Annotated in this window: 54 protein-coding genes (2 of these 54 only partly in view); 22 read left to right on the top strand and 32 right to left on the bottom strand. The window is 68.3% G+C overall.

Annotation, left to right across the window (positions count from 1 at the left end):
* On the bottom strand, nt 1-406 hold the 5' end (the start) of the coding sequence (locus AC1DYK_RS02385; RefSeq protein ID WP_478093402.1) for an MFS transporter. The gene continues 1,055 nt to the left of window position 1, outside the view; the window shows 406 of its 1,461 coding nt (coding positions 1-406); the start codon lies at nt 404-406; the stop codon falls past the left edge of the window.
* 292 nt (nt 407-698) lie between these two features.
* Between AC1DYK_RS02385 and gspF the strand changes: the two genes are divergently transcribed.
* The 4 genes from gspF (at nt 699) to AC1DYK_RS02405 (ending at nt 5,518) form a co-directional block, all read left to right on the top strand.
* Nucleotides 699-1,931 (top strand): type II secretion system inner membrane protein GspF, encoded by a 1,233-nt coding sequence (gene gspF / locus AC1DYK_RS02390; protein ID WP_478164797.1) that lies wholly within the window; start codon nt 699-701, stop codon nt 1,929-1,931.
* Nucleotides 1,932-1,934: 3 nt separating this feature from the next.
* Nucleotides 1,935-2,834 (top strand): 5'-nucleotidase, encoded by a 900-nt coding sequence (locus AC1DYK_RS02395; protein ID WP_478156890.1) that lies wholly within the window; start codon nt 1,935-1,937, stop codon nt 2,832-2,834.
* 231 nt (nt 2,835-3,065) lie between these two features.
* The gene (locus AC1DYK_RS02400) at nt 3,066-3,308 is read left to right on the top strand and encodes a hypothetical protein (protein ID WP_478164798.1); all 243 of its coding nucleotides are present in this window, start codon (nt 3,066-3,068) and stop codon (nt 3,306-3,308) included.
* Nucleotides 3,309-3,331: 23 nt separating this feature from the next.
* Complete coding sequence (locus tag AC1DYK_RS02405) at nt 3,332-5,518, top strand: phosphocholine-specific phospholipase C (protein ID WP_478164799.1); 2,187 nt, start codon at nt 3,332-3,334, stop codon at nt 5,516-5,518.
* A gap of 55 nt (nt 5,519-5,573) precedes the next feature.
* On the opposite strand, the gene AC1DYK_RS02410 is transcribed toward AC1DYK_RS02405, so the two are convergent.
* From AC1DYK_RS02410 to AC1DYK_RS02420, 3 genes are read right to left on the bottom strand one after another with little or no spacing between them, the layout of a single operon-like run.
* A complete protein-coding gene (locus AC1DYK_RS02410; protein WP_478164800.1) occupies nt 5,574-7,241 on the bottom strand; it encodes a putative 2-aminoethylphosphonate ABC transporter permease subunit in 1,668 nt (555 codons plus the stop codon).
* On the bottom strand, nt 7,238-8,305 hold the full coding sequence (locus AC1DYK_RS02415; protein ID WP_478164801.1) for an ABC transporter ATP-binding protein: 1,068 nt from the start codon (nt 8,303-8,305) through the stop codon (nt 7,238-7,240). The genes AC1DYK_RS02410 and AC1DYK_RS02415 overlap by 4 nt, the downstream gene beginning before the upstream one ends.
* Before the next feature lie 10 nt (nt 8,306-8,315).
* Nucleotides 8,316-9,353 carry a putative 2-aminoethylphosphonate ABC transporter substrate-binding protein gene (locus AC1DYK_RS02420; protein ID WP_478164802.1) on the bottom strand — a complete coding sequence of 346 codons (1,038 nt, stop codon included), beginning with the start codon at nt 9,351-9,353 and terminating at the stop codon, nt 8,316-8,318.
* A gap of 237 nt (nt 9,354-9,590) precedes the next feature.
* Between AC1DYK_RS02420 and AC1DYK_RS02425 the strand changes: the two genes are divergently transcribed.
* A complete protein-coding gene (locus AC1DYK_RS02425) occupies nt 9,591-11,357 on the top strand; it encodes an ABC transporter ATP-binding protein/permease (RefSeq protein WP_478164803.1) in 1,767 nt (588 codons plus the stop codon).
* Here the strand turns inward: AC1DYK_RS02425 and queC are convergent.
* The 3 genes from queC to AC1DYK_RS02440 all read right to left on the bottom strand — a co-directional run bounded on the left by queC (nt 11,336) and on the right by AC1DYK_RS02440 (nt 14,850).
* Nucleotides 11,336-12,037, bottom strand: coding sequence for a 7-cyano-7-deazaguanine synthase QueC (gene queC / locus AC1DYK_RS02430; protein WP_478085699.1), 702 nt, complete (start codon nt 12,035-12,037; stop codon nt 11,336-11,338). The two genes, AC1DYK_RS02425 and queC, sit on opposite strands and share 22 nt — an antisense overlap.
* Nucleotides 12,038-12,109: 72 nt before the next feature.
* Nucleotides 12,110-12,574, bottom strand: coding sequence for a cyanophycin metabolism-associated DUF1854 family protein (locus tag AC1DYK_RS02435; RefSeq protein ID WP_478164804.1), 465 nt, complete (start codon nt 12,572-12,574; stop codon nt 12,110-12,112).
* The gene (locus tag AC1DYK_RS02440; protein ID WP_478164805.1) at nt 12,571-14,850 is read right to left on the bottom strand and encodes a cyanophycin metabolism-associated ABC transporter; all 2,280 of its coding nucleotides are present in this window, start codon (nt 14,848-14,850) and stop codon (nt 12,571-12,573) included. The genes AC1DYK_RS02435 and AC1DYK_RS02440 overlap by 4 nt, the downstream gene beginning before the upstream one ends.
* Before the next feature lie 127 nt (nt 14,851-14,977).
* Here AC1DYK_RS02440 and AC1DYK_RS02445 point away from each other — a divergent pair, with 127 nt between their 5' ends.
* The 8 genes from AC1DYK_RS02445 (at nt 14,978) to AC1DYK_RS02480 (ending at nt 24,936) form a co-directional block, all read left to right on the top strand.
* Complete coding sequence (locus AC1DYK_RS02445) at nt 14,978-17,218, top strand: cyanophycin synthetase (protein WP_478164806.1); 2,241 nt, start codon at nt 14,978-14,980, stop codon at nt 17,216-17,218.
* 143 nt (nt 17,219-17,361) lie between these two features.
* Nucleotides 17,362-19,929, top strand: a complete 2,568-nt coding sequence (gene cphA / locus AC1DYK_RS02450) for a cyanophycin synthetase (RefSeq protein ID WP_478164807.1) — start codon at nt 17,362-17,364, stop codon at nt 19,927-19,929.
* A 168-nt stretch (nt 19,930-20,097) separates the two neighbouring features.
* Entirely contained in the window at nt 20,098-20,457 is a 360-nt protein-coding gene (locus AC1DYK_RS02455) for a hypothetical protein (protein ID WP_478164808.1), read from the top strand.
* A 104-nt stretch (nt 20,458-20,561) separates the two neighbouring features.
* A complete protein-coding gene (locus tag AC1DYK_RS02460; RefSeq protein ID WP_442286149.1) occupies nt 20,562-20,813 on the top strand; it encodes a hypothetical protein in 252 nt (83 codons plus the stop codon).
* 38 nt (nt 20,814-20,851) lie between these two features.
* Nucleotides 20,852-22,348 carry a CYTH and CHAD domain-containing protein gene (locus tag AC1DYK_RS02465; RefSeq protein ID WP_478164809.1) on the top strand — a complete coding sequence of 499 codons (1,497 nt, stop codon included), beginning with the start codon at nt 20,852-20,854 and terminating at the stop codon, nt 22,346-22,348.
* 231 nt (nt 22,349-22,579) lie between these two features.
* The gene (locus tag AC1DYK_RS02470) at nt 22,580-22,930 is read left to right on the top strand and encodes an alpha/beta hydrolase (RefSeq protein WP_478164810.1); all 351 of its coding nucleotides are present in this window, start codon (nt 22,580-22,582) and stop codon (nt 22,928-22,930) included.
* 260 nt (nt 22,931-23,190) lie between these two features.
* Nucleotides 23,191-23,844, top strand: a complete 654-nt coding sequence (locus AC1DYK_RS02475; protein ID WP_478164811.1) for a response regulator transcription factor — start codon at nt 23,191-23,193, stop codon at nt 23,842-23,844.
* A 126-nt stretch (nt 23,845-23,970) separates the two neighbouring features.
* Nucleotides 23,971-24,936, top strand: a complete 966-nt coding sequence (locus AC1DYK_RS02480) for a formylglycine-generating enzyme family protein (RefSeq protein WP_478164812.1) — start codon at nt 23,971-23,973, stop codon at nt 24,934-24,936.
* 54 nt (nt 24,937-24,990) lie between these two features.
* Here the strand turns inward: AC1DYK_RS02480 and AC1DYK_RS02485 are convergent, their stop codons facing one another.
* The 4 genes from AC1DYK_RS02485 to AC1DYK_RS02500 are packed head-to-tail and all read right to left on the bottom strand — an operon-like array spanning nt 24,991 to nt 26,723.
* On the bottom strand, nt 24,991-25,431 hold the full coding sequence (locus AC1DYK_RS02485) for an outer membrane lipoprotein (RefSeq protein ID WP_478164813.1): 441 nt from the start codon (nt 25,429-25,431) through the stop codon (nt 24,991-24,993).
* 16 nt (nt 25,432-25,447) lie between these two features.
* On the bottom strand, nt 25,448-26,014 hold the full coding sequence (locus tag AC1DYK_RS02490; protein ID WP_478085721.1) for a hypothetical protein: 567 nt from the start codon (nt 26,012-26,014) through the stop codon (nt 25,448-25,450).
* A gap of 47 nt (nt 26,015-26,061) precedes the next feature.
* Entirely contained in the window at nt 26,062-26,457 is a 396-nt protein-coding gene (locus AC1DYK_RS02495; RefSeq protein ID WP_478164814.1) for a hypothetical protein, read from the bottom strand.
* 11 nt (nt 26,458-26,468) lie between these two features.
* A complete protein-coding gene (locus tag AC1DYK_RS02500) occupies nt 26,469-26,723 on the bottom strand; it encodes a hypothetical protein (RefSeq protein WP_478164815.1) in 255 nt (84 codons plus the stop codon).
* A gap of 250 nt (nt 26,724-26,973) precedes the next feature.
* Here AC1DYK_RS02500 and AC1DYK_RS02505 point away from each other — a divergent pair, with 250 nt between their 5' ends.
* On the top strand, nt 26,974-27,363 hold the full coding sequence (locus tag AC1DYK_RS02505) for a hypothetical protein (protein ID WP_478164816.1): 390 nt from the start codon (nt 26,974-26,976) through the stop codon (nt 27,361-27,363).
* A gap of 4 nt (nt 27,364-27,367) precedes the next feature.
* Here AC1DYK_RS02505 and AC1DYK_RS02510 read toward each other — a convergent pair whose 3' ends face one another.
* From AC1DYK_RS02510 to AC1DYK_RS02520, 3 genes are all read right to left on the bottom strand, one after another.
* Complete coding sequence (locus tag AC1DYK_RS02510) at nt 27,368-28,246, bottom strand: hypothetical protein (RefSeq protein ID WP_478164817.1); 879 nt, start codon at nt 28,244-28,246, stop codon at nt 27,368-27,370.
* 172 nt (nt 28,247-28,418) lie between these two features.
* Nucleotides 28,419-29,864: an NAD-dependent succinate-semialdehyde dehydrogenase gene (locus AC1DYK_RS02515; RefSeq protein ID WP_478085727.1), complete on the bottom strand. Its 1,446-nt coding sequence runs from the start codon at nt 29,862-29,864 to the stop codon at nt 28,419-28,421.
* Nucleotides 29,865-29,922: 58 nt separating this feature from the next.
* Complete coding sequence (locus AC1DYK_RS02520) at nt 29,923-30,543, bottom strand: hypothetical protein (RefSeq protein WP_478164818.1); 621 nt, start codon at nt 30,541-30,543, stop codon at nt 29,923-29,925.
* Between the two features lie 277 nt (nt 30,544-30,820).
* On the opposite strand from AC1DYK_RS02520, the gene AC1DYK_RS02525 reads away from it, so the two are divergent.
* On the top strand, nt 30,821-31,270 hold the full coding sequence (locus tag AC1DYK_RS02525) for a hypothetical protein (RefSeq protein ID WP_478164819.1): 450 nt from the start codon (nt 30,821-30,823) through the stop codon (nt 31,268-31,270).
* Between the two features lie 270 nt (nt 31,271-31,540).
* On the opposite strand, the gene AC1DYK_RS02530 is transcribed toward AC1DYK_RS02525, so the two are convergent.
* The 16 genes from AC1DYK_RS02530 to AC1DYK_RS02605 form a co-directional block, all read right to left on the bottom strand.
* Complete coding sequence (locus AC1DYK_RS02530) at nt 31,541-32,587, bottom strand: AI-2E family transporter (RefSeq protein WP_478164820.1); 1,047 nt, start codon at nt 32,585-32,587, stop codon at nt 31,541-31,543.
* A 10-nt stretch (nt 32,588-32,597) separates the two neighbouring features.
* Nucleotides 32,598-34,049 carry an efflux transporter outer membrane subunit gene (locus tag AC1DYK_RS02535; protein WP_478164821.1) on the bottom strand — a complete coding sequence of 484 codons (1,452 nt, stop codon included), beginning with the start codon at nt 34,047-34,049 and terminating at the stop codon, nt 32,598-32,600.
* Nucleotides 34,050-34,060: 11 nt separating this feature from the next.
* Nucleotides 34,061-35,725, bottom strand: coding sequence for a proton-conducting transporter transmembrane domain-containing protein (locus AC1DYK_RS02540; RefSeq protein ID WP_478164822.1), 1,665 nt, complete (start codon nt 35,723-35,725; stop codon nt 34,061-34,063).
* A complete protein-coding gene (locus AC1DYK_RS02545; RefSeq protein ID WP_478164823.1) occupies nt 35,722-37,230 on the bottom strand; it encodes a complex I subunit 5 family protein in 1,509 nt (502 codons plus the stop codon). Before AC1DYK_RS02545 ends, AC1DYK_RS02540 begins: the two co-directional genes overlap by 4 nt.
* 24 nt (nt 37,231-37,254) lie before the next feature.
* A complete protein-coding gene (locus tag AC1DYK_RS02550; RefSeq protein ID WP_478085735.1) occupies nt 37,255-37,599 on the bottom strand; it encodes an NADH-quinone oxidoreductase subunit K in 345 nt (114 codons plus the stop codon).
* Complete coding sequence (locus AC1DYK_RS02555; protein WP_478164824.1) at nt 37,596-38,528, bottom strand: hydrogenase subunit MbhD domain-containing protein; 933 nt, start codon at nt 38,526-38,528, stop codon at nt 37,596-37,598. The genes AC1DYK_RS02550 and AC1DYK_RS02555 overlap by 4 nt, the downstream gene beginning before the upstream one ends.
* Complete coding sequence (locus AC1DYK_RS02560; protein WP_478164825.1) at nt 38,525-38,818, bottom strand: cation:proton antiporter; 294 nt, start codon at nt 38,816-38,818, stop codon at nt 38,525-38,527. Before AC1DYK_RS02560 ends, AC1DYK_RS02555 begins: the two co-directional genes overlap by 4 nt.
* A complete protein-coding gene (locus AC1DYK_RS02565) occupies nt 38,815-39,099 on the bottom strand; it encodes an MrpF/PhaF family protein (protein WP_478164826.1) in 285 nt (94 codons plus the stop codon). Before AC1DYK_RS02565 ends, AC1DYK_RS02560 begins: the two co-directional genes overlap by 4 nt.
* Nucleotides 39,092-39,601: a Na+/H+ antiporter subunit E gene (locus AC1DYK_RS02570; RefSeq protein ID WP_478164827.1), complete on the bottom strand. Its 510-nt coding sequence runs from the start codon at nt 39,599-39,601 to the stop codon at nt 39,092-39,094. The genes AC1DYK_RS02565 and AC1DYK_RS02570 overlap by 8 nt, the downstream gene beginning before the upstream one ends.
* Nucleotides 39,598-40,173: a hypothetical protein gene (locus AC1DYK_RS02575; RefSeq protein WP_478164828.1), complete on the bottom strand. Its 576-nt coding sequence runs from the start codon at nt 40,171-40,173 to the stop codon at nt 39,598-39,600. The genes AC1DYK_RS02570 and AC1DYK_RS02575 overlap by 4 nt, the downstream gene beginning before the upstream one ends.
* Before the next feature lie 31 nt (nt 40,174-40,204).
* Entirely contained in the window at nt 40,205-43,270 is a 3,066-nt protein-coding gene (locus AC1DYK_RS02580) for an efflux RND transporter permease subunit (RefSeq protein ID WP_478164829.1), read from the bottom strand.
* Nucleotides 43,267-44,370 carry an efflux RND transporter periplasmic adaptor subunit gene (locus tag AC1DYK_RS02585; protein WP_478164830.1) on the bottom strand — a complete coding sequence of 368 codons (1,104 nt, stop codon included), beginning with the start codon at nt 44,368-44,370 and terminating at the stop codon, nt 43,267-43,269. Before AC1DYK_RS02585 ends, AC1DYK_RS02580 begins: the two co-directional genes overlap by 4 nt.
* 59 nt (nt 44,371-44,429) lie before the next feature.
* Nucleotides 44,430-45,689 carry an arginine deiminase gene (locus AC1DYK_RS02590; protein ID WP_478156902.1) on the bottom strand — a complete coding sequence of 420 codons (1,260 nt, stop codon included), beginning with the start codon at nt 45,687-45,689 and terminating at the stop codon, nt 44,430-44,432.
* 48 nt (nt 45,690-45,737) lie between these two features.
* Nucleotides 45,738-47,159 carry a basic amino acid/polyamine antiporter gene (locus tag AC1DYK_RS02595; RefSeq protein ID WP_478156903.1) on the bottom strand — a complete coding sequence of 474 codons (1,422 nt, stop codon included), beginning with the start codon at nt 47,157-47,159 and terminating at the stop codon, nt 45,738-45,740.
* Between the two features lie 223 nt (nt 47,160-47,382).
* Nucleotides 47,383-48,582, bottom strand: coding sequence for a tetratricopeptide repeat protein (locus AC1DYK_RS02600; RefSeq protein ID WP_478164831.1), 1,200 nt, complete (start codon nt 48,580-48,582; stop codon nt 47,383-47,385).
* A gap of 190 nt (nt 48,583-48,772) precedes the next feature.
* Nucleotides 48,773-49,255 carry an Lrp/AsnC family transcriptional regulator gene (locus tag AC1DYK_RS02605; protein ID WP_478164832.1) on the bottom strand — a complete coding sequence of 161 codons (483 nt, stop codon included), beginning with the start codon at nt 49,253-49,255 and terminating at the stop codon, nt 48,773-48,775.
* Between the two features lie 140 nt (nt 49,256-49,395).
* Between AC1DYK_RS02605 and AC1DYK_RS02610 the strand changes: the two genes are divergently transcribed.
* Together AC1DYK_RS02610 and AC1DYK_RS02615 are read left to right on the top strand one after the other, a co-directional pair.
* Nucleotides 49,396-50,592 carry an amino acid aminotransferase gene (locus tag AC1DYK_RS02610; protein ID WP_478164864.1) on the top strand — a complete coding sequence of 399 codons (1,197 nt, stop codon included), beginning with the start codon at nt 49,396-49,398 and terminating at the stop codon, nt 50,590-50,592.
* The gene (locus AC1DYK_RS02615) at nt 50,589-50,963 is read left to right on the top strand and encodes a RidA family protein (protein ID WP_478164833.1); all 375 of its coding nucleotides are present in this window, start codon (nt 50,589-50,591) and stop codon (nt 50,961-50,963) included. The genes AC1DYK_RS02610 and AC1DYK_RS02615 overlap by 4 nt, the downstream gene beginning before the upstream one ends.
* A 7-nt stretch (nt 50,964-50,970) precedes the next feature.
* Here the strand turns inward: AC1DYK_RS02615 and AC1DYK_RS02620 are convergent, their stop codons facing one another.
* Nucleotides 50,971-51,369: a tautomerase family protein gene (locus AC1DYK_RS02620; protein ID WP_478164834.1), complete on the bottom strand. Its 399-nt coding sequence runs from the start codon at nt 51,367-51,369 to the stop codon at nt 50,971-50,973.
* A 108-nt stretch (nt 51,370-51,477) separates the two neighbouring features.
* On the opposite strand from AC1DYK_RS02620, the gene AC1DYK_RS02625 reads away from it, so the two are divergent.
* Nucleotides 51,478-52,347 carry a LysR family transcriptional regulator gene (locus tag AC1DYK_RS02625; protein ID WP_478164835.1) on the top strand — a complete coding sequence of 290 codons (870 nt, stop codon included), beginning with the start codon at nt 51,478-51,480 and terminating at the stop codon, nt 52,345-52,347.
* A 54-nt stretch (nt 52,348-52,401) separates the two neighbouring features.
* On the opposite strand, the gene AC1DYK_RS02630 is transcribed toward AC1DYK_RS02625, so the two are convergent.
* Nucleotides 52,402-52,671 (bottom strand): hypothetical protein, encoded by a 270-nt coding sequence (locus tag AC1DYK_RS02630; protein ID WP_478164836.1) that lies wholly within the window; start codon nt 52,669-52,671, stop codon nt 52,402-52,404.
* 25 nt (nt 52,672-52,696) lie between these two features.
* Here AC1DYK_RS02630 and AC1DYK_RS02635 point away from each other — a divergent pair, with 25 nt between their 5' ends.
* The 4 genes from AC1DYK_RS02635 to AC1DYK_RS02650 form a co-directional block, all read left to right on the top strand.
* Nucleotides 52,697-53,071 (top strand): murein hydrolase activator EnvC family protein, encoded by a 375-nt coding sequence (locus tag AC1DYK_RS02635; RefSeq protein ID WP_478164837.1) that lies wholly within the window; start codon nt 52,697-52,699, stop codon nt 53,069-53,071.
* Between the two features lie 138 nt (nt 53,072-53,209).
* On the top strand, nt 53,210-53,737 hold the full coding sequence (locus AC1DYK_RS02640) for a DedA family protein (protein WP_478164838.1): 528 nt from the start codon (nt 53,210-53,212) through the stop codon (nt 53,735-53,737).
* 167 nt (nt 53,738-53,904) lie between these two features.
* A complete protein-coding gene (locus tag AC1DYK_RS02645) occupies nt 53,905-55,368 on the top strand; it encodes a DUF1254 domain-containing protein (protein ID WP_478164839.1) in 1,464 nt (487 codons plus the stop codon).
* Nucleotides 55,335-56,036, top strand: partial view of a DUF1214 domain-containing protein gene (locus AC1DYK_RS02650; RefSeq protein ID WP_478164840.1) — the start only. 759 nt of this gene lie beyond the right edge of the window; only the first 702 of its 1,461 coding nucleotides appear in the window; the start codon lies at nt 55,335-55,337; its stop codon lies beyond the right edge, outside the window. The genes AC1DYK_RS02645 and AC1DYK_RS02650 overlap by 34 nt, the downstream gene beginning before the upstream one ends.

A 56,036-nucleotide genomic window follows, 5' to 3' on the forward strand; every position in this document is an offset into this window, starting at 1 on the left:
AGTCGATGCCGTAGGCGGCGCCGACGAAGAAGCGGCCGACCAGGATCATCTCGAAGCTGGGAGCGAACACCACCAGCACGGCGCCAACCACGGCAAGGAACTTGGCGAGCACGAGCGGGCGGATGCGCCCCCAGCGGTCCGCCATCCAGCCGCCAACCGGGTTGAAGACGATGGCCACCCAGGAGGCGAACGAAGTCATCAACGCCACCTGACCGGCGGTGAGATGAAGGTCGCGCGTCATGGGCCCGAGGCCAGCGCTCAGCGCGGAATTGGAAAAGGCATCGAGGAACAATCCGCCCAGCGCCAACCACCAGATGGTGGAAGCTCGGCCTACGATGCCTTGGCGTGAGTCCAGGTAGGCGATGACATCGTCGATGCCACGGATCTTGATCGCGTTGGGTTGCACAGTTGTCTCCATTGGAATAATCCGCAAGAGAACGATGCAAACCATACAGGCGCGACAAAGCCATCTCACAGATGGTCTTGAAATCTGAACCTGTGCGCAAATTCTAAGTGCGACCTTTTCTGCCGGTCAATGAGATCGCGTCCAGTGTTAACCACTAGTACATCGACACGCGCCACGGACAGCGCCTCGCGGCTGGACGAACCGGGCGGGATCGTGGGGAAGCAGCCCGACGAAAAAGACTCGCCAAGCGTCGACAATGCGGATTCGCATATTCATTCTTCTGACGGTCCTCATGCCTGCCTACTCCTTCGAAGCCATCGATTCCCAAGGCCAGGCCCGCAAGGGCGTGCTCGAAGCCGACACCGCGCGCAGCGCGCGCGGGATGCTGCGGGCGCAAGCGCTGATTCCGCTGTCGGTGACCGTGGTCGGCAGCGTCGAGAGCGGCGTGCCGGCGACCGGCGGCTGGCGCCGCATGGTCGGCGGCGGACGGGTCTTCAACTCGACCACGCTGGCGGTCTGGACGCGGCAGATCGCGGGCCTGGTGTCCTCGGGCCTGTCGCTCGAACGCGCGCTGACCGCGCTGACCGACGAGGCCGAGACCGTGGCGCAGCGCAACCTGGTGGCCTCGCTGCGCGCCGAAGTCAATGCCGGCGCCCCCTTCGGCCGCGCGCTGTCGCAGCACCCGCACGAGTTCTCGCCGATCTACGTGGCCGTGATCGGCGCCGGCGAGCAGAGCGGCAACCTGGGCCTGGTGCTCGAGCGCCTCGCCGACGACCTCGAGCAACGCCAGGCGCTGCAGCAGAAGCTGGTCGGCGCGGCCCTGTATCCGGCGATCGTGACGCTGGTGGCGATCGTGATCGTGGTCTTCCTGGTCAGCTACGTCGTGCCGCAGGTGGCCAACGTCTTCGCCGGCACCAAGCGCGCGCTGCCGATCCTCACGGTGGCGATGCTGGCGCTGAGCGCCTTCGTGCGCAACTACGGCTGGCTGATGCTGGTGGCCGTGGTCGTCGCCGTCATCGGCGCCCGGATGGCGCTGGCGCGCGCCGCCCTGCGCGAGCGCTTCGACGCCGCCTGGCTCAACCTGCCGCTGGTCGGCAAGCTGGCGCGCGGCTACAACGCGGCGCGCTTCGCCAGCACGCTGGCGATGCTGGCGACCGCAGGCGTGCCGATCCTGCGCGCGCTGCAAGCCGCCTCCGAGACGCTCAGCAACAGCGCGATGCGCGCCGATGCGCTCGATGCCCTGGTGCTGGTGCGCGAAGGCGCGCCGCTGGCCTCCGCGCTGGCGCAGAAGAAGCGCTTTCCCGGCATCGTCTCGATGTTCGCCCGCCTCGGCGAACAGACCGGCACGCTGCCGCTGATGCTGCAGCGGGCGGCCAACCAGCTCGGCGCCGAAGTGCAGCGCCGCGCGATGCATCTGGCGACCATCCTCGAGCCCTTGCTGATCGTCGCGATGGGTGGCGTCGTGATGCTGATCGTGCTGGCGGTGCTGATGCCGATCATCCAATTGAACCAATTCGTGAAGTAGCCCATGGCGGTCTCCCTGGACGACAAGCTGGTGGTGGCCATTTCGTCGCGCGCGCTCTTCAACCTCGAGGAAGAAAACCGCATCTTCGAATCCGGTGACGACGCCGGCTACATGAAGCTGCAGCTCGAACGGCTCGACGTACCGGCCCGGCCCGGCATCGCCTACTCGCTGGTGCGCAAGCTGCTGCGCTTCAATGACGACGGCCAGCAGCGGGTCGAGGTGGTGATCCTGTCGCGCAACGACCCGGTGTCGGGCATGCGCGTGTTCCGCTCGGGCGTGGCCAACGGCATCTCGCTGCAGCGCGGCGTGTTCACGCAGGGCCGGCCGCCTTTCGGCTACCTGCGGCCGCTGCGCGCCCATCTCTTCCTGTCGGTCAACGCCGATGACGTGCGCGAAGCGCTGGTCGCCGGCTTTCCTGCGGCGCGCGTGCTGGTCGAGTCGGTGCACGCGAGCGACGCCTATCCGAACGAAGTCCGCATCGCCTTCGACGGCGATGCCGTGCTGTTCAGCGACGAGGCCGAGCGCGTCTTCCAGGCCGAGGGGCTCGATGCCTTCCAGCTGCACGAGTCCTCCAAGGCCGGAATGCCGCTGCCCGAAGGGCCGTTCAAGCCGCTGCTGGCGGCGCTGCATCGGTTGCAGCAGGCCAGCAGCCCCGTCATGCGCATCCGCACCGCGCTGGTCACCGCGCGCAGCGCGCCGGCGCACGAGCGCGCGATCCGCACGCTGATGAACTGGAACATCAAGGTCGACGAGGCGATGTTTCTCGGCGGCCTTCCCAAGGGCGAGTTCCTGCGCGAGTTCGAGCCCGACTTCTTCTTCGACGACCAGACCGGCCACGTCGATGCGGCCGCGCGCCATGTGCCCTCGGGGCACGTGGCCAGCGGCATCAGCAATCCGCGCTGAGCGCCCCTCGGCCTGAGCCGCGCGCGCCGAGCGCGCGTCACGCGTTCGCCATGCCGGTGTCATCGCCGGTTCACTCGGGTGTAACGCCCTCTTCCTAAAGTTGCCCGGCCGACGCGCGCCCTGTCTTCACGGCGCGCCATGGGTCGGCCACGCCGTCCTGCGCGTTCGTCCGACCCGGCGCCATTCCGCTCGACCCCGAGCTTTTCGCAACCCGAGCCACAAGGACTTCTCATGCCCTCTTTTCCCCTTCCGCGACAGCGTGCGCGCCGCCCGCGCATGGCCCTCGCGGCCGCATTGATCGTCGCCTGCAGCCTCGCCGCCTGCGGCGGCGGCAGCAGCGGCGGCGGAATCTCCACCGGTCTCCCGAGCGGCGGCACCACGCCCGCCACGGGCAGCGGCGAGACGCCCGCCGCCACCACGCCCGACACCGCCGCCGCCACCGCCACCAAGCCCGAGCTGCGCTGCGCGCCCTGAACTCTCCCAGCACGACATCAACCATGACCTCACGCCGCAAGTTCCTCACCCACACCGCCACCACCGGCGCCGCCGCCGCCGCGCTCTCGGCCTTTCCGCCCAGCATCCGGCGCGCGCTGGCGATCCCCGCCAACAACAAGACCGGCACCCTGAAGGACGTCGAGCACGTGGTGATTCTGATGCAGGAGAACCGCTCCTTCGACCACTACTTCGGCACGCTCGCCGGCATCCGCGGCTTCGGCGACCGCTTCCCGATCCCGCTGCCGAAGGGGCTGAACGTCTGGCAGCAGAGCGACGCCAACGGCAAGCCGATCCTTCCCTACCACCTCGACGGCAGCAAGGGCAACGCGCAGCGCGTGAGCGGCACGCCGCACTCCTGGAACGACGGCCAGAATGCCTGGGACGGCGGCCGCATGGACCAGTGGCCGCGCTACAAGAACACCGCGTCGATGGGCTACTTCAAGGAGGCCGAACTGCCTTTCCAGTTCGCACTGGCCAATGCCTTCACGCTGTGCGACGCCTACCACTGCGCGATGCACACCGGCACCAATTCCAACCGCCTGTTCCACTGGACCGGCACCAACGGACCGACCGGCGCCAACGTGGCCTCGGTGGTGAACGAGTTGGACGACATCGGCCCGTCGACCACGGGCTTCGAGTGGAAGACTTATCCCGAGCGCCTGCAGGAGGCCAAGGTGAGCTGGATGGTCTACCAGTTCATGCCGGACAACTACACCGACAACCCGCTCGCCGGCTTCAAGCAGTACCGCAAGGCGAACGAGGATTCGGGCAAGCCGGTCAGCAACTCCGCCGCCTCGCCGGCCTACGATCCGGCCAGCGACGACGCCGGCAATCCGCTCTACAAGGGCATCGCCAACACGATGCCGGACGGTGGCTTCCTCGAGCAGTTCCGCCTCGATGTGGTGAACGGCAAGCTGCCGCAGGTCTCGTGGATCATCGCGCCGGCCACCTACTCCGAGCACCCCGGACCCTCGAGCCCGGTGCAGGGAGCCTGGTACATCCAGCAGACGCTCGACGCGCTGACCGCGGTGCCCGACGTCTGGAGCAAGACCGTGCTGCTGATCAACTTCGACGAGAACGACGGCTACTTCGACCACGTGCCCTCGCCGTCGGCGCCTTCGCTCAACCCCGACGGCAGCGCGGCCGGCAAGACCACGCTGCCCGACGCGGACATCGCCTTCGAACGCTTCACGCACCCGAAGCCGCCCGGCACCACCTCGCAGCCGGCTCCGGACGGCCGCGTCTACGGTCCTGGCGTGCGCGTGCCGATGTACGTGGTGTCGCCCTGGAGCCGCGGCGGCTGGGTCAACTCGCAGGTCTTCGACCACACCTCGGTGCTGCGCTTCCTGGAGCAGCGCTTCGGCGTGAAGGAACCCAACATCGGCGCCTTCCGGCGCGCGGTCTGCGGCGACCTGACGAGCGCCTTCAATTTCGCCAACCCCAACAACGAGGCCTTGCCGGTGCTCGCGGGCCGCAAGAGCAAGACCGATGCGGATGCGCTGCGGGCCCAGCAACAGGCACTCGCCCAGATCGTGCCGCCGGTCAATGCGCAGCTGCCGCGCCAGGCCAGCGGCACCCGACCCTCGCGCGCCCTGCCCTACGAGTTGCACGCGAGCGCGCGCAGCGACGCGGTCAACGGCACGGTGCAACTGCTGTTCTCCAACACCGGCAAGGCCGCCGCCGTGTTCCATGTCTACGACAAGCTCAACCTCGACCGCCTGCCGAGCCGCTACATGGTGGAGGCCGGCAAGACGCTCGACGACAGCTGGAACGCGACCACCGACAACGCCGGCCTCTATGACCTCTGGGTGCTCGGCCCCAATGGCTTCCACCGCGAGTTCAAGGGTGACCTGAACCGGCTGCGCGCCGGCGACGCGGCCATCCCCGAGGTGCGCGTGTGCTACGACATCGCCAACGGCAATGTCTACCTGAGCATGACGAACAGCGGCAAGCGCAGCGCGAAGTTCACGATCCGCGCCAAGGCCTACCGCGACGACGGTCCGTGGAATGCGTCCGTCGCCGGCGGCGCCACGGTCGAGCAGCACTGGGACCTGGCGACCAGCGGCCAGTGGTACGACTTCGCCGTGACCTGCGACGCCGATGCCAGCTACTACCGCCGCTTCGCCGGTCGGGTAGAGACCGGCAAGCACGGCGTGAGCGACCCGGCGATGGGGCTCAGCGACGTGTGATCCCATGAAAAACGCCCCGTGGACCGGCAACGGTCCACGGGGCGCAGGGAGCGGCCTAGCGGCTGCGCCAGCCCTGGGTCCGCGCCAGGGCGGCCCGCCCGGCCAGCGCGAACAGGCCGCGGCCGAGCGCGGCCGTGAGCATGATCAGGGAAGCCATCGCCGCTGCCGGCGCGACGTCGCCGGCATCGTCCATGTTGAGCACCGCGACCGCAGCCAGCGTGGTCTGCGGCGAGTACAGGAACACCACCGCCGAGACGGTCGTCAACGCGTTGACGAAGAAGTAGCCGCCGACCTGCAGCACCGTGGGCAGCGCCACCGGCAGGTGCACCCGCCACAGCGTGCGCCAGAAAGGCACGCCCATCGATTCGGCCACCAGTTCGTATTCGCGATCGAGCTGGCGCAGCGCGGTGAGCGACGTCAGGTGGGCGACCGAGAAGAAATGCGCGACCGTGCAGACGATCAGGATCGCCATGCCGCCGTAGAGCCCGCGCAGCGGATTCGAAGGCGAGTTGAAGAAGAAGATGTAGCCGACGCCCAGCACCAGGCCCGGCACCGCGAGCGGCAGGTTCGCCAGCAGGTTCAGCGCCTCGCGCAGCAGGCCGAAGCGGCGCGGCTTCTCGACCAGGTAGGCCGAGAGGAAGGTGGCGACGGCGCCGGCCGCCGCGGCGCCCAACCCGAGCTGCAGCGAGTTGAAGTAGCTGGCCCAGCCGCCGCCGTCCATGTTGCCGAAGTCGTAGTTCCTGAGGGACGGCGCGAGCTGGTAGGGCCAGTAGGTGGCGAGCGAGGCGAACACCGCCATGCCGATCATCCCGAGGATGGCCGCGGCAATCAGCAGGCAGGCGGCGAACAGCGCGCGGTCGCGCGCCGGCACCGGCTCGGGGCGGTGCGGCGTCGCGCGCGCCGACAGCGCCGCCGCCTGGCGCCGGCGCACGCGCCGCTCCACCAGGAAGGACAGCAGCGCCGGGATCAGCAGCACGAAGCCCACCACCGCGCCCATCTGGAAGTTCTGCTGGCCGACCACCTGCTTGTAGATGTCGGTGGCCAGCACGCCGGTCTGGCCGCCCACCACCTTGGGCACGCCGAAGTCGGTGATGACCAGCACGAAGACCACCATGCCGGCCACGATCAGCCCGTAGCGCGAGGCCGGCAGCGTCACCGTGCGGAAGATGCGCCAGCGCGAGGCGCCCAGCGTCTGCGCGGCCTCGTAGAGCCGGCCGTCGGAGGTCGCCATCGCGGTGGTGAGGATCAGCAGCGCATGCGGCAGGGTCCAGAAGACCGAACCCAGCACGATGCCCAGCGGGCCGTAGATCGAGACCCCGCCGAGCCAGTCCTTGAACACGCCCTGGTTGCCGAACAGGTAGATCAGGCTGATCGCCGGCAGCAGCGAAGGCGCCAAGAGCGGCAGCAGCGCGATCGCGCGCAGCAGGCCCTTGCCGCGCATGCACGAGAGCGTGAGCCCGTAGGCGTAGACATAGGCGATGGCGGTGCACAGCACGGCGCTGAGCGCCGCCAGCCAGACGCTGTTGAAGGCCGACTGGACCAGCGCGGGGTTGTCGAGGTAACGGGCGAAGTTCGCCAAGCCGACGAAGGCGCCGGCGCGGTCGAAGAAGCTCTGCCCCACCAGAGCGGCCACCGGCAGCGCGACGATGACGACCAGCGTCGCCAGCGCGAGCAGCAGCCCGGCGCCGGTCAGCCAGCGCTCGCGGTCGAAAGCGGCGCTCAATGCGCCAGCACCGACAGCGCGTGCTGCGGCAGCTCGATGTGCACCATGCTGCTGGGCACCAGGGTCTCGCCCGCCCGGTGATCGGGTGGCAGCTCGGCCTCGATCTCGATGCCGAGCGGTTCGCAGGCCAGCCGCGCCGCAGTGCGGTTGCCGAGAAATTCGGTATCGAGCAGGCGGGCGGCGAAGCTGTTGGCGCCCAGGCCGTCGCCGAAGCGCCTGACCACCACGTGCTCGGGCCGGATGCCGACGGTGGCCTGCGCACCCACCTGCAGTGCGCCGGGCGCGCAGTGCAGCTCGCTGTCGCGCACCCGCACCTTGTCGCCCGCCAGCACGGTGGCGGGCAGCATGTTCATGCGGCCGACGAAGCTGGCGACGAAGCGGGTGCGCGGCCGGTGGTAGAGCTCGCCGGGCGACCCGGCCTGCTCGATGCGGCCGTCGTGCATCAGCACCACGCGATCGGCCATCGACAGCGCTTCCTCCTGGTCGTGCGTGACCATGATGGTGACGATGCCGAGGCGCTTCTGCAGCGCGCGGATCTCGCCGCGCAGGCTGGCGCGCACCTGCGCATCGAGCGCGGACAGGGGCTCGTCGAGCAGCAGCAGACGCGGATTGGGCGCCAGCGCGCGGGCCAGCGCCACGCGCTGCTGCTGGCCGCCCGACAGCTGCACCGGATACTTGTCGGCATGGGCCGCCAGGCCGACGAGATCGAGCATTTCGCGCGAGCGCCTGGCCATCTCGCGCGCCAGCGCGCCGGTCGGATGCAGGCCGTACGCGATGTTCTGCGCCGCCGTGAGGTTGGGAAACAGCGCATAGGACTGGAACACCACGCCGAAGCCGCGCGCCGCCGGCGGCAGGCCGGCGATGTCCTGGCCATTGAGCAACAGTTGGCCGCGGTCGGCGCGCTCGATGCCGCAGACGATGCGCAGCAGCGTGGTCTTGCCGCAGCCCGAGGGCCCGAGCAGGCAGACGAATTCGCCGGGCTCGACGTCCAGGTCGATGCCGTCCAGCACGCGGCTGGCACCGAAGGACTTGCCAATGCCACGCAGAGAAAGATAAGACGTCATGCGGGAGGTCTTACTGCGGCGGCGCCTTCTTTTCCGACTTCGATTCGTAGCGCTTCGACCATTCGGCCAGGATGCGGTCGCGGTTGGCGGCGGCCCAGTCGAAGTCGTTCTTGGCCAGCAGCTTCTCGACGTCGCCCGGCACGAATTCCAGCTTCTCCTGGATGCCCGGCAGCGCGAGCACCGCGAAGTTCTTGGCATAGAGCTCGTTGGCCTGCCTGGTCACGGCCCAGTCGGCCAGGGCCTTGGCGGCCTCCGGCTTCTTGGTCGTCTTCATGACGCCGGTGGCCTCCATGTCCCAGCCCAGGCCTTCCTTGGGCAGCACGATGTCGATCGGCGCGCCGTCGCGCTTGGTCTTGTTGGCGCGGTATTCGAAGGACATGCCGAGCGCGAACTCGCCGGCGCCGGCCTGGCGGCAGGGCTTGCTGCCGGACTGGCTGTAGATGCCGATGTTCTGGTGCAGCGCGTCCATGAACTGCCAGGCCTTGGGCTCGCCCATCATCTGGATCCAGCCCGACACCATCAGGTAGCCGGTGCCCGAGGCGGCCGGGTTCGGCATCGTGATCTGGCCCTTGTAGACCGGGTTCGTCAGGTCGGCCCAGCTCGTCGGCTTGGGCAGGTTCTTCTTCTGCGCCTCGGCGGTGTTGAAGCAGATCGCCGACGACCAGACATCCATGCCGACCCACTTGGGCGGATTGGCGCTGTCGCGCATGGTCGGCTTGATGGCTTCCAGGCCCTTGGGGGCGTAGGGCTGCAGCATGCCTTCCTTGTCGAGCAGCATCAGCGAGGTGGCGGCCAGGCCCCAGACCACGTCGGCCTGCGGATTGGCCTTCTCGGCCAGCAGCTTGGCGGTGACGATGCCGGTGGAATCGCGCACGAACTTCAGCTCGATCGAAGGGTTGTCCTTCTCGAAGGCCGCCTTGTAGGCCTGGACCTGGTCGGCCTCGAGCGCGGTGTAGACCAGCAGCTCGGTGCGGCCCTGCGCGGTGGCGCCGACGCCGAGGGTCAGCAGGACGGCGGGCAGGAGACTCTGGAAGGTGCGACGCAACATGAATGGATTCCTAGGGGGATACGGAAAGATGCAAGAAAAGGCGCGCGTCGGTGCGCGGCAGCCCTGGATCATCGGCAGCGGATATGACAGGCATTTGTCAACGCGGCGGCGCGTCGATGACAAACTGGTGCGTTGTCATGCAAATGACGCCGTTCAGCGCCGCTTAAGAATCCGGCGCGTCCCGGAGATACGATGAACGCAACGCGCCGCACCCAGGCGCGAACCTACTCCCACGCCATGACCACTTCCGCCGGCTCGCCCCACATGCTCACCACCCTGCGCCGTATCGGCGCGCTGGCCTCGCCCTATTTCAGGTCCGAGGAGAAATGGATGGCGCGCGGGCTGCTGGCCGCCATCGTGGCGCTCAACCTCGGCGCGGTCTACATGCTGGTGCTCAACAACCAGTGGTACGCGCGCTTCTACGATGCGCTGCAGAACAAGGACCAGGCGATCTTCTGGAAGGAGATCGTCTTCTTCTGCTGGATCGCGGCCGGCTTCATCGCGATCGCGATCCTCAGGTTCTACCTGACCCAGCTGCTGCAATTGCGCTGGCGCGCCTGGATGACCCGCAGCTACCTGCAACGCTGGATGGCCGACCGCACCTTCTACCGCCTCGAACTGGCGCGCTACGGCCAGCAGGACGGCCAGACGCCGGACAACCCCGACCAGCGCATCCAGGAAGACATGCAGATCTTCACCGACTACACGATGACCCTGTCGATGGGCCTGCTCAATGCAGTGGTCACGCTGGTGAGCTTCATCGGCATCCTCTGGGGCCTGAGCGGCATGGCGGACTTCACGCTGTTCGGCCACGCCTTCTCGGTGCCCGGATCGATGGTCTGGATCGCGCTGGCCTACTGCGCGGCCGGCACCGTCATCACGCACTACATCGGCCGGCCGCTGATCGGGCTGAACTTCCAGCAGCAGCGCTACGAGGCCGACTTCCGGCATCACCTGGTGCGCGTGCGCGAATACAGCGAGGCGATCGCGCTGGACCGCGGCGAGAAAGTCGAGCACGGCCAGCTCCAGCTGCGCTTCGGCGCGGTGCTGAAGAACTACCTGCAGCTGATCAGGAAGCAGAAGAACCTGGTCGCCTTCACCGCGTCGTTCGGCCAGGCCTCGGTGATCTTCGCCTTCATCGTGCAGGCGCCGCGCTTCTTCAGCGGCGCGATCCAGCTCGGCCAGCTGATGCAGGTCAACTCGGCCTTCGGCCGGGTGCAGGACTCGCTGAGCTGGTTCGTCGACAACTACGACCGGGTGGCCGTCTGGCGCGCCACGGCCGACCGGCTGAGTTCGTTCGAGGCCGCGATGCGGGCCAATGCGGGCGCGACCAGCGCGCTCGAACGCGCGCCCGCGGACAACGCCGAGGGCCTGCGCGCCGATGGCTTCGGCGTCACGCTGCCCGACGGCGCGCGCCTGATCGACGGCGCCGCGCTGGCGGTTCGTCCGGGCGACACCGTGATGCTGCAGGGCCCCTCGGGCAGCGGCAAGTCGACGCTGTTCCGGGCCTTCGCCGGCATCTGGCCCTTCGCCAAGGGCCGGGTCTCGATGCCCGACAACACCATGTTCATTCCGCAGCGGCCCTACGTGCCGGACGGCCGGCTGCGCGACGCGCTGGCCTATCCGCAGCCGGCGAGCGAGTTCAGCGATGCGCAGCTGGTGCAGGCGCTCAACGATGCGCTGCTGCCCGATCTCGCGGGCCGGCTGGACGACCGCGATGCCTGGAGCCAGAAGCTCTCGGGCGGCGAGCAGCAACGGTTGGCGATCGCCCGCGTGCTGCTGCGCAAGCCCGCCTGGCTGTTCGCGGACGAGGCCACCAGCGCGCTCGACGCCGACAGCGAGGCCACGCTCTACAAGCGATTGGCGGCAATGGTGCAGGCCGCCGGCGGGGCGATGGTGTCGATCGCGCACCGGGCCTCGGTCGGCGACCACCACCAGCGCCGCTGGACGCTGGTGCCGCAGCCCGAGGGCAGCGGCGTGCGCTACAAGGTCGAAGCCACGTAGCGCTCCCAGCCCCGCGCGCGCAGCTCGCAGGCCGGGCAGGCGCCGCAGCCGTAGCCCCAGTCGTGGCGCTGCGTGCGGTCGCCGAGGTAGCAGGTGTGGGTGTCTTCGACGATCAGCTCGACCAGGGCATTGCCGCCCAGCCGATGCGCCAGGCCCCAAGTCGCCGCCTTGTCGATCCACATCAGCGGCGTCTCGATCACGAAACGCCGGTCCATGCCGAGCGAGAGTGCGATCTGCATCGCCTTCATGGTGTCGTCGCGGCAATCGGGGTAGCCCGAGAAGTCGGTCTCGCAGACGCCGGTCACGATCACCTCGAGGCCGCGCCGGTAGGCCAGCGCACCGGCCAGCGTGACGAACAGCAGGTTGCGCCCCGGCACGAAGGTATTGGGCAGGCCATTGGCCTGCATCTCGAAGGCGATGTCCTGCGTCAGCGAGGAGGCACTGACCTGGCCCAGCACGTCGACCGTGAGCATGTGGTCGTCGCCGAGCCGCGGCGCCCACTGGGGGAAGCGCTCGCGCAGGCGCGCCAGCACCGTGAGGCGCGCATCGAGCTCGACCCGGTGGCGCTGGCCGTAGTCGAAGCCGATGGTCTCCACGCGTTCGTACTTGGCAAGCGCATCGGCCAGGCAGGTGGTGGAGTCCTGGCCACCGGAGAAGAGGACGAGGGCGGTGGTGTGCATGAGGATGGAAGTATCACGCACGGGTTCCAGGCTCGCAGCGAGCCGACGCTCAGGGCCCCGCGACCGCGCACTTCACAGGAACCGCTCCAGCAACTTGCGCGATCCGCGGTCCAGCGTCTTCACGTCGGGAATGCGGAACTGCACCCCGTGCGCGCTGGCGATCAGCAGCGCGCCGTCCTCGAGCCGGCGGATGTCCTCCTCGGCCTTCAGCACGAAGCGGGTCTCACCGCGGTCGGTGTCGACGGTCCAGGTGCTGGGCACGCCGAAGCTCGACACCTTGTGCAGCTTCAGCAGCGTGGGCGCGAAGTCCCGGGCCGCGAGCTCGTGGCCGAGCAGCTCGCGCGTGGCTTCGGGCAGCCGGTCGAGGCGATCGATCCAGACCAGCTCGCGGCCGTCGAGGCCGACCAGCGAGATGCCGTCGTCGGGCGCGGTGAGCGGGAAGGCCCGCACCGGCAGCACGCCGTCGTGGCGCATGCCGCTGTCGTCCGTCAGCACCAGCCGGCCGAAGGTGTCGCGTTCAAGTTGAAAGTTGCTCATGCGTCCCCCGCCGGATGTGCCGCGTGCCCGCCCAGCGCCATTGCCACCGAGGCGCGCTCGGCCGCCGCCCCCGCGCTCTCGTCATCGGCCTGTCGAAGCTGGGCCTGGTAGAGCCGCCAGTAGGCGCCCTGCTGCTCCATCAGCGCGTCGTGCGGCCCGACCTCGACGATCTCGCCGCGGTCCATCACGACCAGCCGGTCGGCCTTGCGCAGGGTCGAGAGCCGGTGCGCGATCGCGATCGTGGTGCGTCCCTGCACCAGGTTGTCGAGCGCCTTCTGGATCTCCTTCTCGGTCTCGGTGTCGACGGCGGAGGTGGCCTCGTCGAGGATCAGGATGCGCGGGTCGATCAGCAAGGCACGCGCGATGCTGATGCGCTGCCGCTCGCCGCCCGAGAGCCCCTGGCCGCGCTCGCCGACCAGCGAGTCGTAGCCGTGCGCGAGCCGCAGGATGAAGTCGTGCGCATGGGCGGCGCGGGCCGCGGCCACGATCTCCTCGCGCGTCGCGTCGGGCTTGCCGTAGGCGATGTTCTGCGCGATGGTGCCGAAGAACAGGAACGGCTCCTGCAGCACCAGCCCGACGTGGCGCCGGTAGTCGGCCACCGCGAAGCGGCGGATGTCGGTGCCGTCGACCTTGATGGCGCCGTCGGTGACGTCGTAGAAGCGGCAGATCAGGTTCACCAGCGTGCTCTTGCCCGAGCCGCTGTGGCCCACGAGTCCGATCATCTCGCCGGGCTCGATCACCAGGTCCAGGTCGCGGATCACCGCCCGGCTGCCGTAGCGGAAGCCCACGTCGGCCATCTCGATGCGCCCCTGCACGCGCTCCACCTTCACCGGGTTCGCGGGCTCCGGTACGTTGCTCACGTGGTCCAGGATGTCGAAGATGCGCTTGGCGCCGGCGGCCGCCTTCTGCGTCACCGAGACGATCCGGCTCATCGAGTCGAGCCGGGTGTAGAAGCGTCCGATGTAGGCGATGAAGGCGGTCAGCACGCCGACCGTGATGCGCCCGCGCGCCACCTGCCAGATGCCGAAGCCCCAGACCACCAGCAGGCCGATCTCGGTCAGCAGCGAGACGCTGGGCGTGAACAGCGACCAGGTCTTGTTGAGCTTGTCGTTGACCTGCAGGTTGTAGGCGTTGGCGGCGTGGAAGCGCTTCGCCTCGCGCTGCTCCTGCGCGAAGGCCTTGACCACGCGGATGCCCGGAATGGTGTCCGCCAGCACGTTGGTGACCTCGCTCCAGACCCGGTCGATCTTCTCGAAGCCGGTGCGCAGCCGGTCGCGCACCACGTGGATCATCCAGGCGATGAACGGCAGCGGCACCAGCGTGACCACCGCCAGCAGCGGATTGATCGAGAACAGGATCACGGCGGTCATCGTGATCATCAGCACGTCGGTCAGGAAGTCGAGCGCGTGCAGCGACAGGAAGACGTTGATGCGGTCGGTCTCGGAGCCGATGCGCGCCATCAGGTCGCCGGTGCGCTTGCCGCCGAAGTAATCGAGCGGCAAGGTCAGCAGGTGTTCGTAGGTGGTGGTCCGCAGGTCGGCGCCGATGCGTTCCGACACCAGCGCCAGCAGGTAGGTGCGGGCCCAGCCCAGCGCCCAGCCGACCAGTGCCGCGGCCAGCAGCGCGCTGAGGAACATCACGACCTTGGCGACCGCGATCTGCTGCCCGTTCTGGAACGGGATCAGGATGTCGTCCATCAGCGGGATGGTCAGGTAGGGCGGCACCAGGGTCGCGGCGGTCGATGCCAGGGTCAGTAGAAACCCGGTGATCAGCTGCTTGCGGTAGGGCTTGGCGAAGCGGCCCAGGCGCAGCAGCACCCAGGTCGAGGGCGGGGCCTGGAGCTCCGGTTCGCCGAGCGCCGCATCGTCCGCGTCGGCACCCGCAGGTGTCGCCTGCGCGACATCTTCGATCCTCGCCTCGAACAGTTTCTGCAGCCGCAGCGCCGCCGGCTGCTGGGCCAGGGTGTAGCGCCAGCGCGCCAGCCGGCCCCGGGCGTCCAGCAGATCGAGCGTCCCGACGCCGGCATGGTCGCCAAACTGGAGCTCCAGGCCCCCCGGCGAGGGAATCGGCCATTCGGTCCAGGTTCCCCCGGCGCTGCAGGCCAACAGGCGGCGATCGGTCAGCGCCAGCAGGCCGGACTTAAACCGAAGTTCCTCATCGAGGTCAACCGGGAGGGTCGCCAGAACGTTTTCCGCGACTGAGAGCCGACTTTTCAGAGCGTCTGAGGCCTCCCCTGCTTCGCCCCCCGGGGCTCCGAATGGATCTTGATGTTGCATTGTGTTTCTGTACTTCCGGCCCTCCGACGGACCCTTTCTGGCGCACGTCGGGCGCCGATTCTGACTGATCGCCATGGGCGCGCTTGAAAGCGCCGTGGTGCTCGGCCAAAGCACATCGAACGTTTTCATGACCCGTTTCGACGACATCCGTCTGCTGCGCATCAACTATTTGCGCGGCCCGAACCTCTGGACCTACCGCCCCGTGCTCGAAGTCTGGCTCGACCTCGGCGCGCTCGAGGACCATCCTTCCAACACGATTCCCGGCTTCACCGAGCGCCTGACCACGCTGCTTCCGGCCCTGATCGAGCACCATTGCGGCGTCGGCGAGCGCGGCGGCTTCATCCAGCGCCTGACCGAAGGCACCTGGGCCGGCCATGTGCTGGAGCACGTGGTGATCGAGCTCTTGAACCTGGCCGGCATGCCGACCGGCTTCGGCCAGACCCGCAGCACCTCGCAACATGGCGTCTACCGCATGGTCTTCCGCGCCCGTGACGAGCAGGTCGCCCGTGTCGCGCTGGCCGAGGGCCACCGCCTGCTGATGGCCGCGATCAACGGCGACCCCTTCGGCGCCGTCGACGTGCAGCGCGCGGTCGATGCGGTCAAGGCCAAGGTCGAGGACTGCTACCTCGGCCCGAGCACCGCCTGCATCGTGGGCGCCGCCACCGACCGCGGCATCCCGCATCTCAGGCTCAACAGCGGAAACCTGGTCCAGCTCGGCTACGGCGCCAACCAGCAGCGCATCTGGACCGCCGAGACCGACTACACCAGCGCCATCGGCGAATCGATCGCCAGCGACAAGGAGCTCACCAAGTCGCTGCTCGCGAGCTGCGGCGTGCCGGTGCCCGAAGGCCAGGTGGTGGCCAATGCCGAGGAAGCCTGGGAAGCCGCCGAGGACATCGGGCTGCCGGTGGCGGTCAAGCCCTCGGACGCCAACCACGGCCGCGGCGTTTCGCTCGAACTCCACACGCGCGAGGAAGTCATCGCAGCCTTCGCGGTCGCCGAGCCCGAAGGCAGCGACGTGATGGTCGAGCGCTTCATCCGCGGCTACGAGCACCGCCTGCTGGTGGTCGGCGGCCAGGTGGTCGCGGCCGCGCGCGGCGAGGTCATCACCGTCACCGGCGACGGCAGTTCGACCGTGGCCCAGCTGATCGACAGCCAGCTCAACAGCGACCCGCGGCGTGGTGCCGAGGAGGAATTCCCGCTCGATGTGATCGTGGTCGACACCGACGCCAAGCTGCAGCTCGAGCTCAAGCGCCAGGACCTGGACGCCGCGGCCGTGCCCGCCGCGGGCCGGGTGGTCACGATCCAGCGCAACGGCAACATGGCGATCGACTGCACCGACCAGGTGCATTCCGACGTCGCCCATGCGGCCGTGCTGGCCGCCCGCGTGGTCGGCCTGGACATCGCCGGCGTCGACCTGGTGGCGGAGGACATCTCCCGACCCCTCGGGCCGCAGGGCGGCGCGATCGTCGAGGTCAACGCCGGCCCCGGCCTGCTGATGCACCTGAAGCCGGCCGTCGGCTCGCCGCGGCCCGTGGGCCGCGCGATCTGCGACCACCTGTTCCCGGACGACGCGCCCGGCCGCATCCCCGTGGTCGGCGTCGCCGGCTCGCAGGACACCGCCGTGCTCTCGCGCCTGGTGGCCTGGCTGATCGGCCTCGGTGGCCGCCACACCGGCCTGGCCTGCCGCGACGGCCTGTTCCTCGAGCGGCGCCGGGTCGATGCCCGCGACAGCGCCCACTGGGAAGCCGGCCACCGGCTGCTCGTGAACCGTGCCGTGCAGGCGGTGGTGATCGAGAACGGCGCCGAAACGATCCTGCGCGACGGCCTGGCCTACGACCGCTGCGAAGTCGGCATCGTGACCGACCTCGAAGGCGCCGAAGCGCTGGGCGAATTCGACATCACGGCCAGCGACCAGATGGTCAGGGTGCTGCGCACCCAGGTCGACGTGGTGCTGCCCGAAGGCACCGCGGTGCTCAACGCCGCCGATCCGCGGGTGGCCGGCCTGGCGCCGCTGTGCGATGGCGACGTGATCCTCTACTGCGCCGACCCGCAGGCCGCGGTGCTGGTCAAGCACCAGGCCGAAGGCGGCAAGGCGGTGCTGGTGCGCCAGGACCGCGTGGTGCTGGCCAACGGCAGCAGCGAATCCTTCCTGCCCGGCCTCGGCCGGCTGACCATCTGGCGTGCCACGCATGCCGGCGTCAGCCTCGACAGCCTGCTCGCCGCGGTCGCCGCGGCCTGGGCGCTGGGCATCCCCCTGAACCTGATCGGTGCCGGCGTCGAAGCCTTCGAAGCCGACCTGCAGGCGGCGCTCGCGTCGCTGCAGCTGTCCCAGACCCTTGTCTCGCCCGAACAACAATTTGCCTGAAAGATGACCTCCAGGTTTCGCGCACTTCGCGCAGGCGCCCGGGAGCAGCGGCGGAACCGGCTTTGCCGGGCCGCGCGCTGCGCCCCCTTGAGGGGGGAGGCGGCTACGCGAAGCGAGCAAGCAACGGGGGGGAGCCAATAATCATGGAAGTCACCCGCATCCGCGCCTTGCGCGGGCCCAATCTCTGGAGCCGCCACACCTGCATCGAGGCAATCGTCCGCTGCACGGGCGATGACACCGCGATCGAACGCCTGCCGGGCTTCGAGGACCGCCTGCGCGCGCTGTTCCCGACCATCGGCGAGTTGCACCCGATCGTGCTGGGCCAGCCGCTGGCACTGGCCCACGTGCTCGAGAACGCCGCCATTGCCCTGCAGGCGCAGGCCGGCTGCCCGGTGAATTTCGGCCACACCTCGCGCACCCTCGAGGACGGCGTCTTCCAGGTCGCCTTCCAGTACAGCGAGGAGGCCGTCGGACGGCGCGCGCTCGAGCTGGCCATGGCCCTGATCGACGCCGCCCACGCCGGCACCGAATTCGACGCCAACGCGGCCATCACCGAGCTGCGCGACCTCGACGAATCCGAGCGCCTGGGGCCGAGCACCGGCTCCATCGTGGATGCGGCGGTGGCACGCGGCATTCCGTACCGCCGCCTCACGCGCGGCAGCCTGGTCCAGTTCGGCTGGGGCTCGAAGCAGCGCCGCATCCAGGCCGCCGAGGTCGACAGCACCAGCGGCGTGGCGGAGGCAATCGCCCAGGACAAGGAACTCACCAAGCAGCTCCTCAATGCGGCCGGCGTGCCGGTGCCGCTGGGCCGGCCGGTGGCGGACGCCGCCGACGGCTGGGCCGCGGCGCTCGAAATCGGCCTGCCCGTGGTGGTCAAGCCGCAGGACGGCAACCAGGGCAAGGGCGTCACGGTCAACATCACGACCCAGGAGCAACTGCTCGCCGCCTACGACTCGGCCGCGGTCTACGGCGAGGTCATGGTCGAGAAGTTCCTGCCGGGCTTCGACTTCCGCCTGCTGGTGGTGGGCGACCGGCTGGTGGCCGCGGCCCGCCGCGATCCGCCGCAGGTGATCGGCGATGGCGTGAAGTCGGTCCGCGAGCTGGTCGAAGGGGTCAACCAGGACCCGCGCCGCGGCGAAGGCCACGCGACCTCGCTGACCAAGATCCGGCTCGACGACATCGCCATCGGCCGCCTCGAGTCGCAGGGCCTGAAGCCCGACAGCGTGCCGACGCTCGGCCAGCGCGTGGTGCTGCGCAACAACGCGAATCTCTCCACCGGCGGCACCGCCACCGACGTGACCGACACCGTGCACCCCGAAGTGGCGGCACGCGCGGTCGATGCGGCCCAGATGGTCGGCCTGCACATCTGCGGCGTCGACATGGTCTGTGAAAACGTGCTGCGTCCGCTCGAGGAACAGCACGGCGGCGTGGTCGAGGTCAATGCCGCGCCCGGGCTGCGGATGCACATCTCGCCTTCCTTCGGCCGTGGGCGCGCGGTCGGCGAGGCGGTGATGGACACGCTGTTCGCGTACGGCGACGACGGCCGCATCCCGGTGGTCGCCGTGACCGGCACCAACGGCAAGACCACCACCGCGCGCCTCATCAACCATTTGCTCGCCGGCAGCGGATTGCGCACCGGCATGACCAACACCGATGGCGTCTACGTCGACGGCCGGCAGACCGACAGCGGCGACTGCAGCGGTCCGAAGAGCGCGCGCAACGTGCTGCTGCATCCGGACGTCGATGCCGCGGTGTTCGAAGTCGCGCGCGGCGGCGTGCTGCGCGAGGGCCTGGGCTTCGACCGCTGCCAGGTGGCGGTGGTGACCAATATCGGCAGCGGCGACCACCTCGGCCTGAACTACATCACGACCGTCGAAGACCTGGCCGTGCTCAAGCGCGTGATCGTGCGCAACGTGGCGCCTGGCGGCTACGCGGTGCTCAACGCCACCGACCCCAACGTGGCCGCGATGGCGACCACCTGTCCCGGCAGCGTGATCTTCTTCGCTGCCGACCGCACACATCCGGTGATGGCCACGCACCGCGCCCAGGGCAAGCGCACCGTCTATGTCGACCAGGATGCGGTGGTGGCCGCCGAAGGCTCCTGGCGCGAACGCATTCCGCTGCGCGACGTGCAGATCACGCGCAACGGCACCATCGGCTTCCAGGTCGACAACGTGATGGCCTCGGTGGCCGCGGCCTGGGCCGTGGGCCTGGACTGGGACAGTATCCGCAGCGGCCTCGCGAGCTTCAAGAACGACGCCGCCGGCGTGCCTGGCCGCTTCAACGTGATGGACTACCGCGGCGCCACCGTGATCGCCGACTACGGCCACAACACCGACGCCATGCGTGCGCTGGTCGCCGCAGTCGACACCATGCCGGCGAAGAAGCGCTCGGTCGTGATCAGCGGCGCCGGCGACCGGCGCGACTGCGACATCCGCGACCAGACCGCGATCCTCGGCCAGGCCTTCGACGACGTGATCCTCTACCAGGACGCGGCGCAGCGCGGCCGCGCCGACGGCGAGGTCATGGCGCTGCTGCGGCAGGGGCTGGAGGGCGCGGAGCGCACCCGCTTCATCGACGAGATTCGCGGCGAATTCATCGCCATCGACGCGGCCCTGGCCCGGCTGCAGCCCGGCGACCTGTCGCTGATCCTGGTCGACCAGGTCGAGGAAGCGCTGGCGCATCTGTCAAAACGAATCGCCGCTGGATGATGCGCTGAGCCCCCTGTCCAGCAGCGGGTGCGACGCTGTCTGACAGCAAGGCGCGCCTCCGGGCGCTCGCGCGCCGCCCTGCCGTCCCACACGATTCCTTCTCCATCGGGCCACAGACTGAGGGCCTGGAGTGGCGCGAGTCCGCGCCACCATGGACAAGGAGTCACCATGAACACCGCACTGCATTCCTGTTTCGCCGCCCTGCTGGCCGCCGGCAGCCTCGCCGGCGCATCGGCCGCCTTCGCCGCCGGATCGCCCCCCGACTCGCTGCCCTGCGACGGCATGCTGCAGGACAAGGCCGCGTGCCTGCGTGAACGAGGCGCAGCAGCCGAGACGGCCCGCCGAGGCGGCTTCCCCGCGCCCGATGCGGCCACTCTGCAGCAGAACGCGCTCGCGCGCTGCGCCCGGCAGCCGGAGAGCGACCACGAGGCCTGCGAGGCCCGGGTCATGGGAGGCGCTTCGACCACCCTGACCGGCAGCGTGCTGGGCGGCGGCGTGATTCGCCAGGCCGAAACGCCGGTTCGCTGAGCGCACAATGGCAGGCCGCCCCATGCCTGCCACGAGACTGTCACAAAGCACCTGCGGACGCTGGCTATAGTCAGGGGAATGTACTAAAGGAGGAAGGTTTCCCTATGAACGCCATCAAGGTCGCCCGCCGATTCATCGAAACGGACCCGGCCAACGCGTCTGCAAAGATCCTCGCCCGATTGGTCCTGGCACTCGAATCCGAGGCCAGCTTCGAGCTCGTCACGCTCTATGAACTCGACTACAAGAGCTTCCAGCTGGCGATGGACATCCTCAGGGAATGGCGCCTCGACCGCTACTACGCCAGCAAGTCCAAGCTGTACGATCTGTCGCTGCAGGTCAGCGAACTGAAGGAGTGAAACTGGCGCCATCCGCGTTGGGGTCACCGAGTGACCCAGTGACAGAGTTCGAGCTCAAATTCCAGGTCGACGCGCCCAACCGGGCCGCGGTGGAAGCGGCTGTCGCGCGGGGACGTTCCTATCGCGCGCGGCTGCGTGCCCGCTACTACGACACGGCGGACGGCGCGCTGGCTGCCCGGCACATCGTGCTGCGCGTGCGCAAGGAAGACGGCGCCTGGATGCAGACCGCCAAGGCCCCGGGTGCGAGCCCAGTCGAGCGTCTGGAACACAACGTCGAACTGCCGCCCGTGCGGGCCAGCGAGGTGCCGCTGCCGCTGATCGGGCGGCACGACGGGACGCCGGTCGGCGAGCGGATCGCCCAGGCCCTGCGCCAGGCCGGACACGACCCGGCCGAGGCCGAGCTGGTGCCGCTGTACGGCACCGATGTCTGGCGCACCACGCGCGAAATGCGCAGCGGCGACGCGCTGGTCGAACTGGCCTTCGATGTCGGCGAAGTGCGCAGCGGCGACCGCTCGTGGCCCCTGTGCGAACTCGAGATCGAGCTCAAGCTCGGCAGCGCTTCGTCGATGCTCGAGCTCGCCCGCCGCTGGCGCGGCCGCTACGGACTCTGGCTCGACACCGTGTCCAAGTCCGCGCATGGCGAGCGGCTCGCGCAAGGCTTGGCCTACGGCCCGCCGACCAAGGCCCGGGCGCCCCAGCTGGACGCCGATGCCGATGGTCCGCAGGTGTTTCGCGCCGTGCTCGACAGCTGCCTGGCGCAGATGCTTCCAAACGCCAGCGAGGTCGCGGCCGGCAGTCCCGACCCCGAGCACGTGCATCAATTGCGGGTCGGCATCCGGCGGCTGCGCACCGCGCTGCGAGAGATGGCCGACTTCGCCCCGGCCATCGACCCGGCCTGGGAGCCCGTGCTGGCCGATACCTTCCGCGCGCTCGGCCGCCAGCGCGATCGCGACCACCTGCTGCGGGTGGTGCAGCCGCAGATGCTGGCGCACGGGGCACCGCCCTTCGAGTTCGAGGAGGCGTCCGGCGAGATCCCCGAATCGAAGACCGTGGTCCGGGCGCCGAGCTTCCAGGCGGTCCTGATGGACCTGATCGCCGCCGCCCTTCCGAGCGGCGCCGAGGGCGAGCCGGCGAAGAAAGGCACACCCGCACGCAAGGCGCTCCGGCTCCGGCTTTCGACGCTGCATCGGCAAGTGCTGCGAGACGGCAAGCGCTTCGACAGCCTCGAGCCGGCCAAGCAGCATCGCGTGCGCAAGCGCCTGAAGCGGCTGCGCTACCTGGGCGAGTTCGCGGCCCCCCTGTTCGGACGGCGCGCCGCGCAGCGCTTTCTGGACCAACTGGAACCGGCGCAGGATGCGCTCGGCGCGCACAACGACGCCCAGATGGCGATGACCGCCTGCCGCGACGGCGCCGCCTACGACGGCGCGGCCTGGTTCGCGGTCGGCTGGCTGGCGGCGAACCAGCCCGCCAGCGCCGCGCAGTGCCGCAAGGCGCTCGCCAAGGTGGCGGATCTGCGCCCGTTCTGGACGCGCTGAGCGGGGGACCTCCGCGCCCCCAGCGCAGCACCCGCAGCGGCCGCGATTGGCGGTAGCACGCGAAAGCCCCCTTTGCGGCGGCTACGCGCCGAAATTTCTTCTCATTGTTTCGACACGGGCAACAGTGCGATTCATTTTTATGCGGGTTTTTACCTACATGCCAGGCTAGACTTGCCCGCACGGATCGCAAGAACGGTCCGGCCCGTTCAACCAAAGCCAGAAAGAAATCCAATGAAGACCTCGAAGATCCTCGCCGCCGCCGCCCTTTCGCTGCTCGCCGCCGCCGGTGCCCATGCCGAAATCTATGATGGCGTGCACGCCCTGACCTCTGCCAACAGCCGCGCCGAAGTGAGCGCCCAGGCCGCGGTCGCTGCCCGCAACGCCAATCCCTACGCCGAAGGCTATTCCAGCGGCGTGACCACGATTGCCAGCACCCGCGACCGCGCGTCGGTGCGCGAAGAAGCCGTTGCCGCCGCCCATGCCCCGAACCAGAACGTGCGCCGCGAATCCTTCGCCGGCAGCGTGATTCCGTCGCAATTCGGCGGTGCCCGCATCCGCACGACGCGTCAAGCCGCCCTGTAATTCGCGGCTCGCAGAAACCACCGGCCCTGGCGAAAGCGGGGCCGGTTTTTTTTCGCCTTATGGTTCGGAATTCACAATTTCGTAAAGCCAATTCACTACATTCGTAATCATTGAAGGTTCACTTACACCAAAGGGCAGCTTGTCACGCCCCTTGGCTCCGTGTTCAATGCACCTTCGCCGTCGGCGAATCCGGCCCCGCCGATGGAGCGAGAGCGCGGTGAACGTGGAGCGGCCTCTGGAGGTTAGGAATGGGCAAGTTGATGGTTTCGGATACTGACGGTGAAACTCCCACGATTCGGCTGATCGACGATGACGTCTCGTTTCGGCGCGCGCTGCAGCGGCTCCTGCGCGAGGCTGGCCATCAGGTGGCAGAGTACGGCTCGGTCGGCGAGATGCTCCTCGAGGGCATCGGCAGCGCACCCGGCTGCCTGGTGCTGGACATCCACATGCCCGGCCCCAGCGGGCTCGATCTGCAGGAGATGATCGCCAGCCAGCCCGAACCCCTGCCCGTGATCTTCGTGACCGCCGAGGCCACGGTGCATGAAACGCTGCGCGCGATGAAGGCCGGCGCCGCGGATTTTCTTTTCAAGCCGGTGGACGGCGAAACCCTGCTGTCGGTCATCGGCAAGGCCATACAGGACGATGCCGCGCGGCGCCAGGCGCGTCGACGGCTGTGCGCGCTGCAGACCCGCTACTCCCGGCTCAGTCCGCGCGAGCGGCAGGTCATGGAAATGGTGGTCAACGGTTCGCTCAACAAGCAGATCAGCGCCCATCTCGGTGCCGCGGAGCGCACCGTCAAGGCCCATCGCGCGCACGTCATGGAGAAGATGGAGGTGAGTTCGCTGGCCGACCTCGTCCGGGCCGTGGGGCAGTTGGGCATGTCACCCGGCGACGCCAGCCACGCCGGCGCCTGAAAGCGAAGACCCGCCTCCCACCTGCGCGGAACTAGGACCCACTTGCCCCGAGGGGCACCCGGGCTTCTCCTTGGCCCGACGGGCGATGCCGGCAGGCGACTCCATTATTCTTCAGCCATGCCGCCAATGTCCGATTCCACCGCCGCCCCCAAGACCGCCCCGCATCCCGCCATGGCGTGGATCCCCGACGGCAGTTTCCTGATGGGATCGGACCGGCACTATCCCGAGGAAGCGCCGGTGCACAAGGTGGCGGTGAAGGGTTTCTGGATCGACACCCACACCGTGACCAACGCCGAGTTCAAGCGCTTCGTCGATGCGACCGGCCACGTCACGCTGGCCGAGCGTCCGGCCCGGGCCGAAGACTACCCCGGCGCCGACCCCGAACTGCTCGCGCCCTCCTCGGTGGTCTTCCAGAAGACCGCGGGACCGGTGGACATGGGCAACCCGCACAACTGGTGGACCTACCAACGGGGCGCCAACTGGCGCCATCCGCGCGGACCTGGCAGTTCGCTGCAGGGCCTGTGGAAGCATCCGGTGGTGCATGTCGCCTTCGAGGACGCCGAGGCCTATGCAGCCTGGGCCGGCAAGTCGCTGCCGACCGAGGCCGAATGGGAGTTCGCGGCCCGCGGCGGGCTGGAGGGCGCCGAATACTGCTGGGGCGACGAATTCAAGGTGCGCGGCCGGTCGATGGCCAACACCTGGCAAGGCCAGTTTCCATGGCAGAACCTGCTCGAGGACGGCTACGAGTGGACCGCGCCGGTCGGCGCCTTCGCGCCCAACGGCTACGGCCTCTACGACATGGCGGGAAACGTCTGGGAATGGACCACCGACTGGTACCAGGAGCACGGCCGCATCACCCACGCCTGCTGCACGCTGGACAACCCGCGCGGCGGCCCGGTCGAGGGCAGCTACGACCCGCGAACGCCCGGAGTGCGCATCCCGCGGCGCGTCATGAAGGGCGGCTCGCACCTGTGCGCACCGAACTACTGCCACCGCTACCGGCCGGCGGCCCGCATGGCACAGCCGATCGACACCTCGACCTGCCACCTGGGTTTCCGATGCGTCGTGCGCGCCGAGCAGGCGCAGTCCTGAAAGCGGACGGAGCCGATCAAGATCGCCCCGCCCAGCTGCCCTTCCCCTGAGCGGCTACTGGGGCAGGACGCGGGCGCCCTCGCCGCTGCCTTCGATGTAGACGCGCTGCCCGACGCGCAGCACCGGCCCCGCCGGCTGTGTCACCGAAACCAGCACGCCGCTGTTGGTGCGAACCACGATCTGCTGACCGGCGATCGGCTGCGAGTACCGGTTCGCGACCTCCGCGCCGGCGATGGTGCCGCCGATGGCGCCCGCAACCATCGCCACATCGCGTCCGGTGCCGCCGCCGATCAGGCTGCCGATGCCCAGGCCCGCGAGGCCGCCGACGACCGCGCCTACGCCGGTATGTTGCGAACTCTGGATCTGCGTCGGCGTGATCTGCTCGATGACCCCCTGGCGGATCGTCATCGATCCGGACTGCGAGCCGGGCGCGGCGCAGGCCGCCAGGATCAGGACCAGGACGAAAGCCGCGATACGGGACAGAAAAGTCTTCATGATCTACCTCGCTCCTTCAAGTGATGGACTGGGGATTCTTCAACCGAAAGCCGGTCACCAGCAAGGACAGACCCACCGCCAGCGCAAAGGCACCGATCAGCAGGCGGCGCCCGTCGGCGGTTCCGAAGCCGAACAGCAGGCCGATGCCCAACAGCAGCGTGCAGGCGCTCACGACCAGCACAGGCACGACCCCGCCGCCGCGCGGGGCCAACGACACTCGCCGGCCTGCCAGCGCGTAGGCCAGCCCGGCCGCGCCGAGCGCGATGCAGGCAGTGATGATGCCGCCGAAGAAGGCGACCGAGCCCAGGATGCGGCCCTCGATGTCCGGATAGGCGAGGGCCACCGCGCCGATCGCCAGGCGGATCAGCGCATCGACCAGCACCAGCACGAAGAGCCAGTTGAAGCGCGGCACCTTGGAGAGCGCGAAGGCCACTGCCAGCGCGAGAAGCCCGTCGACCAGAGCGAAGGTGCCGTTGCGCCCGAGCATCTGCGCCATCGACGATACCGGCGCCAACAGCATGACCAGCGCGAACATCGCGCCGAACGCGCCCCGAAGCAAAAGCAGGACCCGCAGCAAAGGCATGAACGCTACTCCTTATTCATATTTGACGACAGGGTTTCGGCCGCGGATCAGCCGTCCGTCCATGGCTCCACCAGTTCCCACGGCGGCGTCTTGGACTTGGTGTTCTTGCAGAAGATGTAGCCGCCCGCGCCGAGCATCGTCTTGTGACGATTCTCGATATGTGCCAGCCGACACCCGGCGCGGCCCTTCGGATCCTTGGCCGGCGTGATGCTGCCGCTGTTGGAGGTGGCCGGGTTGTCCCAGCTGACCTTGACGCCGTCCGCACCCGTGTTCAGCGTGCCGTAGATGGTCTTCTTCATCAGATCCATGTCGGCCTTTCCGAACTTGGTGATCGGCGTGTCGCGCATCGAGTTGTAGATGCTCAACGGGGTGGCCGCTGCCGAGGCTGCGGCGGCCACCGCCACGGCCATCGCCAGCCCTTTCAATGTGTCGCTCGTTCGCATGACTGAAGTCCTTACTTGGGGAGAACGAAGTTGATCTGGAACCGGACGAACCAGTCCGAGGCATTGTCAGGCCGAATCACGTTGTAGCCGGCGCCGACAACGAAGTTCATCGGCACGAAGCCTTCGGGCCGGACCCGCAGCGTGACGATATCGGCGATCGGGTTCGAGAGCTTCGTCTGCAGGTCCGAGTCGTCCAGCGCCCAGGCGCCACAGGCTGCCAACGATGCCGCCGCCATGGCAACCCGGATCGGGCGCTCCGCGATCAACATTTCGGTATCCTCATGAAGGCCGGCATGGCACGGTCGGCGACGAACCGATCTTGGGTGCGGCCGCAAAAGCTGCAAATTGGCCCAACGGGCAACGCTTGCTGCCCTTTCGGGCAATCGGGGTTTTCGCCGAAGTTTCAATTCATGTGGGCACTCTCTGCAACAGCGCACATTGCCGATAAGACAACAGGCCGGCGCCGCCGTACCATGAAGCGTGAGACAGATGCATTTCCAGTCTGCAGGGGGACGAATGAAAACACAACAACTTGAAATCGCAGCCATGCTGGCAGCCGCCGTCATGGCCATGCCCCTGGCGGCAAGCGCCCAGCAGGCCGCAGGCGCCGCCGTGCCGATCTCCGGCGAGCAGCAGGAGGCGGACTATCGCGTGATCGCCGCGCGTTGCGGCTCACCGGCCTTCGAGAAGGCCTTCTACAAACAGTCCAGGGCCGCGGTCTCCGCAGGGCTGGTCACCAAGCACCGCGACCCGGTACAGGTCGAGAAGACCGTCACGGCGCTGCGACGCAGCCCCGTCGTGCTGGTCGCGACCCAGGCGGACTGCGCCGCCGAACTCAAGCGGTTGGCGGAACTGCAGAAGAGCCGCGCCGAGATGCTCAGGAGCGGGCGCGGACCAAGAAAATGATCCCCTACTGGGTCTTCATTCGCTTGTATTCGTTGCGCTTCATGTCGAGGTAGTCGCTGCGCTCCACCTCGTGCAACTGGCGCGCATAGCGCTCGGTGCTGTCGAACCACTGCGCCAGGCGCGTCTGCAGCTGGGCCTCGGCCGGCGCGTCGAGGTAGGAGTCGATCGCGAGGTAGTAGCGCATGGTGTTGCGCTCCACCACGCCGCGCACGCCGCCGACCAGTTCCGGCTGACCCGATCCGTCCTTGTCCTTCGTGCTGAAGCCGACCTTGTCGCTGCCGATCGTCGCGAGGTAGCCCTGCATCGCGATCCGCGCCGCCGTGCCGTAGGCATAGGCGTAGGCCATGTGGATGAACGTCTTGCCGTTGGGCAGGGGCGTCGCCTCGAACTCGATGCGGTAGTCGCGGGTCGACAGCGGCCCCTTGTCGGCACTCAGTCGCACGCTGAGGTAGTCCGCGGATACGGTCGCGGGTTGCCAGACGAAGTCGATGCGCTGCGCATCCCCCAGCGGCTGGTCGAACTTTCGACCGACCGAGACCGCCAGGGTGGTCGCCGCCCCACCGCCGCGCACGGCGCAATGCTTGGTATTCAGATGCAGCATCAACACATCGCACCACACCGCCGGCTTGCTGAGCGAGGCGCTGACCTGCTCGAAGGGATGATCGACGAGCGCGAAGATGTCGCCGCTCAACTGGCCCGAGACCTCGCTCGATTCGAGCACCAGCGGCCGCCCGAACACGTTCTTGTCGAACTGCGACTGAACCACATTGAACTTGGCCAGAAGCGCCGCGGCGCTGCCGAGCTGCTGCGACCAGGCCACGGCGGGCAGGAGCAGCAGCAGGCAAAGACACAGAACGACCCGGCGAAGCAAAGCGTTTTGCATGATGCCCGCCATTGTGTCCCCGTCCGGCCCGGAAAGAAATGCCCCAGAAAATGGCCGGCGCAGCCAGGCCCCTTCGTGAAACACCGCGGATCTGGCTTTGCCAGTCCGCTGGTGTTGCCCCCGGTAGGGGGTGGGCGCCCGACACGAAGTGCGGGCAACCTGGGGGCGAGCCCTATACAGCCATGATGGAAACGGCTTTGGTGTTCAGGTAGTTTTCCATCGCCTCCGGTCCGCCCTCGGATCCGTAGCCGGAATCCTTGATGCCGCCGAAAGGCATTTCGGGCGAAGGCGCGGCCGGCTGGTTGATCCACAGCATGCCCACTTCCATGCGCTGTGACAGCAGGTGCGCGTTCTTGATCGACTGCGTGAACGCGTAGCCGGCCAGGCCGAAAGGCAGGCGGTTGGCCTCTGTGATCGCCTCGTCAAGCGAGTCGAAGCCGCGGATGGCCGCGATCGGGCCGAAGGGCTCGTTGTTGAAGACGTCGGCCTCGAGCGACACATCGGTCAGCACGGTCGGCGCGAAGAAATTGCCGCTGCTGCCGACGCGCTCGCCACCGGTGGCGACCTTGGCGCCGGTGGCGCGGGCGTCTTCGAGCACCTTGGCCATGGCACTCAGGCGGCGCGCATTGGCCAGCGGGCCGAGCGTCGTGCCTTCGGCCAGGCCGTCGCCGAGCTTCAGGCTCTCGGCATGCTTCACCATCGCCTGGGCGAAGGCGTCGCGGATGCTGTTGTGCACCAGGAAGCGGGTCGGCGAGATGCAGACCTGCCCGGCATTGCGGAACTTGGCACCGCCCGAGGCCTTCACGGCCAGTTCGACGTCGGCGTCGGCGGCCACGATCACCGGGGCATGGCCGCCGAGCTCCATGGTGGCGCGCTTCATGTGCAGGCCGGCCAGGGCCGCGAGCTGCTTGCCCACCGGGGTCGACCCCGTGAAGGTGACCTTGCGGATGATCGGATGCGGGATCAGGTAGCTCGAGATTTCGGCCGGATCGCCGAACACCAGGCCGACCACGCCCTTGGGCACGCCGGCATCGACGAAGGCCTGCAGCAGCGCGGCCGGCGAGGCCGGCGTTTCTTCCGGTGCCTTGACCAGGAAGGAGCAGCCGCTGGCCAGCGCCGCGCCGAGCTTGCGCACGATCTGGTTGATCGGGAAGTTCCAGGGCGTGAAAGCGGCCACGGGGCCCAGCGGCTCCTTCATGACCAGCTGTTGCGCCGCCAGGTTGCGCGAAGGCACGATGCGGCCATAGACGCGGCGGCCTTCGTCGGCGAACCATTCGATGATGTCGGCACCGGCGAGCACCTCGCCACGCGCTTCGACGAAGGGCTTGCCCTGCTCCTGCGTGAGGATGCGGGCGATCTCGGGTGCGCGCTCGCGCACCAGTGCGGCGGCGCGGCGCATGGTGACCGCGCGTTCGTTGGCCGGGATCCGGCGCCAGGCCTCGAAGCCCCGCTGGGCGGCGTCGAGGGCGCGGTCGAGGTCGGCGATCGCCGCAAAGGCGACCTTGCCGATCGGCTTGCCGGTGGCTGGGTTGATCACGTCCTGGGTCTTGCCGCTCGCGGCGTCACACCATTCGCCATCGATCAGCAGGCGGGTGTCGGGGTAGCTGGGGGTGGTCATGCGGAGTCCTTGAATTGCGAGGCCGCCTGGAAGGCAGGGGGGCGGCCGCCGATCCTACCTAACTCCGCGGTCGCCGTGATTGCAGCGCCGGGTTGTTCGCGCGCACCCAGTAGAACTGCTTTGCCACGGCCGCCGGCTCGATCCGCAGCCGCCGCACCGGCGTTGCGCCGATGAGGCCGTCGACCGAGCAATAGAGCGGCTGGCCCTCGGCGAGGTTTCGATGGGCATCGAGCATCGATCGCAGCGAGACCGCCGTGCTGTTGCGCCCGGTCTCGACCGAGCGCACGAAGAAGCGTTCGCGGGTCGCGACCAGTTGGCTGCGGGAGGTCGGATCGTCACCGGCGCCGGCAAACCGGACACCCGTCCATGACGCCTCGACGTCGAAGGCCAGCATCACCGCATCGGGCGTGTCGATGCCCTTCAGCGATCCGCTCTGGGCGGCAGCCAGCCAACCCAGCAGTTGCGGCGTGAGCTCGAAGCAGACCGAATCGGGGGCCGCGCCGGCCAGTCCGGGCACGTCGACGAAGACGCTCCTGCAACTGCGGCTCGCGCTTTCGATCCGCCGCGCCTGCTGCCGGCGCCGTCTCGCGCGCACGTGGGCGACGGCCGCGAATCCGGCCACCGGCGCGGCGACGGCGAGGACCTTGAAGGCATCGTAGCCATAGCCGGTCAAGGTCATCCCCGCCCCTTCCTCAGGCACGTGCCGCGGCTCTCGTACTCCGACCTGGGATTCACGCTGGCTCCTCGTCGCAACCTGCCGCCCCGACCGACACGGCGGGTGGCATGCGCTGACCGTATATCGGCGGCGCAGCGGAAAACTTGAAGGGCCCGCGTTGCACGGGCGTGACGCCGGCGTCCCTTTCAGCGCGCCGATCCGCTCGCCGACAGCAGGTTCACGGTGTTCTGAAAGCGGTGTGATTCGACACTGCACCCCCGTTTTTTTTTGGAGGAACTTCATGACCGCAAGGCTTTTCTACCGCGTCGCGGCGTTCGCGCTGGCGCTGGTGCTCACCGCTTGCGCGGCGCCCGGCTCTCAGCCCGGATCGATGACGATCCGGCAGGGCAAGATCGAGCAGATCACGCCGACGCAGATCGCAATCTCGCATCACACCGGCGTCGGTGCGGTGCTCGGCGGCCTGACCGGCCTCGGCATCGGCATCGGCAGCCTGATCGGCGGCGGCACCGGCCGCGATGTCGCGATGGTGGTGGGCGCGATCGGCGGCACGATGGCCGGCAGCGAGATCGCCCGGCGCTACGACTCACCGCTGGCGGGCCAGGAAATCTTCGTTCGCACCGACAGCGGCGTGCCGGTCGAGGTGACCCAGCCCGTCACGCCCGGCCTGCGCGTCGGCCAGCGCGTGTTCATCCAGGGCAACGGCGAAGCCGCGCGGGTCGTGGCGCAATAGGCTCGCCCCCCAGGTTGGGCTCACTTCGTGTAGCCCGCCCACCCCCCTGACCGGGGGGCGACACCGGCGGCCCGGCGAAGCCGGTTCCGCGGTGTCTCACCAACGGGCCTGGCTGCGCCGGCCGATCAAACCCACGCTGTGCTTATTCTTCGGTGCGCGGAGCGCGCCCGTTCGGGGGCAGCCGCGGAACCGGCTTCGCCGGGCCGCCGGCTGCGCCCCCGGAAGGGGGTGGGCGTCCCGACACGAAGTGCGGGACAACCTGGGGGAGAGCTACGGCCTGCCGTTCTGCGAGAGCAGGACGGCAATGGGGCGGGTGCCGGGGAACTCCGAGAAGATGATGGTCATCATGGCGGTGATCGGCACCGCGAGGAAGGCGCCGGGCACGCCCCACAGGGCGACCCAGACGGCGAGGCTCACGAGGATCGCGAACGGACTCAGGTTGAGCGAGTTCCCCATCATGTAGGGGTCCAGGAAGTTGCCGATCAGGAACTGGACCACGGCCAGCATCATCATGATCTGGATGGCTTCGCCGGCGCCGCCGAACTGGGCCACGGCCATCAGCCCCGGCAGCACCACGCTCAGGAACGAGCCGATGTACGGAACATAGTTCAGCAAGGCGATCATCACCGCCCAGAAGCCGGCGAATTCAAGGCCGGCCAAGCGCATGATCACGTAACTCAGCGCGCCGAGCAGCACGCCGAGGAAGGTCTTGAGCGCCAGATACATGCCTACCCGTGAATTGATGTCGGCGATGACCTGCTTGATGCGCTGCGCATGCTGCGGGCTGCGCGCGATGGCCGAGATCTTCACGTCGAGACGACTGCGCTCGACCAGCAGGAAGCAGGCATACAGCGCGACCACGATCACGGTGGCGAACAGCGACGACAGCGACGACAGCGCCGAGCCGACCACCCGCTGCAGGCTCACCTGCGCCAGCAGGTCGCGCCGCAGCGTCGTCCAGGTCGGCTCCGCCTCGACGCGCATCAGCACCGCCACCCGCTGCACCGCCGCCAGCAGCGATTCCTGGTAGCGCGGCGCCATGGCGATCACGCTGTCCTTGTTGGCCAGGATGGTGTAGACCACCAGCCCCAAGCCGAGCGCGATGATCAGCACCGACAGGATCGAGATCACCAGCTGCGGCAAGGCCGGGCCCAGCAGCGGCACCCCGCCGATCAGGCGCGCCAGGCCGAGGATCACGTAGACCACGAAGACGCTGAACATGATCGGCACGAACACGTTGCGCCCGATGTAGAACACCCAGCCGATCATCAGCGCGATCGCGGTGCCGTAGACGAGCGTCTGGAATCGTTCGTTCATGCCGATGCCGTCAGCGCGTGCGCCTGTCCGCCATGTCGACCGGACGCGGCGTCTGCGAATCCGCGACATCCACCCAGCCGCCGCCCATCGCCTGGTACACGCCGATCGTCTGCGTATAGCGGTTGGCCTGCAAGGTCACGAAGGCGAGTTCGGCCGCGAACAGTTCGTTGTCGGCCACCAGCACCTCGAGATAGCCGACCAGGCCGTTCTCGAACTTGAGCCTGGACAGCCGCGCGAATTCGCGCAGCGCCTTGACGCGCCCGCGCTGGAACTCGACTCCCTCGATGCTCTTCTGCGTGCCGATCAGCGCATTGTTGGTGTCGCGCAAGGCGCCCAGGACGGTCTGCTGGTAGACCAGCTCGGCCTGCGCCTTCTGCGCCTCGGCCGAGCGGACCTGCCCCTCGATGGCGCCGAAGGTGAAGATCGGGCCGGTCAGGCCCGCGACCACCGACCACGCGGTGGCCGGACCGGTCAGGAAGTTGCTGAAGGAGGTGCTGGTGGATCCCAGGGCGCCGGTCAGCGAGAGGCTCGGATAGTAGAGCGAGCGAGCGACGCCGATGCTGGCATTCGCGGCCACCAGGTTCTGCTCGGCCGCCAGGATGTCCGGACGCCGCTGCAGCAGGTCGGAAGGCAGGCCTGCCGGGATCAGCGGCGCAAGCAGTTCGTCGATGGTCCGCCCGCGCGGGATCGGCGCCGGATCGCGGCCCAGCAGGATCGAGATCTGGTTCTCCAGCGTCGCGATCTGCTGCTCGAAGGTGGGGATCGCGGTGAGCGCCTGCTGGTACTGGGAGCGCACCTGCATCACCTCGGTCTGCGACACCAGGCCGGACTTGAAGCGCAGGTCGAAGATGCGCGCGGTCTCGCCGAAGTTGGCGGCGGTGGACTTCGCGATCTCGAGCTGGCGGTCGAGTGCGCGCAAGGCGATATAGCTGGTCGCCACGCCTGTGACGAGCGTGAGCACGACGCCGCGCTGGGCCTGCTCGCTGGCATAGACCTGGGCCTGGGCGGCTTCGCTCATGCGCCGCACGCGGCCGAAGAGATCGATCTGCCAGGTTGCGTTCAGGCTCGCCTGATACAGCGAGAAATAGTTGCTGACGGGCTCCGGGATCGGCGGCTGGCCTTCGCGGCTGGCCCGCGTGCGGGCGGCCCCGGCGCCATAGCCGAGCTGCGGATAGGCCTGGGAATCGGTGGTGGTCAGGGCGCCGAGGAACTGGTCGATGCGTGCCGCCGCGACGCGGACGTCCAGGTTGTCGCGCAGCGCCGTCTCGATCAGCTGGTTCAGGGCGGGGTCGCCGAACTGCTCCCACCATTTCGTGTTGGCGACCTCGGCCGCCTTCGGGTAGTCGATCCGCCATGCGGTCGGCGACTGCACCGACGGCCGCACGAAGTCCGGCCCGACGGTGCAACCCGCAAGACCGACCAGGACCGCGGCGCAAACCGCTGCGAGCGTTAACTTCCTCATCTCGTTCTCCTTCAGCCGAGCGCCATCAGCGCGTAGCCGAACAGCAGTGACACTACCAGCAATGCGATGCTCGCCACGGCCCAGCGCCGCGCGAAAGTGTCGATCACTTCAAATGCTTTCCCCGCCGCCGTGACGCCGCCGCCGAGCCGGCCCAGCGCGACGCCGACATCGCCCGCCGGAATGCGCGGCAGGTATCGGCCGAGGCTGTCCAGGCCAAGCGCGATGGCGCCGCCGATCAGAACCGGCCACAGGGCCGCCCACAACGCGGACGGCGCCAGCGCCTGGGGCAGCGCGCCGAGCGGCAGTGCCAGGCACAGCGCCCACGGCAGCGCCACCGAGGCCAGCGCCATCGCCAGCCAGGCCCCGACCAGCACGGCCGGCGCGCGTGCGCCCGGGTCGATGGCGGTGTCCGCACTCAGGCGTCGCAGGAAATGGACCATCAGCAGCGTGGTGGCGATCGACGACACGACCGCCACGGTGGCGGTCAGGCCGCTGCCCATGAGGTCCTTGGCCGCGTACTTGGCCAGCGCGCCACCGGTCAGCGGCAGGCCGCCGAGACCCAGGGCGATCACCGCGGCCGGCAGCAGCATCGGCCACAGGTGCCGGCGGCCGGTCAGCATGACCACGCCGACGGCGAGGAACAGCGCGCCCTTCACGAGCAGGTGGTGCGCGGCATAGAAGGCTGCGGCCAGCGCGGTGCCCGGGTCTCCGGCGGCCAGGCCCATGCCGATCACCGCCACCAGGAAGCCCATCTGGCTGACGCTGGAGTAGGCAAGAATCAGCTTGGGCTGGGTTTGCGTGAGGCCGATCGCGACGCCATAGAGGGCGCCGAAGAGGCCGATCGCCGCCAGCGGCAGGCCGAAGTCCGGCAGCGCGACGTCCAGCGGCAGGAAGCGGATCAGGGCGATGACGCTGGCCTTGACCACCGCGCCGCTCATCACCGCGGCGGCCGGGATCGGCGCGGCGCCGTAGGCGATCGGCATCCAGAAATGCAGCGGCACCAGGCCCGCCTTCATGCCGAGGCCGACGATCAGCAGCAGCAGCGTGAGATCGCGCCAGGGCGAGCCGGGCAGCGCCGCCGCGGCGTCGCGGATCAGCAGGCTGCCGTCGGGCGTGGCCTGGGCGAGCAGCAGCAAGCCGGCGAGCAGGAAGGCCTCGGCCAGCAGGGCGAGCCCGAGATAGAGAGCGCTGGCGCGCCAGGCATCGGGCCCGTCGCCCTGAAGCACGAGGCCGCTGGCGCCGACGCTCAGCACCGCGAGCAGGAAATAGAAGCCGATCAGGTCGGCCGCCAGGAAGACGCCGACACAGCCGGTCAGCGTCATCAGCCAGCAGACGATGAAGCCATCGCGGTCGGGCCGGTCGCGCAGCCAGCGCGCGGCATAGGCGCCCGCGAAGATCCACAGCAGCGAAGCGACGGCGAGCAGCATCGCGCCCGGCACATCGAGCGCGAAGGTCAATGCGAAGAAGGCATTGCCCAGCACCAGCTCGGGCTCGCCGCCGGCCAGCAAGGCCGCGGCCAGGGCCGGCACCGGTGCCAGCACGAACAGCGCCGGCAGGCGCCGCCGCAGCCGCGGGAACGCGCATGCGAGCAGCAACAGCAACGGCACGCCGAGCGCCAGCGGCAACAGCACCGGCACCTCGAACACCACGGCGGCAAGCGTGACGGAACCGATCATCGCGCCCCCATCGACAGCCCGCCGGTGCGGCCGATCTGGGCCACGTCGACCGGCAGCAGCGCCGCCACGCCGAGCAGGAACGAGCACAGCGCGAGCGCCAGCACCGCCGCCTGCTGGTAGCGCGGAACGCGCGCCTTCGGCACCCAGCCGAGCGCGGCCGGCGCCATCGCGCGCACCACCACCATGAACACGTAGGCGCTGGTCAGCAGGCCGCCCACCAGCATCACGACGACCCACCACCACTGGGCCGTGGCGATCGCGGCCGACAGCAGCAGCCACTTGGCGAGGAAGCCGCCCGAAGGCGGCAGCCCGACCAGCGAGGCGCCCGCCAGTGCGAAGGCCGCCATGGTCATCGGCAGGGCCCGGCCGGCGCCGCGCAGGTCGGCGACGCGGTCATGGCCGAGCGTGCTGTAGATGAGTCCGGCCGCCATGAACATCGCGGCCTTGGCGGTCGCATGCGAGATCGCCTGCAGCAAGCCACCGGTGACCGCGACGGCACTGTCGATCCGCGCGGCGTCGAGCCCCGCGACCAGCGGGAACATCAGGAACAGGTAGCCGATCTGGGCCACGGTCGAGTAGGCGATCAGCAGCTTCAAGCGGGCCTGGCGCAAGGCCACGACGTTGCCCACCAGGATCGCCGAGGCGCCCAGCGCCGCGAGCAGTTGCGCCGAGGGCAGCGTCACGACGCCGGCGAAGACGTCGACCCACAGGCGCACCACCAGGAACCAGGCGCCCTTGATCACCAGCGCGGACAACAGCGCGCTGGCCGCCGCGGGAGCGCCTGCATGCGCGGGCGGCAGCCACAGGTGGAGCGGGAAGAGCGCGGTCTTGGCCAGCAGCCCGGCGGTCATCAGCGCCGAGGCGGCCCAGGCCACCGGTTCGGGTCCGACCCGGGCGGCCAGCAGCGAGATGTCGAGCGTGCCGTAGGCGCCGTAGAGCAGGAAGGCGCCCAGCAGATAGAACATCGAGCCGAGCAGCGCGTACAGAAGGTAGCGCAGTGCCGCCTGCAAGGTCTCGCCGCGGCCGTCGAGGCTGACCAATGGAACGCCGGCGAAGGTGAGCAATTCGAGCGCCACGTACAGAGTGAACACGTCGCCGCTGACGAACACCAGGTTGAGCGCACCCCAGACGGCCAGCAGCAGCAGCCAGAAGGTCAGCGGGCCGCGCTTCTCGCGCACGCCGGCCGGCGTTGCGAAGTCGCCCCCCGCGTAGACGCCGATGGCCGCGACCACCAGCGCCACGACCACCATCATGCAGACCGACAGTCCGTCCGCGCGCAGCGCCACGCCGAGGGGCGGCGCCCAGCCGCCGAGCAGGTAGACCAGCGCGTCGCCGGAGCTGATCAACGCATCGGCGATCAAGGCCACCACGCCAATCCCGAGCACGAGGGTCGCCCAGGCCACCCGCTGCACGTGGCGGCCGCCGAGCACCAGCCCGATCATCACGCCGGCAAAGGGCAGCAGCACCGCCAGCACCAGCAGCAGGCCACCGGGCGTCGTCGTCATATCCACAGGCATCGAAAGCGGCACTCAGGGCTCTCCGTCCACAGGCTTCGCCGCGGCTGCGCCGCCCTCGGCCGACAGCGAGCCGGAGCCCGTTTCCTCGAACAGGCGCAGCAGCAGCGCGACCGCCAGCGCCGAAGCCGCGAAAGCCACCACGATGGCGGTGATCAGCAGCGCCTGCGGCACCGGGTCGCCGCCCATCCCGGCGGCCGCACCCCGGCGCGCGATGACCGCGCAGACCAGGAAGATGCCGTTGCCGATCAGGTTGAAGGCGAGCACCTTGCGCAGCGGCTGCGGGTTCACGATCAGGCCATAGAGCCCGAGGCCCACCAGCACGGCGGCACACAGGCCGAAGAGAGTCGTCGTGTTCATGGTCTTCGCGGCGCCCCGGTCAGCAGCAAGGCCAGCGTCACCGCCAGCGAGGGCATCAGCGCGGCCTCGATCACGATGATCAGCGGCTTCGCCAGACCTCCCGGATAGGCCAGGAAGGCGCCGGCGCTCCACGCGCCCAGCAGGCCGATCGCGATGAACACCGCCGGCCCGCCGACCAGCGCCACGCGCAGCCAGGTGCCGCTGACCGCGGGGGCGTCCCGCAAGCCCGCCATCATGACGAGCAGCCACATCGCGGCCAGCACCGTGGCGCCCTGGAACTTGCCACCCGGATGGTCGGCGCCGACCCACAGGATGTAGACCCCGACCACGATGCCGATCGGCGGCAGCACGCGCGCCAGCCAGGCCAGGATGCCGTTCGGGTCGGCGACCGGCGCCGGGCCCGGGCGGCCGCCCCAGAAGCGGTCGGGCGCCAGCGACCAGATGCCGATCAGGGCGAACAGCAGCACCACGGCCTCGAGCAGCGTGTCCATGGCGCGGAAGGCCAGCAGCACCGCGGTGATCGGGTTGCCGACACCCGTCGAGGCAATGTTCTGCACCACCTCGGGCGCCAGCGTGGGCCCGGGATCGGGCAGCAGCAGCACGCAAGCGGCGATCACCGCGGCGACGGCCGCGGCCAGGATCGCGGCCAGCACGCGCGTGAGAAGGCCCGGCCGCTCGGCGCGGGCTGCGGCTTCGGTCTTGCGCAGCCGCGATGCGGCGCCGATCAGCAGCGCGCCGGTGAGGCCGGCGCCGATCGCGGCCTCGGTCATCGCGACGTCGATCGCCGACAGCTGCAGCCACACCAGCGTCAGCAGCAGGCCATAAGGGATGAAGCCGGCCACGGCCGCGAAGGTGTCGCGCGCCACGATGGTCCAGAGCGCGAGCGACAGGAACAGGATCGCCAGCGCGATGTTCATAGCTAGGCTCATGGCTTCGCTCCGCCGCGCGGCACGGCGCGCGCAATGAGCTGCGAGACCACCGCCGAAGCCAGCAGCACCAGCAGCCAGATCAGAATCAGCTTGAGTGCCGCGCCCACGCTGCCGGCCTGCGGCAGCAAGCCCAGCACCACCAGGCCCAGCCCGAGGTTGTCGGCCTTGGTCAATGCGTGCAGCCGCGTGAAGGTGTCGGGAAAGCGCAGCAGGCCGACCGTGCCGGCCAGAAAGAAGAAGGCGCCGGCGCAGACGGCCACGACGGTGAAGAGGTCGGCGAACAGGTTCACGGACGGTCCTCGGCGTCGGTCGGCTCCGCGGCCGAGCCGGCCTTGACGAAGGCGATGGCGGCGAAGCCCGCCAGCAGCGCCAGGATCAGGGCCACGTCGATGACCGCGCCGATGTCGGCGGTCGCCGCGCCCAGCAGCAGGAAGGCGGCGATGCCGCCGGTTCCGAACAGCTGTGCCGCCATCATGCGATCGACATTGCCCGGCCCGCGCAGCACGCAGACCAGGCCGAACGCGACCATCGCCAGCACGAAGGCGGTGGCACCGAGCAGGAAGCTATGCATGGCTCTTCCCCGCGACCAGCACCTTCTCGAGCAGCGCTTCCTCCTCGGCCATCTGCTCGGCGACCGGTTCGCCGACGTCCAGGCAGTGATAGAGCACGCCGCCCTCGACGTCCCCGGCCGGCACCGAGCCCGGAAGCAGGCTGGTGATCGACGTGAATTCATTGCGCGCCAGGCCCGGCGGAAACTTGATCGCACAGACCACGAAGCCCGGCCGCAGCGGCATCCGCGGATGGAGCGCCCGGCGGGCGACGTCGACACCGGCCAGCACCGACTGCCACAGGAAATGCGGCACGAAACCGAGCAGCGCGCCGAGCCGCACATGGCCCGCCTCGGGCGGCAGCAGCCGCAGGCTGGCGAAGGTGCCGGCGACGACCGCGACCAGCCCCACCCCGAGGTCGGCCGGCTTGACGCTGGGCATCAGCACCAGCCAGAGCACGAGAAACAGCAGGCCACGAACCAGCGCCGTGGTGCGCGGCGAGTGCGCTGCGAAAGCGCGCTTCACGCGGTCGCCCTCGTGCCGCCGCCGGCAAAGATCAAGCGGACATCGATTTTGCTCAGGCGCTCGTAGAGCCGAGCCTCGGCGCGCACCGGCCACCAGTCGTAGAGGAAGATCTCCATCGGCCGCCACAGCGCGACCCAGGCGCCGATCACCAGGCTGTCGTGGATCAGCGTCGCGTAGCGCCCCTTGCTGACGAAGCTGGCGATCGACTCGCCGACGATGGCGGCCGTGCCGACGAACAGCACGCCGATCAGGAGGCTGATGCGGCCGGTGCGGAACATCTTGCGCAAGCCGCGCCACGTGGCCAGCGCACGCTGGCGGAAGTACTCGTCGACGGCCTCCTTCAGCATCGCGGCATCGGCCGGCGTGACGCTCTCGGCATCGACGTGCACGACCAAGTCCAGCGGCCGGCCGGCCGGGACCTCCTGCGCCCACTCGACAATGTAGGCCTGCGCCTTGGGATCGAGGTCGCGTTTGCGGAAAGGCGCGGGATCCATCGAGTTGAACAGCTGCCTCAATTCGGCCACGTGCAGGTCGAGCACCACGGGCCCGGGAGGTGTTGCGGCTACCTGCATGGGGATCGACCGATGAGCCGGAGCCGTCCGCTCACGCCGGCTCGACCGCGCCCGCTGGCGGCATGGGTTTCTCGTTGCCGAACGCCAGCATGTACAGCGTCGGCAGGAAGACCAGCGTCATTACTGTGGCAACCAGCAACCCGCCCATGATCGCGAAGGCCATCGAGCCCCAGAACACCGTGGGCGCGATCGGGATCAGGCCGAGCACGGTCGAGATCGAGGTCAGCATCATGGGCCGCATCCGCGAGGTGGCCGCAGACACCACCGCGTCGAGCACGCCCTGCCCCTCCGCGCGGTTGGTCTCGATCTGGACGATCAGGATCACGCCGTTCTTGGCGATCATGCCGATCAGCGCCAGGATGCCCAGGATGGCGACGAAGCCCAGCGGCCGATTGAAGACCAGCAGCGTGATGACCACGCCGATCAGGCCCAGCGGCATCACGCAGACCACCATCGCGAGGCGCCGGAAACTCACCAGCAGCACCATCATGCTCAGCAGCATGAGCACGATCATCAGCGGCACCACGGCGAACACCGAGGCGCTCGACTCGGCGCTTTCCTCGGACAGGCCGCCGGTCTCGATCTTGTAGCCCTTGGGCAGCTTGGCGTTGAGTTCGACGATCTTGGGCGCCAGCGCCTCGACCACGGTGTCGGGCAGCGCGCCGTGGATGACGTCGGCGCGCACCGTGAGCGTCGGCACCCGGTTGCGGCGCCAGACCAGCGGCGACTCCTGCTCTTCGGAGAAGGTCGCGAACTGGCTCAGCGGCACCATCCGGCCGCTGGCGGTGGGCACCTGCAGGGTGCTCAGGGTCTGCAGCGACAGGCGCTGCTCGGCGCTGGCCCGGGCCACCACGTTGACCAGGTAGATGTCGTCGCGCACCTGGGTGACCGGGGTTCCGGTCACGGTGGCGTTCATGATGCCGGCCAGCGCGGCGGAGCTGATGCCGAGCTGGCGCGCCTCGTCCTGGTTGATGCGGATCTGGATCTGCCGCGCGGGCTCCATCCAGTCGAAGTTGACATGCCGGGCTTGCGGATGCGAGCCGAGGAGGCCGGCCAGCTCGAGCGAGATCTTGCGGACCTCGTCCTTGTCGGGCCCCATCACGCGGTACTGCAGCGGCCAGCCCACCGGCGGCCCGAGCTCGAGCGGCGAGATGCGCGCCACGAGGTCCGGGAACTGCTCGGCCAGCGCCTTCTCGAGCTTGAGCTGCAGCCGGTCGCGCGCCTCGAGGTCCTTGGCGACCACGATCACCTGGGCGAAGAAGGGGTTGGCCAGCTGCGCGTTGAGCGTGAGGATGAAGCGCACCGCGCCACGGCCCACGTAGGTGCTGAAGTGGTCGACGTCCGGGTCGTCCTTGAGCAGGGCCTCGAAGCGCTTGGCCTGCTCCTCGGTCGCATAGATCGAGGCGTTCTGGCGCAAGGTCAGGTCGACCGTGAGCTCGGGCCGGTCGGAGGCCGGGAAGAACTGCTGCGGCACGAAGCGCACCAGGAACATCGACGCCACGAAGGCCGCGAGCGTGAGCCCGATGGTCAGCCACTTGGCCCGGATCGCGCCCTTCAGGAAGCCGCTGAAGGCATTCAGGAACTTGCTGGGCTTGACCACCGCATCGGCCTTGGGCGTCTTGAGCAGCGCCTTGCCGACCAGCGGCGCGAAGATCACGGCGCCGAGCCAGGAGACGATCAGCGCGATCGCCACCACGGCGAAGATCGAGAAGGTGTACTCGCCCGCCGAGCTGCGCGCGAAGCCGATCGGCACGAAGCTCGAGATCGACACCAGCGTGCCGATCAGCATCGGCGCGGCCAGCGTTCGGTAGGCGAAGGTCGCGGCCTGGTCCTTGGTGTCGCCGGCCGCGAGCCGGTTCAGCATGGCGTCGACCGTGGTCATGGCGTCGTCGACCAGCAGCGTCAGCGCGATGATCAGCGCCCCGAGCGAGACCCGGTGCAGGTCGATGTGCACCAGGTCCATGACCGCGAACACGATCGCCAGCGTCAGCGGGATCGACAGCGCCACCACCGCCCCCGGGCGCATGCCCAGGCTCACGAAGCTGCACACCAGGATGATCGCGATGGCCTGCCACAGCGAGGCCATGAAGTCGTTGATCGCGACGTCGACCGTGACGGCCTGGTCGGCCACCAGCGTGGGCTCGATGCCGTGCGGCAGGTTGGCCGTGATGTCGGCCATCTCGGCCTTGATGTTGCGGCCCAGCGCCAGGATGTCGCCGGCGTCGCGCATCGCGATCGCGAGGCCGATGGCCGGCTTGCCGTTGACGCGGAACATCGGCTGCGGCGGATCGGTGAAGCCGCGCCGCACGGTCGCGATGTCACCCAGGCGGATGTTGCGCCCGCCCAGCACCAGGTTGACCGCCTCGATGTCGCGCTCGGAATCGAAGGCGCCCGTGACGCGCATGAACATGCGCTCCTGCTCGGTGTGCAGGGTGCCGGCCGGACGGATCACGTTCTGCTGCTGCAGTGCCGCCACGATCGCGCCGTAGTCCAGCCGCAGGCCCGCGAGCCGCTCGGTCGAGAACTCGATGAAGATCTGCTCGTCCTGGGCGCCGAGCACCTCGATCTTCGAGACGTCGGGCACCTGCAGCAGGCGCGAGCGCGCCGACTCCACCTGGTCGCGCAGCTCGCGGAAGGTGTAGCCGTCGGCCGTGAAGGCATAGATGATGCCGAACGTGCTGCCGAAGTCGTCGTTGAAGAAGGGGCCGACCACGCCCGAGGGCAGGGTCTGGCGCATGTCGCCGATGTTCTTGCGCACCTGGTACCAGATGTCGGCCACCTCGCCGGGCGGCGTCGACTGCTTCAGGTCGACGAAGATCGTGGTCTGGCCGGCCGTCGTGTAGCTGCGCACGCGGTCGAGGTGATGGGTTTCCTGCAGCGTGCGCTCGAGCCGCTCGGTGACTTGCGACAGGGTCTCGTCGACCGTGGCGCCGGGCCAGCCCGCGGCCACGATCATGGTGCGGAAGGTGAAGGTCGGGTCTTCGCCGCGACCCAGCTTCAGGAACGAAAAGGTGCCCGCGACGACCGCGATGATCATCAGGAACACCACCAGCGAGCGCTTCGAGAGCGCCCACTCCGACAGGTTCGGGCCGATCACTTCGCGGCCTCGAGCCAGCGGACCTTCTGCCCCGGCCGCAGCGCCTGCGCGCCGGCCGTGACGATCACGTCGCCCGGTGCGAGCCCCTTCGTGACCTGGACGCGGGCCGCGTCATAGGCGCGGACCTCGACATTGCGCGCCGACACCGTGCCGGCCTTGGTATCGACGATCCAGACGGCGGTCTGCCCGCCGCTGCGCGTGAGCGCACTGGCCGGGATGTCGAGCGCCGCCTCGGTGTTGAGCTTCATGCGCCCCGTGACGGTGCTTCCCAGGCGCATGGCCGCGGGCGGATTGATCAGGCGGACCCGGACCGCGAAGGTGCCGGTGACCGGGTCGGCGCGCGGCGAGACCTCGCGCACCTTGCCGACCGCCGTGACGCTCGGGTCGCCGCCGAGCGCGACCGTGATGTCGGGATTGCTCGGCGCGATGTCCTTGATCTGCGCCGGCACGTCGAAGACGGCGTCGATCGCGCCCTCGCGCGCGACCTGCACCACCATCCGGCCGGCCCCCACCACTTCGCCGGGCTCCGCGCCGCGCGCCGTCACGACGCCGGCCACGTCGGAGAGCAGGCGGGTGTAGCTCAGGCGGTTCTGCGCGATGTCGACCAGCGACTGCGCCGAATTGATCTGCGACTGCGTGACCTTGAGCATCGCCTCGGATTGCTCGAAGGACGCGCGCGAGACCGCGTTCTCGGCCAGCAGGTCGCGCATCCGGTTGAACATGTTGCGCGCCTCCGCGCCCTGGGCCTGCGCCGCGGCCAGCTGGGCCCGCGCGGATTGCAGGCTGCTGTCCTCGTTCATCTGGTCGAGCCGGGCCAGCAGCTGGCCGGGCCTGACCCGGTCGCCGATGTCCACGTTGCGCTCGATCAGCCGGCCGTCGATCCGGAAGGACTGGTTGACCTCGCTCTGCGCCTGCACGCGTCCGGTCAGGGACACCGAGTCGCCGACCGTGCGGCGCTCGATCGTCATCGCGCGGACCGGCCGGATCTCGGGCGCCGGGGCCTCTTCGGCACGCCGGCAGGCCGACAACGACACCACGGCCGCGAGCGCGAGCAGCGCCGTGGTCCTCGGCAATTTACGAATGCGTTGGGCAGCAGACACGTGCTGTCTTCCTCTCTCTGTTGATCGAATCGTCCGGTCGCCTCGCGGCCGGCCTTCACTCAAAAGTCAACCGGATCGCGAATGATCGGGCAGGTCATGCAATGGCCGCCTCCGCGTCCACGGCCCAGTTCGGCGCCGACGATCGTGACCACCTCGATGCCCTGCTTGCGCAGCAGCGTGTTGGTGTAGGTGTTGCGGTCGTATGCATAAACCACGCCCGGCGAGGCGCAGACCAGGTTCGCGCCGCTGTCCCACTGGGTGCGCTCGCGCTGGTAGTCGCTGCCGCCGGCCTCGACCACGCGCAGCTTCTTGAAGCCCAGCGCCTGGGCCACGACGTCCACGAAGGGCTTGTTCTCGGCATGCAGCTCGACGCCGCTCGGATGGCTGCTCGGGCGGTAGGAGTAGGTGCGGGTCTGGTTCATGAAGTCCGGCGCCAGCAGCACGCAATCGCGGTCGGCGAAGGTGAACACGGTGTCCAGGTGCATCGCGGCGCGGATCTTCGGCATCGCCGCGACGATCACGCGTTCGGCCGCGCCCTTCTTGAACAGCGTGGCCGCCAGCTGGCTGATGGCCTGGCGCGAGGTGCGCTCGCTCATGCCGATCAGCACGTTGCCCTTGCCGATCGGCATCACGTCGCCGCCCTCGAGCGTCGCCAGGCCGTGGTCCTCGGTCGGGTCGCCCCACCAGACGTTGACCTTGCCGGCAAAGTCGGGATGGAACTTGTAGATCGCGGTCGTGAGGATGGTTTCCTCGTGGCGCGCCGGCCAGTACAGCGGATTGAGCGTCACGCCGCCGTAGATCCAGCAGGTGGTGTCGCGCGTGTAGAGCGTGTTGGGCAGCGGCGGCAGCAGGTACTCGGTGGCACCGGCCGCCTCGCGCACGACTGCGAGCGCCTTGCCGCCGACCGACTCGGGAAAGTCGTTGGTCGACAAGCCACCGATCAGCGTCTCGGCCAGCGTGCGGTGGTCCAGCCCTTCGAGATAGCTGCGCAGTTCGTCGATGAAGCCGAGCCCGACCTGGTTGGGCACGACCTGGTTGTCGAGGATCCACTTCTTGCCCTCGGGCACCGCCACCGTCTCGGCCAGCAGGTTGTGCATCTCGACCACCTCGATGCCGCGGTCGCGCATCTTGGTGACGAAGTCGAAGTGGTCGCGCTTGGCGTTCTCGACCCACAGCACGTCGTCGAACAGCAGCTGGTCGCAGTTGCTCGGCGTCAGGCGCGAATGGGCCAGGCCCGGCGCGCACACCATCACCTTGCGCAGCTGCCCGACTTCCGAGTGCACGCCAAACTTTGTCTCTTTCACTTCCGTAGTCGCCATGATGACCTCCAAATTCGATGTCTGAAACGGTGTATCCAGTGGATGTGGCTAGATGGTGATGCTTCCTGTCGCGAGCCCGTGGATGCCCACCACGGCACCGATGATCGCGACGATGAAGATGGCCCACTCGACCGCCGAGAAGACGGTCAGCTTCTGTTCGCGCCGGGCCCAGATGTACAGCAGCGTGCCGGGCGCGTAAAGCACCGCCGACAGCAGGATGAACTTGAGGCCGCCGGCGTAGATCATGAAGATCGTGTAGACCACCGCGACCAAAGCCAGGATCAGGTCGCGCTTGCGCTCCTCGGGACGCAGCTGGTAGCTCTCGCCGCGCTTGGAGATCATGAAGCCGTAGGCCGCCACGAACAGGTACGGGATCAACGACATCGCGCTGGTGAGGTTCAGCATCAGCGCGAAGGCGTCGGTCGAGAAGTAGGTGCTGATCACGAACAGCTGGATGATGATGTTGGTCAGCCACAACGCGTTGGCCGGCACCTTGTTCTTGTTCTCCTTGGCGAAGACCGCCGGCATGTCCTTGGTCTTGGCCGCGGTGAACAGCACCTCGGCGCAGATCAGCGACCAGGCCAGGTAGGCGCCGAGCACCGAGACGATCAGGCCGATGCTGATGAAGATCGCGCCCCAGGGCCCGACGACCGCCTCGAGCACGCTGGCCATCGAGGGCTGGCGCATGCCCGCGATGTCGGCGCGCTGCAACACGGCATAAGGCAGCATCGACACCAGCACCATCAGGCCGGTGACGCCGATGAAGCCGAGGATGGTGGCCTTGCCGACGTCCGTGCGCTCCTTGGCGAATCGCGAATAGACGCTCGCGCCCTCGATGCCGAGGAAGACGAACACCGTCACCAGCATGGTGGCCCGCACCTGCTCGAAGATCCCGCCCTCCAGGCCGCCCCCGTACAGGTTGGCGCTGAACAGGTCCATCTTGAAGGCGAAGATCAGGATCACGATGAACACCAGGATCGGGATGATCTTGGCCACCGTGACGATGCTGTTGATGAAGGCAGCCTGCTGCACGCCGCGCAGGATCATGAAGTGGAACAGCCAGATGCCGATCGACGCGACCCCGATCGCCATCACGGTGTTGCCGTCGCCGAACACCGGGAAGAAGGCGCCGAGCGTGGACTTGATCAGCACCCAGTAGGAGACGTTGCCGATGCAGCTGCCGATCCAGTAGCCGAAGGCCGACAGGAAGCCCGGATAGTCACCGAAGCCGGCCTTGGCATAGGCGAAGACGCCGGCGTCGAGGTTGGGCTTGCGCTCGGCGAGGGACTGGAACACCCGCGCCAGCATGTACATGCCGGTGCCCGCGATGAGCCATGCGATGACGGCGCCCAGCGGCCCGGTCGCGTTGGCGAAGGTCCGCGGGAGGGAAAAGATCCCCGCCCCCACCATGCCGCCCACCACCATCGCGGTGAGCTGCATGCGTGACATCTTTTGCTCGGTCGAAGCCATACCTACTCCTTGTTATTTCTTTTCGATCGATTCGACGCGTCTTCTGTTTTTCACACGAATTCAACGAGCCGCCCGATGGTTGGCGCCCATTAAACGTCGTCTCCGTGACAAAACAAACCGACCATCTTGCGATGAGGTGCGCTTGAGATTGCAAGCTGGAACTAGGATCAATGCGCTTATAGAGTTTGTCAAGGCGCACAAATCCAGGTCGAACATTGGCAAATCAGAAACCCTTGCGGACGTTGAGCCAGAACTCGGTCGCGCTGTAATTGAAGCCGACCGAGTTGCTCTGATCGCGGATCCACAGGATCTCGGGCCGAAGCGTCCAGCTCGGCGCGAACTCCCAGACCAGATAGGCACCCACCTCGTAGAGGTTGTCCTTGCGCCGCAGCACGACGCTGTTGTCGAGCGTGTCCGGGTGGAAATGCACCCGATCGACGTTGTAGGCGTCGCGCTCCCACCAGGCGAAGGTGCCCCAGCCCAGCTTGTTGTTGATCGTGAAGTCCAACGCGGCCGTGGCGCCGTAGAAGCTGGAGTTGCCGTCCGGCCGGTCGGTCGCGAAGTGCTGGCCGCCGTGCGCCGTGACCGTCAGGCTGCCGCTGCCGTCCAGCAGCGAGTGAACCCACCCGGCCGAGGCGTCCGCACTGGTGCGGCTTCGATCACGCAAGCGGCCTTCGGGATATCGGCGCCGGCGGTACTCGGCGCCCAGCGTGAGCTGGTTGTCGGGGTCGATCCGGTAGCGGTAATCCGTGAAGAGCCCGGCATCATTGCGGTAGTCGCCATCGCCGCGATAGCTGGTGCGGCCCCTGACTCCGACCGCCAGATTGCTCTCGCCGAAGGAGCGGCTGCCCGCCAGGCGCCAGCGCAGGTCGGAGTCGTCCCGGCTGTCCGGGTTGTCGTAGTAGCGGAATCGGTAGTCGAGGCTGCCATCGATCGCGTAGCCGTTCTGCAGCGCGTAGTTGAGGCCGCCGCCCACGCGGGCGTTGTAGAAGGTGTCGCGGCGATCTCCGCCGCCGAGCGCGTCGGTGCCGCGCGTCGAGTTGACACGGTAGCGCCCGACGCCGGTCTCGGCATAGCCGAAACCCGTGAGTGCGCGTTTCTCGTCCAGCGCCTGTTTCGCCGCCTGGTTGTAGATCTCGACCTGGCTCAAGAGGTCCTGCGGCAAGTTGTCGAAGCGCAACACCGTTTCGAACTCGATCTTGGCTTCCGCGTACTGCCCGAGCACGAAATAGGCGCGGCCGAGTTCCAGGTGTGCGGCGACGGTGTCGGGCGCCTGGGTCTCGGCGGCCTGAACGATCTCGCGGGCTTGGGCCGGGTCCGGCTCGGCCGCAAACGCCACGGCGGCGCCCAGCAGCGCCATCGTGCCGATCAGCACGCGCAGCGCGCTTTTGCCAGCTCCCTCCAGCCTCCTGCTTCGGCTCATTCACTCTTCTCCCGAGGCCCTTTGCCCCTTTTTTGAGCATTAAACACGGCCTCTTCTGCATGAGCAATTCAAACGAACAGATCAATTGCATATTGACAATTTGGCGAATACCTGCAATTGAGGGGTCTCGCCCTTATGCAAATGATTGCCGAACTAGACAGGGTTCCGACACTGTGATTTGCCGCGAAAACTAGGCTGACCCGGGCGCGGGAATCGGCAAATCGTCGAAGCGCCGGAATTCCTGCAGCGAGAAGCTGCTCTGCACCTGGCGGACGCCCGGCAGGCGGTGCAGCTTGCTCGTCAACAGGTTCGAGTACGCGTCCAGGTCCTCGGCGACCACCATCAGCAGGAAGTCCGCTGTGCCCGTGATGCCGTGGAACATCACGACCTGCGGGATCGCCAGCACCGCCTCGACGAACTCGGTCGAGCGCGACTCGTTCTGGAAGTCGATGCTGATGCTCACGAAGGCCACCACGCCGTAGCCGAGCGCACGGCGGTTGAGGCGCGCGTGGTAGCCGTCGATCAGCCCCGAGTCCTCCATGCGCTTGATGCGGCGCCAGCACGGCGACTGCGACAAACCCGTCATCTGCGCCAGCTCGCTGGTGGTCAGCCGTGCGTTCTGCTGCAGGGCCGCGAGCAGCTGGCGGTCGGCGTCGTCGGACTCGATGCGCATAAATGAACCTCCAAATTATAGAAATGAGACAAAATTATGTGCCGTCAAGAACGGGCTTGGCATGACACTCCTCCATATGAAGAATTCGGGGTTTCCCCATGCCTCTTCAGGAAACTCCCATGCCCGCTTCTTCGTCTTCGCTGTTCAGCCATGTCCCGCCCTACGAGGGCGACCCCATCCTGTCGTTGATGGAGGCCTTCCAGACCGACCCGCGCCCGCACAAGGTCAGCCTGAGCATCGGGGTCTATTTCGACGACGAAGGGCGCCTGCCCGTGCTGCCCTCGGTGCGGCAGGCCGAGACCGCGCTGCTGCAGGAGATCAGCCCGCGCCCCTACCTGCCGATCGAGGGTATGGCCGACTACCGCTGCGCGGTCCAGCGCCTGCTCTTCGGCGCCGGGCACGAGGCCGTGGCCAGCGGCCGCATCGCCACGCTCCAGACCCCCGGCGGCTCCGGCGGCCTCAAGGTCGGCGCCGACTTCCTGCGCCGCTACTTTCCCGAGTCCGGCATCTGGATCAGCGACCCGACCTGGGACAACCACCGGGCCATCTTCGAAGGCGCCGGGCTCGAAGTCCGCACCTATCCGTACTACGACCCGGCCAGCGGCGGCCTCTGCTTCGACCGGATGCTGGCCAGCCTCGACGCGCTGCCGCGCCACAGCATCGTGCTGCTGCACGCGAGCTGCCACAACCCGACCGGCGTCGACCTCTCGCAGGCGCAGTGGCAGACGCTGATCCCGGTGCTGCGCGAACGCGAACTGATCCCCTTCGTCGACATCGCCTACCAGGGCTTCGGCGATGGCCTCGACGAGGACGCCTTCGCGCTGCGCGCGCTGGCGCAGGCCGGCATCCAGTTCTTCGCCGCCAATTCGTTCTCGAAGAACTTCTCGATGTACGGCGAGCGCTGCGGCGGCCTCAGCGTGGTCTGCAGCGACCGCGCGGCGGCCGAGACCGTGCTGGGCCAGTTGAAGGCGACCGTGCGCCGCAACTACTCGACGCCGCCCACGCACGGCGCGCGCGTGATCGCCCGCGTGCTGAACGACCCCGCGCTGTTCGCGCTCTGGACCGAGGAGACGGCCGCGATGCGCAAGCGCATCCGCGCCATGCGCGAACGCCTGCTCGCGGTGCTCGACGAGAAGTTCCAGGGACGGCGCGACTTCGGCTACCTGGTCACGCAACGCGGCATGTTCAGCTACACCGGACTGAGCGAGGCACAGGTGGCTCGGCTGCGCAACGAGCACGCGGTCTACCTGGTGCGCTCGGGCCGGATGTGCCTGTCCGGACTGACCACCGGCAACGTGGACCACGTGGCGGCGTCGATGGCGGCCGTGCTGTCATGAAGCAGATCGTCGACACCGGCCTGCCGCCGCTCGCGCAGCCCTTCTCGTGGGCGGTGAAGGCCTCGGGCCTGCTGTTCACGGCCCACGGGCCGGTGCGCGCCGACGGCAGCATCGACACCGGCCGCATCGAGGACCAGGCGCGCCTGACCTTCGCCAACCTGCGGCGCGCCGTGGAAGCGGCCGGCGGCGGCCTCGAGGACGTCACCCAGGTGCTGATCTACATGACCGACGTGAAGGACATGCCCCAGATCGACGGCGTGTACCGCGAGTTCTTCGCCGCGCCCTACCCGAACCGCTCGAGCATGGGCATCTCGGGGCTCGTGGTGCCGGGCATGAAGATCGAGATCGTCGCCTACGCGGTGATTGCGTAGCGGGCACTCAGACCCCTGCTTGCTGGTGACGGAATTCCTGGCTCTTGCCGCCGTACCCATAGGCGGCGGCGCGGGCGTCGATCAGGTGCACGTACGACACCTCGTGCAGGTTGCCCCGGAGTTCGGCCATCGCGGCGTGGATCTCGCGCAGGTAGCGCGCCTTCTCGGCCTTGGTGTTGGTCTCGTCGGTGATGCTGATGTCGAGATGGAAGGCCGACTGGCCCAGCTCCGCGAGCGACCGGCCGCCGATGAACCAGGTGTCGGCCGGGATGTACTGCACCGTGATCGCGATCACGGGCAGCTTCTTGTCGAGCACGGACTGGGTCAGCTCGGCCACCTTGTCGACGACCTTGCGAGTCAGCTTTTGATCGGGCTGGCCTGACAGATGAATGACGATGTGGGGCATGGTACGTGGCCTCCTTCAATGAATGAAGCCTCATTGTCGGAAGCAGGATTCCATCTGAATAGCAGGAAGATATGATGCATGTCATCTGTTTTTCGAATGGATATTCCCATGCAGCCACTCGATCTCGAGCAATTGAGGACCCTGGTCGCAGTGGCCGATGCGGGCAGCCTCACCGCGGCCGCACCGACGGTCTTCCTCTCGCAGTCCGCCGTCAGCGAGCAGATGCGCAAGCTCGAGGAACGGGTCGGCCACTCGCTGCTGAACCGCAGCAAGGCCGGCGTGACACCGACGCCGGCGGGCTTGTGCCTGCTCGGCCATGCGCGACACCTGCTCGCCGCGAGCGATGAGGCCCTGCGCGACCTGCACGGCGAGACATTGCAGGGCGAGCTGAGGCTCGCGGTCACGGACTACTTCAGGCCGGGCGAGTTGAGCCGGCTGCTGAGCCGGCTCGGCGAAAGCTATCCGCAGCTTCGCCTGCACGTGAGCATCCTGCAGGGCAGCGCCATGGAGGCGGCCCACGGGCGCGGCGACATCGACATCGGCCTGGCGATGCGGATCAACCCGCCCTCCACCCGGGCCGGCGCCCCGGCGCCTGCTTCACCTCTGCGCCGCGAACCGCTCGCCTGGGTCGGCGCCGAAGGCCGGCGCATCGTGCGCGGCGAGCCGGTGCGGCTGCTGGTGCTGCCCGACAGCTGCTCGCTGCACCAGTTCACGATCCGCCTGCTGCGCGAGCGGCGCGTGCCGTACGCGGTCGCCCACGTCGCGTCCGGCGTGGCGGGCCTGCAGTCGGCCCTTGCGGCCGGGCTGGGCGTGGCCTGCCTCAACGAATCGGCGCTGTGCGCCGGCGTGGCCCGGCTGCCGCCCCCGCATGGCCTGCCGGCGCTGCCGCGGGTGGCCTTCCAGTTCCTGCCGGCGCGGCGCGGCGAACCCGAGCTGGTGACGCGGGTGCGCGAGCTGCTGACGTCGCACCTGGTCTGAGCCCCGGCACCGTCGGTGCGTGTGGGCGCTGCCTTACAGTCGACGCATGACAGGTCAGTACAAGACAAGCCTCGGCCGTGCCGCGTCGGGCCTCGCCTGCGCGATGGCGTGCACCGTGCTCATCGGCTGCGCAACGAAGCCATCACCGCCGCCGAAGAGCGAAGCGCCAGCGGCCGCCCCCTCGGCGGCGCGTCCGGGCACCCGTTCCGAGCCCTCGACGCAGCAGGCGACGCGCACCGCCAAGGCCTCCAGATCGTCCAAGTCATCCAAGCCGAAGAAGGCCGCCCCACGCGCCGGGTCCGACAAGCCGGTGGCCGCGGCCAAGGTCGACCGGACTTTTCTTCGGCCCGTGAACGGCGCCGTCGTGGCGCGCTACGACGGCGGGACGAACAAGGGCGTGGACTTCGGCGGATCGAAAGGCGATCCCGTGCGCGCCGCCGGCGACGGCAAGGTGGTCTTCTCGGCGGCCACGCTGCGCGGCTACGGCCGGCTGGTCATGATCAAGCACGACGCCACCTACATGTCGGCCTACGCGCACAACAGCGAACTGCTCGTGAAGGAAGGACAGACCGTAAAGCGCGGCCAGGTCATCGCCCGCATGGGGAACACGGAGACCGATTCGGTCAAGCTGCACTTCGAGCTGCGAAGGAATGGCAGCGCGGTAAACCCGCTGCCGTACTTCGCTGCCGGTGGAGCCGACGCGCAGGCACCAGCCGACGACTGAGGACGCTGGGAGGGCGGCGCCTTCGTGGGAGACTCTCGGCGCTCGGACGGTGAGTCGAAGCCCGCCGAATTCATGGCAATTCGCGCTTCCGTGAAGTCCTTCCATTCCCGGCGCGACTCAGAACTCGCAAATTCTCCAATGACTCTTGACGACATCACTCGAGCGGCCATCGCAGTCATCCAGGACCACGAGGCCTGGGGCGCTCCCATTGTGCTGGCCCTCGCGTTCGGGGAGTCCCTGGCGTTCATTTCGCTGCTGCTGCCCGCCACCGTGATCTTGCTGGGGGTCGGCTTTCTCGTCGGCGGGAGCGGCATCGCGTTCTGGCCGCTCTGGTGCGCCGCGGTCGTCGGAGCCTTCCTGGGAGACTGGTTGTCCTTCTGGATAGGCGGACGGCTGAAGGGCAACGTCGGCCACTATTGGCCCCTGTCTCGCCATCCCGACCTGATCCCGCGCGGCCACAGGTTCTTCGAGCGATGGGGAACGGCCGGCGTCTTCTTCGGGCGCTTCTTCGGCCCCTTGCGCGCATCCGTGCCGTTGGCGGCGGGCATCTGCGAAATGCCGGCGCTGACCTTTCAGCTCGCCAACATCTCATCAGCCATCGTGTGGGCGACGGGCATCCTGGCTCCCGGCGCGTTCGGCCTCAAGTGGGTGCAGGCGGGGATCTGAGGCGTTCGCGGCGGCGGCGGCGTCAGTTTGAGGGCCCACGCTCAGGCGCCTCTCTTCGACTCGCCTTGCCTCCCGAACGGGCAACCGAGCATGCCCCTCAGGGCGTCCGGCCGGCCTCCGAATCTGCGCTACGCTGCACCGATTGACATCGCCCAGAGGAACAAACCGTGAGATTTCGCAGCGTCCTGTCCCCGTTCAACCTGGTGCTGCCCGCGCTGGCAGCCTTGCTGCTCGTCGTGCCCCTGGCCGCGCCCGCTGCGGATGCCGCATCGGCCAGTCAGGCGGCAGCCCTCGTGAAGATGCCCGACAGCTACCTCGAGATGGCGGCCAAGGACGTCTATTTCTGGGCATGGCCGATGACGAACATCTACAACCGGCGCATCAAGTTCAAGGACCTGCCGCACGCCGGACTGATGGGCGGAACCGTCCCGGTAGGACCGCCCAATCAGCTCTCGATGCTGAGCGACTACATCACGCCTGACGAGCGACAGGTGGCCTGCCCCAATCAGGACGTCGTCTATGGGTTCATGCTGTTGGCGTTGGACCAGAGTCCGGTCGTCGTGCAGGTCCCCGACTTTGGCAGCCGGTTCTGGGTCTACCAGGCCGTGGACCTTCGCACGGACGGTTTTGCCGACTTCGGGAAGATGTACGGGACGAAGCCCGGCTTCTACCTGCTGGTCGGGCCGGACTGGAAGGGCACGGTGCCCAAGGGCATCACCAAGGTGTATCGCGCCAAGAGCAACACTGGCGTGCTGATTCCGCGCGTGTACCAGGACGACACGCCGCAGGACAAGAAGGACGTGCAGACGGCGCTCTCAGGCGTCAATGCCTATCCGCTCTCCGAGTACACCGGCAAGACGCAGCTGCGTGACTGGGCAAAGTCGCCGAGGTTCCCCGCGGAAGCCGGCGGCGACACCGAGACCAAATGGGTCGTGCCCGACAAATTCTGGGACACCCTCGGCGCCATCCTCAAGGATGCCAAGCCGCTGCCCGGCGAAGAGGCCATCTACGCCCGCGCCAGCGCCCTGGTCGCAGCCGGCGCGGCCGACCCGCGCGTGAAGGAAGTGCTGGTGAAGGCCGCGGCCGACGCCGACAAGCAGGTCGTCGACCCGCTGTTCCAGTTTCGCAACTACGGCCTGCAGTTGCCCGCGAACTGGAGCACCGTAAACAACGGCGCGCAGTTCGGCAGCGACTACTTCACGCGCACGGCGGCCGCCAAGTCGAACATCTTCATCAACAAGGTCAACGAGACCAAGTACTTCTACCAGGACCTGGACGCAGGGGGTGCGAGGCTGAACGGGGCCAACAAGTACGCGGTGACCTTCCCCAAAGGCGCCTTGCCGCCGGTGCGCGGATTCTGGTCGCTGACGCTCTACAACCAGCACCACTTCTTTGCCGACAACGCGCTCAAGCGCTACTCGCTCGGCACCAAGAACAAGAACCTCAAGCCGAATGCGGACGGCTCATTGACGCTCTACGTGCAATCCGATTCGCCGGGCGCAGACAAGGAGAGCAACTGGTTGCCCGCGCCGAAGGGCGAGGACTTCTCGCTCTACATCCGGACGTACTGGCCGCAGGAACAGGTGCTCTCGGGTGCATGGACGCCGCCGTCGGTCAGCAAGGTGCAATGAGCATACGGGCCAGAGCCACAGGCATCGCCGGCATGCCGCAACCATCGAAGGAATTCATGCACTGCAAGCATCGCATCAAAGCCGTACCCTCACTCGTCGTCATGGTCGCGGCGAGCTTGGCCGGTTGTCAGTCGGCCAAGGCCCCGGAGGCGTCCGTCACGACGGCCGCGCCTGCCGCCGTCAGCCAGGTTGCCGACCTGGACATCGTCGACGCCTGGTCGTACCTCTATGGCCGCTACCTTGTTCTTCAGCAGGAAAACCGCGACATCAACGTCGACAAGGTCGGCTACAACCGCATCAAGTACAACCCTCTTGGCTCCGCGGAGTTCGTGAATCCGAACATGGATGTCGCGTATCTGGAGTCGTGGATTGCGGTTGACGAGACCCATGCGGTCATTCTCAACGTCCCCAAGGTGACGGGGCGGTACTACACGGCGCAGCTGGTCGACGGATGGGGCGAGGTCATCGCCAACATCAACCAGCGCACCTACCCGCAGCATCCGCACGGCAAGTTCGCACTGGTCTTGACGGGGACCCATCCGCCCATCCCCGAGGGCGCTGTCCGCGTCGAGCTCCCGGCCCGCAAGGCCAAGTTGCTTGCGCGCGTGGAGCTTCGTGGCAAGCCCGCGGAGGCGCAACGCCTTCAGAAACAGTTCACGCTGGACGTG

The sequence above is a fragment of the Variovorax sp. P2_H12 genome (assembly GCF_056403395.1).

Excerpts from the sequence above, each read along its gene's own strand:
- AC1DYK_RS02470 (WP_478164810.1), top strand. The coding sequence starts at position 22,580 with ATGAAGACCTCGAAGATCCTCGCCGCCGCCGCCCTTTCGCTGCTCGCC.
- AC1DYK_RS02640 (WP_478164838.1), top strand. The coding sequence starts at position 53,210 with ATGACTCTTGACGACATCACTCGAGCGGCCATCGCAGTCATCCAGGAC.
- AC1DYK_RS02400 (WP_478164798.1), top strand. The coding sequence starts at position 3,066 with ATGCCCTCTTTTCCCCTTCCGCGACAGCGTGCGCGCCGCCCGCGCATG.
- AC1DYK_RS02485 (WP_478164813.1), bottom strand. The coding sequence starts at position 25,431 with ATGAAGACTTTTCTGTCCCGTATCGCGGCTTTCGTCCTGGTCCTGATC.
- AC1DYK_RS02475 (WP_478164811.1), top strand. The coding sequence starts at position 23,191 with ATGGTTTCGGATACTGACGGTGAAACTCCCACGATTCGGCTGATCGAC.
- AC1DYK_RS02405 (WP_478164799.1), top strand. The coding sequence starts at position 3,332 with ATGACCTCACGCCGCAAGTTCCTCACCCACACCGCCACCACCGGCGCC.
- gspF (WP_478164797.1), top strand. The coding sequence starts at position 699 with ATGCCTGCCTACTCCTTCGAAGCCATCGATTCCCAAGGCCAGGCCCGC.
- AC1DYK_RS02460 (WP_442286149.1), top strand. The coding sequence starts at position 20,562 with ATGAACGCCATCAAGGTCGCCCGCCGATTCATCGAAACGGACCCGGCC.
- AC1DYK_RS02420 (WP_478164802.1), bottom strand. The coding sequence starts at position 9,353 with ATGTTGCGTCGCACCTTCCAGAGTCTCCTGCCCGCCGTCCTGCTGACC.
- AC1DYK_RS02605 (WP_478164832.1), bottom strand. The coding sequence starts at position 49,255 with ATGCGCATCGAGTCCGACGACGCCGACCGCCAGCTGCTCGCGGCCCTG.
- AC1DYK_RS02540 (WP_478164822.1), bottom strand. The coding sequence starts at position 35,725 with ATGATCGGTTCCGTCACGCTTGCCGCCGTGGTGTTCGAGGTGCCGGTG.
- AC1DYK_RS02525 (WP_478164819.1), top strand. The coding sequence starts at position 30,821 with ATGACCGCAAGGCTTTTCTACCGCGTCGCGGCGTTCGCGCTGGCGCTG.
- AC1DYK_RS02625 (WP_478164835.1), top strand. The coding sequence starts at position 51,478 with ATGCAGCCACTCGATCTCGAGCAATTGAGGACCCTGGTCGCAGTGGCC.
- AC1DYK_RS02550 (WP_478085735.1), bottom strand. The coding sequence starts at position 37,599 with ATGAACACGACGACTCTCTTCGGCCTGTGTGCCGCCGTGCTGGTGGGC.
- AC1DYK_RS02395 (WP_478156890.1), top strand. The coding sequence starts at position 1,935 with ATGGCGGTCTCCCTGGACGACAAGCTGGTGGTGGCCATTTCGTCGCGC.
- AC1DYK_RS02590 (WP_478156902.1), bottom strand. The coding sequence starts at position 45,689 with ATGGCGACTACGGAAGTGAAAGAGACAAAGTTTGGCGTGCACTCGGAA.
- AC1DYK_RS02455 (WP_478164808.1), top strand. The coding sequence starts at position 20,098 with ATGAACACCGCACTGCATTCCTGTTTCGCCGCCCTGCTGGCCGCCGGC.
- AC1DYK_RS02535 (WP_478164821.1), bottom strand. The coding sequence starts at position 34,049 with ATGAGGAAGTTAACGCTCGCAGCGGTTTGCGCCGCGGTCCTGGTCGGT.
- AC1DYK_RS02520 (WP_478164818.1), bottom strand. The coding sequence starts at position 30,543 with ATGACCTTGACCGGCTATGGCTACGATGCCTTCAAGGTCCTCGCCGTC.
- AC1DYK_RS02620 (WP_478164834.1), bottom strand. The coding sequence starts at position 51,369 with ATGCCCCACATCGTCATTCATCTGTCAGGCCAGCCCGATCAAAAGCTG.
- AC1DYK_RS02445 (WP_478164806.1), top strand. The coding sequence starts at position 14,978 with ATGACCCGTTTCGACGACATCCGTCTGCTGCGCATCAACTATTTGCGC.
- AC1DYK_RS02595 (WP_478156903.1), bottom strand. The coding sequence starts at position 47,159 with ATGGCTTCGACCGAGCAAAAGATGTCACGCATGCAGCTCACCGCGATG.
- AC1DYK_RS02575 (WP_478164828.1), bottom strand. The coding sequence starts at position 40,173 with ATGCAGGTAGCCGCAACACCTCCCGGGCCCGTGGTGCTCGACCTGCAC.
- cphA (WP_478164807.1), top strand. The coding sequence starts at position 17,362 with ATGGAAGTCACCCGCATCCGCGCCTTGCGCGGGCCCAATCTCTGGAGC.
- AC1DYK_RS02510 (WP_478164817.1), bottom strand. The coding sequence starts at position 28,246 with ATGCAAAACGCTTTGCTTCGCCGGGTCGTTCTGTGTCTTTGCCTGCTG.
- queC (WP_478085699.1), bottom strand. The coding sequence starts at position 12,037 with ATGCACACCACCGCCCTCGTCCTCTTCTCCGGTGGCCAGGACTCCACC.
- AC1DYK_RS02415 (WP_478164801.1), bottom strand. The coding sequence starts at position 8,305 with ATGACGTCTTATCTTTCTCTGCGTGGCATTGGCAAGTCCTTCGGTGCC.
- AC1DYK_RS02495 (WP_478164814.1), bottom strand. The coding sequence starts at position 26,457 with ATGCGAACGAGCGACACATTGAAAGGGCTGGCGATGGCCGTGGCGGTG.
- AC1DYK_RS02545 (WP_478164823.1), bottom strand. The coding sequence starts at position 37,230 with ATGACGACGACGCCCGGTGGCCTGCTGCTGGTGCTGGCGGTGCTGCTG.
- AC1DYK_RS02440 (WP_478164805.1), bottom strand. The coding sequence starts at position 14,850 with ATGCAACATCAAGATCCATTCGGAGCCCCGGGGGGCGAAGCAGGGGAG.
- AC1DYK_RS02480 (WP_478164812.1), top strand. The coding sequence starts at position 23,971 with ATGTCCGATTCCACCGCCGCCCCCAAGACCGCCCCGCATCCCGCCATG.
- AC1DYK_RS02555 (WP_478164824.1), bottom strand. The coding sequence starts at position 38,528 with ATGAGCCTAGCTATGAACATCGCGCTGGCGATCCTGTTCCTGTCGCTC.
- AC1DYK_RS02565 (WP_478164826.1), bottom strand. The coding sequence starts at position 39,099 with ATGCATAGCTTCCTGCTCGGTGCCACCGCCTTCGTGCTGGCGATGGTC.
- AC1DYK_RS02490 (WP_478085721.1), bottom strand. The coding sequence starts at position 26,014 with ATGCCTTTGCTGCGGGTCCTGCTTTTGCTTCGGGGCGCGTTCGGCGCG.
- AC1DYK_RS02425 (WP_478164803.1), top strand. The coding sequence starts at position 9,591 with ATGACCACTTCCGCCGGCTCGCCCCACATGCTCACCACCCTGCGCCGT.
- AC1DYK_RS02615 (WP_478164833.1), top strand. The coding sequence starts at position 50,589 with ATGAAGCAGATCGTCGACACCGGCCTGCCGCCGCTCGCGCAGCCCTTC.
- AC1DYK_RS02515 (WP_478085727.1), bottom strand. The coding sequence starts at position 29,864 with ATGACCACCCCCAGCTACCCCGACACCCGCCTGCTGATCGATGGCGAA.
- AC1DYK_RS02505 (WP_478164816.1), top strand. The coding sequence starts at position 26,974 with ATGAAAACACAACAACTTGAAATCGCAGCCATGCTGGCAGCCGCCGTC.
- AC1DYK_RS02600 (WP_478164831.1), bottom strand. The coding sequence starts at position 48,582 with ATGAGCCGAAGCAGGAGGCTGGAGGGAGCTGGCAAAAGCGCGCTGCGC.
- AC1DYK_RS02435 (WP_478164804.1), bottom strand. The coding sequence starts at position 12,574 with ATGAGCAACTTTCAACTTGAACGCGACACCTTCGGCCGGCTGGTGCTG.
- AC1DYK_RS02530 (WP_478164820.1), bottom strand. The coding sequence starts at position 32,587 with ATGAACGAACGATTCCAGACGCTCGTCTACGGCACCGCGATCGCGCTG.